This window comes from Pseudomonas sp. UMAB-08 (assembly GCF_900095225.1).
GTDB lineage: Bacteria > Pseudomonadota > Gammaproteobacteria > Pseudomonadales > Pseudomonadaceae > Aquipseudomonas.
In genome coordinates this window covers 57,672-114,757 of sequence record NZ_LT607414.1, presented here as the reverse complement: position 1 = coordinate 114,757, position 57,086 = coordinate 57,672, and the positions used below count along the sequence as shown (strand labels likewise).

The 57,086-nt window shown below is 56.4% G+C and carries 53 protein-coding genes, 1 pseudogene and 2 riboswitches (2 of these 56 cut by a window edge); of the genes and pseudogenes, 19 read left to right on the top strand and 35 right to left on the bottom strand.

What is annotated here, in order from left to right; translation table 11 throughout:
* The 5 genes from K0F75_RS00485 to K0F75_RS00465 all read right to left on the bottom strand — a co-directional run.
* Nucleotides 1-173, bottom strand: partial view of an ABC transporter ATP-binding protein gene (locus tag K0F75_RS00485; RefSeq protein ID WP_219059808.1) — the start only. The gene continues 931 nt to the left of window position 1, outside the view; 173 of the gene's 1,104 nt are visible here — the first part of the coding sequence; its start codon is at nt 171-173; the stop codon falls past the left edge of the window.
* 46 nt (nt 174-219) lie between these two features.
* Nucleotides 220-1,053 (bottom strand): carbohydrate ABC transporter permease, encoded by an 834-nt coding sequence (locus K0F75_RS00480; protein ID WP_219059807.1) that lies wholly within the window; start codon nt 1,051-1,053, stop codon nt 220-222.
* A 10-nt stretch (nt 1,054-1,063) separates the two neighbouring features.
* On the bottom strand, nt 1,064-1,996 hold the full coding sequence (locus K0F75_RS00475; protein ID WP_219059806.1) for a carbohydrate ABC transporter permease: 933 nt from the start codon (nt 1,994-1,996) through the stop codon (nt 1,064-1,066).
* 80 nt (nt 1,997-2,076) lie between these two features.
* The gene (locus K0F75_RS00470; protein WP_219059805.1) at nt 2,077-3,387 is read right to left on the bottom strand and encodes a sugar ABC transporter substrate-binding protein; all 1,311 of its coding nucleotides are present in this window, start codon (nt 3,385-3,387) and stop codon (nt 2,077-2,079) included.
* Nucleotides 3,388-3,628: 241 nt separating this feature from the next.
* Entirely contained in the window at nt 3,629-4,534 is a 906-nt protein-coding gene (locus tag K0F75_RS00465) for an AraC family transcriptional regulator (RefSeq protein ID WP_219059804.1), read from the bottom strand.
* Nucleotides 4,535-4,664: 130 nt separating this feature from the next.
* Between K0F75_RS00465 and cobF the strand changes: the two genes are divergently transcribed.
* Nucleotides 4,665-5,423, top strand: a complete 759-nt coding sequence (gene cobF, locus K0F75_RS00460; protein ID WP_219059803.1) for a precorrin-6A synthase (deacetylating) — start codon at nt 4,665-4,667, stop codon at nt 5,421-5,423.
* A gap of 54 nt (nt 5,424-5,477) precedes the next feature.
* Here the strand turns inward: cobF and K0F75_RS00455 are convergent, their stop codons facing one another.
* The 4 genes from K0F75_RS00455 to K0F75_RS00440 all read right to left on the bottom strand — a co-directional run bounded on the left by K0F75_RS00455 (nt 5,478) and on the right by K0F75_RS00440 (nt 8,561).
* Nucleotides 5,478-5,915: a hypothetical protein gene (locus K0F75_RS00455; protein WP_219059802.1), complete on the bottom strand. Its 438-nt coding sequence runs from the start codon at nt 5,913-5,915 to the stop codon at nt 5,478-5,480.
* A 37-nt stretch (nt 5,916-5,952) separates the two neighbouring features.
* The gene (locus K0F75_RS00450) at nt 5,953-7,251 is read right to left on the bottom strand and encodes a glycosyltransferase (protein ID WP_219059801.1); all 1,299 of its coding nucleotides are present in this window, start codon (nt 7,249-7,251) and stop codon (nt 5,953-5,955) included.
* 134 nt (nt 7,252-7,385) lie between these two features.
* Complete coding sequence (locus tag K0F75_RS00445; RefSeq protein WP_219059800.1) at nt 7,386-7,904, bottom strand: Hcp family type VI secretion system effector; 519 nt, start codon at nt 7,902-7,904, stop codon at nt 7,386-7,388.
* Nucleotides 7,905-8,192: 288 nt separating this feature from the next.
* Nucleotides 8,193-8,561 carry a response regulator gene (locus K0F75_RS00440; RefSeq protein ID WP_219059799.1) on the bottom strand — a complete coding sequence of 123 codons (369 nt, stop codon included), beginning with the start codon at nt 8,559-8,561 and terminating at the stop codon, nt 8,193-8,195.
* Nucleotides 8,562-8,831: 270 nt separating this feature from the next.
* On the opposite strand from K0F75_RS00440, the gene K0F75_RS00435 reads away from it, so the two are divergent.
* From K0F75_RS00435 to nudC, 7 genes are all read left to right on the top strand, one after another.
* Nucleotides 8,832-12,332 carry a response regulator gene (locus K0F75_RS00435; RefSeq protein WP_219059798.1) on the top strand — a complete coding sequence of 1,167 codons (3,501 nt, stop codon included), beginning with the start codon at nt 8,832-8,834 and terminating at the stop codon, nt 12,330-12,332.
* A 68-nt stretch (nt 12,333-12,400) separates the two neighbouring features.
* A complete protein-coding gene (locus K0F75_RS00430) occupies nt 12,401-13,222 on the top strand; it encodes a protein-glutamate O-methyltransferase CheR (RefSeq protein ID WP_219059797.1) in 822 nt (273 codons plus the stop codon).
* Nucleotides 13,219-13,836: a chemotaxis protein CheB gene (locus K0F75_RS00425; protein ID WP_219059796.1), complete on the top strand. Its 618-nt coding sequence runs from the start codon at nt 13,219-13,221 to the stop codon at nt 13,834-13,836. The genes K0F75_RS00430 and K0F75_RS00425 overlap by 4 nt, the downstream gene beginning before the upstream one ends.
* Complete coding sequence (locus K0F75_RS00420) at nt 13,830-15,011, top strand: hybrid sensor histidine kinase/response regulator (protein WP_219059795.1); 1,182 nt, start codon at nt 13,830-13,832, stop codon at nt 15,009-15,011. The genes K0F75_RS00425 and K0F75_RS00420 overlap by 7 nt, the downstream gene beginning before the upstream one ends.
* Nucleotides 15,012-15,100: 89 nt before the next feature.
* A complete protein-coding gene (locus K0F75_RS00415; RefSeq protein ID WP_219059794.1) occupies nt 15,101-15,478 on the top strand; it encodes a response regulator in 378 nt (125 codons plus the stop codon).
* A gap of 294 nt (nt 15,479-15,772) precedes the next feature.
* Nucleotides 15,773-16,585 (top strand): crotonase/enoyl-CoA hydratase family protein, encoded by an 813-nt coding sequence (locus K0F75_RS00410; RefSeq protein WP_219059793.1) that lies wholly within the window; start codon nt 15,773-15,775, stop codon nt 16,583-16,585.
* Nucleotides 16,586-16,664: 79 nt separating this feature from the next.
* A complete protein-coding gene (nudC, locus tag K0F75_RS00405) occupies nt 16,665-17,501 on the top strand; it encodes an NAD(+) diphosphatase (RefSeq protein ID WP_219059792.1) in 837 nt (278 codons plus the stop codon).
* Here nudC and K0F75_RS00400 read toward each other — a convergent pair.
* The 6 genes from K0F75_RS00400 to K0F75_RS00375 form a co-directional block, all read right to left on the bottom strand.
* Nucleotides 17,469-18,248 carry a TSUP family transporter gene (locus tag K0F75_RS00400; RefSeq protein ID WP_219059791.1) on the bottom strand — a complete coding sequence of 260 codons (780 nt, stop codon included), beginning with the start codon at nt 18,246-18,248 and terminating at the stop codon, nt 17,469-17,471. The two genes, nudC and K0F75_RS00400, sit on opposite strands and share 33 nt — an antisense overlap.
* Nucleotides 18,249-18,389: 141 nt before the next feature.
* Complete coding sequence (locus K0F75_RS00395; protein ID WP_219059790.1) at nt 18,390-19,535, bottom strand: Gfo/Idh/MocA family protein; 1,146 nt, start codon at nt 19,533-19,535, stop codon at nt 18,390-18,392.
* Between the two features lie 127 nt (nt 19,536-19,662).
* Complete coding sequence (locus tag K0F75_RS00390) at nt 19,663-20,430, bottom strand: SDR family oxidoreductase (protein ID WP_219059789.1); 768 nt, start codon at nt 20,428-20,430, stop codon at nt 19,663-19,665.
* 24 nt (nt 20,431-20,454) lie between these two features.
* Nucleotides 20,455-21,522 (bottom strand): phosphotransferase family protein, encoded by a 1,068-nt coding sequence (locus K0F75_RS00385; RefSeq protein WP_219059788.1) that lies wholly within the window; start codon nt 21,520-21,522, stop codon nt 20,455-20,457.
* A gap of 202 nt (nt 21,523-21,724) precedes the next feature.
* Nucleotides 21,725-22,039: an SCP2 sterol-binding domain-containing protein gene (locus tag K0F75_RS00380; protein ID WP_219059787.1), complete on the bottom strand. Its 315-nt coding sequence runs from the start codon at nt 22,037-22,039 to the stop codon at nt 21,725-21,727.
* A 69-nt stretch (nt 22,040-22,108) separates the two neighbouring features.
* On the bottom strand, nt 22,109-22,819 hold the full coding sequence (locus tag K0F75_RS00375) for a histidine phosphatase family protein (RefSeq protein WP_219059786.1): 711 nt from the start codon (nt 22,817-22,819) through the stop codon (nt 22,109-22,111).
* 206 nt (nt 22,820-23,025) lie between these two features.
* Between K0F75_RS00375 and sohB the strand changes: the two genes are divergently transcribed.
* Complete coding sequence (gene sohB / locus K0F75_RS00370; RefSeq protein ID WP_219059785.1) at nt 23,026-24,048, top strand: protease SohB; 1,023 nt, start codon at nt 23,026-23,028, stop codon at nt 24,046-24,048.
* A gap of 99 nt (nt 24,049-24,147) precedes the next feature.
* Here the strand turns inward: sohB and K0F75_RS00365 are convergent, their stop codons facing one another.
* Complete coding sequence (locus tag K0F75_RS00365) at nt 24,148-24,642, bottom strand: DUF934 domain-containing protein (protein ID WP_219059784.1); 495 nt, start codon at nt 24,640-24,642, stop codon at nt 24,148-24,150.
* The gene (locus tag K0F75_RS00360) at nt 24,626-26,284 is read right to left on the bottom strand and encodes a nitrite/sulfite reductase (RefSeq protein WP_219059783.1); all 1,659 of its coding nucleotides are present in this window, start codon (nt 26,282-26,284) and stop codon (nt 24,626-24,628) included. The genes K0F75_RS00365 and K0F75_RS00360 overlap by 17 nt, the downstream gene beginning before the upstream one ends.
* 507 nt (nt 26,285-26,791) lie before the next feature.
* Between K0F75_RS00360 and K0F75_RS00355 the strand changes: the two genes are divergently transcribed.
* Entirely contained in the window at nt 26,792-27,877 is a 1,086-nt protein-coding gene (locus K0F75_RS00355; protein WP_219059782.1) for an ABC transporter substrate-binding protein, read from the top strand.
* Nucleotides 27,878-27,881: 4 nt separating this feature from the next.
* Here K0F75_RS00355 and K0F75_RS00350 read toward each other — a convergent pair whose 3' ends face one another.
* Together K0F75_RS00350 and metH are read right to left on the bottom strand one after the other, a co-directional pair.
* Nucleotides 27,882-28,100 (bottom strand): DUF2970 domain-containing protein, encoded by a 219-nt coding sequence (locus K0F75_RS00350; RefSeq protein ID WP_219059781.1) that lies wholly within the window; start codon nt 28,098-28,100, stop codon nt 27,882-27,884.
* A gap of 152 nt (nt 28,101-28,252) precedes the next feature.
* Nucleotides 28,253-31,960 (bottom strand): methionine synthase, encoded by a 3,708-nt coding sequence (metH, locus tag K0F75_RS00345; RefSeq protein ID WP_219059780.1) that lies wholly within the window; start codon nt 31,958-31,960, stop codon nt 28,253-28,255.
* Between the two features lie 152 nt (nt 31,961-32,112).
* On the opposite strand from metH, the gene K0F75_RS00340 reads away from it, so the two are divergent.
* The 3 genes from K0F75_RS00340 (at nt 32,113) to nfuA (ending at nt 36,316) form a co-directional block, all read left to right on the top strand.
* Nucleotides 32,113-34,416, top strand: a complete 2,304-nt coding sequence (locus tag K0F75_RS00340) for a fatty acid cis/trans isomerase (RefSeq protein WP_219059779.1) — start codon at nt 32,113-32,115, stop codon at nt 34,414-34,416.
* Nucleotides 34,417-34,629: 213 nt separating this feature from the next.
* The gene (locus K0F75_RS00335) at nt 34,630-35,664 is read left to right on the top strand and encodes an acyltransferase (protein WP_219059778.1); all 1,035 of its coding nucleotides are present in this window, start codon (nt 34,630-34,632) and stop codon (nt 35,662-35,664) included.
* 58 nt (nt 35,665-35,722) lie between these two features.
* On the top strand, nt 35,723-36,316 hold the full coding sequence (nfuA, locus tag K0F75_RS00330) for a Fe-S biogenesis protein NfuA (RefSeq protein ID WP_219059777.1): 594 nt from the start codon (nt 35,723-35,725) through the stop codon (nt 36,314-36,316).
* A gap of 87 nt (nt 36,317-36,403) precedes the next feature.
* On the opposite strand, the gene K0F75_RS00325 is transcribed toward nfuA, so the two are convergent.
* From K0F75_RS00325 to K0F75_RS00305, 5 genes are all read right to left on the bottom strand, one after another.
* Nucleotides 36,404-36,652, bottom strand: coding sequence for a DUF1272 domain-containing protein (locus tag K0F75_RS00325; protein ID WP_219059776.1), 249 nt, complete (start codon nt 36,650-36,652; stop codon nt 36,404-36,406).
* 77 nt (nt 36,653-36,729) lie between these two features.
* Nucleotides 36,730-37,476, bottom strand: coding sequence for a precorrin-4 C(11)-methyltransferase (gene cobM, locus K0F75_RS00320; protein ID WP_219059775.1), 747 nt, complete (start codon nt 37,474-37,476; stop codon nt 36,730-36,732).
* 53 nt (nt 37,477-37,529) lie between these two features.
* Nucleotides 37,530-37,955 (bottom strand): cobalamin biosynthesis protein, encoded by a 426-nt coding sequence (locus tag K0F75_RS00315; RefSeq protein ID WP_219059774.1) that lies wholly within the window; start codon nt 37,953-37,955, stop codon nt 37,530-37,532.
* Entirely contained in the window at nt 37,952-38,665 is a 714-nt protein-coding gene (locus K0F75_RS00310; protein WP_219059773.1) for a CbtA family protein, read from the bottom strand. Before K0F75_RS00310 ends, K0F75_RS00315 begins: the two co-directional genes overlap by 4 nt.
* 11 nt (nt 38,666-38,676) lie before the next feature.
* Entirely contained in the window at nt 38,677-38,862 is a 186-nt protein-coding gene (locus tag K0F75_RS00305; RefSeq protein ID WP_219059772.1) for a CbtB-domain containing protein, read from the bottom strand.
* Nucleotides 38,863-38,956: 94 nt separating this feature from the next.
* Nucleotides 38,957-39,178, bottom strand: a riboswitch (cobalamin riboswitch).
* A 75-nt stretch (nt 39,179-39,253) separates the two neighbouring features.
* Nucleotides 39,254-39,469: riboswitch (cobalamin riboswitch) on the top strand.
* Nucleotides 39,470-39,566: 97 nt separating this feature from the next.
* On the opposite strand from K0F75_RS00305, the gene cobW reads away from it, so the two are divergent.
* The 4 genes from cobW (at nt 39,567) to K0F75_RS00285 (ending at nt 46,136) form a co-directional block, all read left to right on the top strand.
* Nucleotides 39,567-40,631, top strand: a complete 1,065-nt coding sequence (gene cobW, locus K0F75_RS00300; protein WP_306823013.1) for a cobalamin biosynthesis protein CobW — start codon at nt 39,567-39,569, stop codon at nt 40,629-40,631.
* Nucleotides 40,632-40,634: 3 nt separating this feature from the next.
* Nucleotides 40,635-44,399 (top strand): cobaltochelatase subunit CobN, encoded by a 3,765-nt coding sequence (gene cobN, locus K0F75_RS00295; RefSeq protein ID WP_219059770.1) that lies wholly within the window; start codon nt 40,635-40,637, stop codon nt 44,397-44,399.
* Between the two features lie 19 nt (nt 44,400-44,418).
* Nucleotides 44,419-45,468, top strand: a complete 1,050-nt coding sequence (locus K0F75_RS00290; RefSeq protein WP_219059769.1) for an ATP-binding protein — start codon at nt 44,419-44,421, stop codon at nt 45,466-45,468.
* Nucleotides 45,469-45,569: 101 nt separating this feature from the next.
* The gene (locus K0F75_RS00285) at nt 45,570-46,136 is read left to right on the top strand and encodes a VWA domain-containing protein (protein ID WP_219060323.1); all 567 of its coding nucleotides are present in this window, start codon (nt 45,570-45,572) and stop codon (nt 46,134-46,136) included.
* Nucleotides 46,137-46,187: 51 nt separating this feature from the next.
* Here the strand turns inward: K0F75_RS00285 and K0F75_RS00280 are convergent, their stop codons facing one another.
* Complete coding sequence (locus tag K0F75_RS00280; protein WP_219059768.1) at nt 46,188-46,454, bottom strand: hypothetical protein; 267 nt, start codon at nt 46,452-46,454, stop codon at nt 46,188-46,190.
* Between the two features lie 372 nt (nt 46,455-46,826).
* On the opposite strand from K0F75_RS00280, the gene K0F75_RS00275 reads away from it, so the two are divergent.
* Entirely contained in the window at nt 46,827-48,152 is a 1,326-nt protein-coding gene (locus K0F75_RS00275; RefSeq protein WP_219059767.1) for a sigma-54 dependent transcriptional regulator, read from the top strand.
* A gap of 70 nt (nt 48,153-48,222) precedes the next feature.
* On the opposite strand, the gene K0F75_RS00270 is transcribed toward K0F75_RS00275, so the two are convergent.
* The 10 genes and pseudogenes from K0F75_RS00270 to K0F75_RS26110 form a co-directional block, all read right to left on the bottom strand.
* Nucleotides 48,223-49,515: a hypothetical protein gene (locus K0F75_RS00270; protein ID WP_219059766.1), complete on the bottom strand. Its 1,293-nt coding sequence runs from the start codon at nt 49,513-49,515 to the stop codon at nt 48,223-48,225.
* Nucleotides 49,516-49,560: 45 nt separating this feature from the next.
* Nucleotides 49,561-50,307, bottom strand: coding sequence for a hypothetical protein (locus K0F75_RS00265; RefSeq protein WP_219059765.1), 747 nt, complete (start codon nt 50,305-50,307; stop codon nt 49,561-49,563).
* A 29-nt stretch (nt 50,308-50,336) separates the two neighbouring features.
* Nucleotides 50,337-51,017 (bottom strand): C39 family peptidase, encoded by a 681-nt coding sequence (locus K0F75_RS00260; protein ID WP_219059764.1) that lies wholly within the window; start codon nt 51,015-51,017, stop codon nt 50,337-50,339.
* 103 nt (nt 51,018-51,120) lie between these two features.
* Nucleotides 51,121-52,098: a heme utilization protein gene (locus tag K0F75_RS00255; protein ID WP_219059763.1), complete on the bottom strand. Its 978-nt coding sequence runs from the start codon at nt 52,096-52,098 to the stop codon at nt 51,121-51,123.
* Between the two features lie 64 nt (nt 52,099-52,162).
* Nucleotides 52,163-52,744: an adhesin gene (locus K0F75_RS00250; protein ID WP_219059762.1), complete on the bottom strand. Its 582-nt coding sequence runs from the start codon at nt 52,742-52,744 to the stop codon at nt 52,163-52,165.
* 1 nt (nt 52,745) lies between these two features.
* Nucleotides 52,746-53,189 carry a hypothetical protein gene (locus tag K0F75_RS00245; RefSeq protein WP_257604212.1) on the bottom strand — a complete coding sequence of 148 codons (444 nt, stop codon included), beginning with the start codon at nt 53,187-53,189 and terminating at the stop codon, nt 52,746-52,748.
* Nucleotides 53,190-53,521: 332 nt separating this feature from the next.
* Nucleotides 53,522-54,049, bottom strand: a complete 528-nt coding sequence (locus K0F75_RS00240) for an AAA family ATPase (RefSeq protein ID WP_219060321.1) — start codon at nt 54,047-54,049, stop codon at nt 53,522-53,524.
* The gene (pnuC, locus tag K0F75_RS00235; RefSeq protein WP_219059761.1) at nt 54,046-54,612 is read right to left on the bottom strand and encodes a nicotinamide riboside transporter PnuC; all 567 of its coding nucleotides are present in this window, start codon (nt 54,610-54,612) and stop codon (nt 54,046-54,048) included. Before pnuC ends, K0F75_RS00240 begins: the two co-directional genes overlap by 4 nt.
* Nucleotides 54,613-54,755: 143 nt before the next feature.
* On the bottom strand, nt 54,756-55,490 hold the full coding sequence (locus K0F75_RS26115; RefSeq protein ID WP_374028588.1) for a methyl-accepting chemotaxis protein: 735 nt from the start codon (nt 55,488-55,490) through the stop codon (nt 54,756-54,758).
* A gap of 126 nt (nt 55,491-55,616) precedes the next feature.
* Nucleotides 55,617-56,300 (bottom strand): annotated as a pseudogene (locus tag K0F75_RS26110) (cache domain-containing protein); the annotation flags it as partial.
* A gap of 347 nt (nt 56,301-56,647) precedes the next feature.
* On the opposite strand from K0F75_RS26110, the gene K0F75_RS00225 reads away from it, so the two are divergent.
* Nucleotides 56,648-57,086 carry the 5' portion of an undecaprenyl-diphosphate phosphatase gene (locus K0F75_RS00225; protein WP_219059759.1) on the top strand. The gene runs 392 nt beyond the window's last position, so only the first 439 of its 831 coding nucleotides appear in the window; it begins with the start codon at nt 56,648-56,650; its stop codon lies off the right edge, out of view.

Sequence of the window (57,086 nt, the reverse complement as noted above, 5' to 3'; positions counted from 1 at the left end):
CCGGCGGTGACTTCTTCAAGCCCGGCGATCAGCCGCAATAGCGTGGATTTGCCGCAGCCGGACGGACCGACGAAAACCACGAACTCACGGTCGCGGACGTCCAGATCGATGCCCTTGATGATGGCGTGGCCGTCGAAGCCTTTTTGCAAGTTTCTGATACTCAGGTTAGCCATGGAGGCCTCCGTTCTATTCTGTTTTTATTCTAAAAAGGTAGAAAGGCTATTTGACGGCGCCAAAAGACAGGCCGCGTACCAGTTGTTTTTGGCTGATCCAGCCGAAGATCAGAATCGGTGCGCACGCCAGGGTCGAGACTGCCGAGAGCTTGGCCCAGAACAAGCCTTCGGGGCTTGAGTAGGAGGCGATCAGGGCCGTCAATGGCGCGGCATTGGACGAGGTCAGGTTCAGCGACCAGAACGCCTCGTTCCAGCACAGGATCAATGACAGCAGGGCTGTAGACGCCAGGCCACCTTTGCAGATGGGTACCAGCACCCGGAAGATTTCTTGCAAGGTCGTGGCTCCGTCCAGCCGCGCGGCTTCGAGAATGTCCGGCGGGATATCCTTGAAATAGGTGTAGATCATCCACACGACAATGGGCAGGTTGATTAGGGTGTAAATGATGATCAGGGCGAGTCGCGTGTCCAGCAGGCCGAAGGTTTTAGCCAGCAAGTAGATCGGCATCAGCACGCCCACCGGCGGTAGCATCTTGGTCGAGAGCATCCACAATAAGGTGCCTTTGGTGCGCTTGGTCTCAAAGAAGGCCATGGAATAGGCCGCCGGTATGGCGATCAGCATGCACAGGGCCGTGGCGCTGAAGGAGATGAGCACCGAATTCCAGGCGAAGTGAAAATAGTCACTGCGCTCCTGGATGTGCAGGTAATTCTCCAGCGTCGGGGTGAAAATGAACTGCGGTGGCGTGGCGAAAGCGTCGATTTCGGTCTTGAAACTGGTCAACACCATCCAGAAAATGGGGAAGAACACCAGCGCCGCTATGGCCCATGACAGGGTGCCGAGCACCAGGCTCTGCACGCGGCGGGATTGTTTGAGCGTCATCATGGCAAGGCCCTCATGACTTATCGGTGAGGTTTTTGCCAATCATCCGAATCAGGATGATCGCGGCAATGTTGGCGATGACCACGGCAATCAAACCGCCAGCCGACGCCATACCGACATCGAACTGCAGCAAAGCCTGGTTGTAGATCAGGTACGCCAGGTTGGTCGAGGCATAGCCCGGACCGCCGTTGGTGGTGGTGAAAATCTCGGCGAACACCGACAACAGAAAAATCGTTTCGATCATGATCACCACGGCAATGGGCCGTGCCAGATGGGGCAGTGTCAGGTACCAGAAAATTGCCAAGGGACCGGCGCCGTCCAGACGCGCGGCTTCTTTTTGCTCCTGATCCAGCGACTGCATGGCGGTCATCAGGATCAGGATGGCAAAGGGCAGCCATTGCCAGGACACGATAATGATGATCGACAGCAGCGGAAAGTGGGCAAGCCAGTCCACCGGCTGCGCACCGAAGAACTTCCATATGGCAGCCAGAATCCCCGAGACAGGATGGAAAATCAGATTCTTCCAGATCAGTGCACTGACCGTCGGCATGACGAAAAACGGCGAAATCAACAACACGCGGACGATACCTCGACCGAAAAATTCGCTGGCTTCCAGCAGCGCTGAAATCAGGACACCGAGAATCACGCTGATTGCCAGCACGCTCCCCACCAGCAGCAAGGTGTTGGTGGCGCCGGGGATGAAGCCGCTGTCAGTGATGAAGTAGGTAAAGTTTTCCAGTCCGACGAATTCGTTCTCGCCGGGATTCAACAGGCTGTAGCGAATCAGCGAGAAGTAGATCGTCATGCCCAGTGGCACAATCATCCACACCAGCAACAGCAGTACGGAAGGGCTGACCAGAAACCAGCCGGGTTTGACCCATCGACGTTTGGCCTGGGGTTGCTGACTGGACGTGTCCAGACGGGGGTTAACGGCTGAGGTATTCATGATGACTCCGAACCTGGACGCAAGCGTGAACACGATGTCGAGGGGCGGAGGGCCTCTCGACACACGCGATAGTCAGAGGACTATTTCTTCGGATAACCCGCTCGTTTCATGTCGCGCTCGGTCGAGTTTTGCGCGGCGGCCAGGGCGGCATCGACTGTCATCGTGCCCACCAGGGCTGCGGAGAATTGCTGGCCGACCGACGTGCCGATGGCCTGGAACTCAGGGATGGTCACCAACTGGATGCCGACATAAGGCACTGGTTTTAGCGTAGGGGTTTTGGGTGTGACTGCCTTCAACGATTCGAGGGTGATTTTGGCGAACGGTGCAGCCGTCATATACGCCTCGTTGTAGGTCGAGGCGCGAGTACCCGGCGGCACGTTGGCTACGCCGTCTTTCTCGGCAACCAGTGCGGCGTACTCTTTGGACGTCGCCCAGGTGCTGAAGGTTTTGGCGTCAGCCTGGTTCTTTGCGCTTGTTGGAATGGCCAGTGCCCAGGAATACAACCAGGCCGAGCCTTTGTCTGTGACCTCATGCGGCGCATAAGTGAAGCCGACATGGTCGGCGACCTTGCTTTGAGTTTTATCGGTCACAAAAGAGCCGGCAACGCTGGCATCGACCCAGATCGCGCATTTGCCGCTGTTGAACAAGGCCAGGTTTTCGTTGAAACCATTGCTCGATGCGCCGGGCGGCCCGGATTTTTTCATGGTTTCGACGTAGAAATTCAGTGCGTTTTTCCACTCGGGTTGATCGAACTGAGGCTTCCATTGCTCATCGAACCAGCGGGCGCCATAGGCATTGGCGACGGTACTGATCAGCGCCATGTTCTCGCCCCAACCGGCCTTGCCGCGCAAGCAGATACCGTATTGCTCCTTGTCGCGATGGGTGAGTTTTTCAGCAAAGCCCGCGATCTCGGTCCAGGTCGGGCGTTCAGGCATCGTCAGGCCTGCTTCCTTGAGCAGATCGGTGCGGTAGTAGGTCATCGAACTTTCGGCATAGAACGGCAGGGCATACAGCTTGCCGTCAACAGACAGGCCATCGCGTACCGAGGGGAACACGTCATCGAGTGCGTAGCTGGCAGGCAGGTCTTTCATCTCTTCCAGCCAGCCTTTCTGACCCCACAACGACGCTTCGTACATGCCGATGGTCAGCACATCGAACTGGCCCCCTTTTGTAGCGATGTCGGTGGTCAGGCGTTGGCGCAGAACGTTTTCTTCCAGCACCACCCAGTTGAGTTTGATGTCAGGGTGCTGTTGTTCGAAGGCTTTGGACAGGCGTTGCATGCGGATCATGTCGCTGTTGTTGACCGTGGCAATGGTCACTGTACCGGCGACGGCCGTGCCGCCAAGTACCAGGCAGGTGCTGGCGAGTAGCGCTTTTACTGAAGCCTTCATCGATCTCTCCTCTCCTGCGCTCTGAGAGCTGCAGAAGGTCAGTTATTGTTTTTGTATCTTCCGGAGGCAAGGAAGACTGTGAACTGATTACAACGGTCTGAGGGAGAGATGACAAATCCTGCACTGCACTCAAACCGATACTTTTTTGCACTCATGGCGCAAGCGGAAATGCACTGAAATATCGCTCCGGCATAGCGTCGGGCGGTTTCAGCGTAGTTGAAGGGGACGAAGGCGGGGTGAATCAGTACAGGTTTTGTTCGGTCAGGCGCTGGACGGCCAAACGACGATAGTGCGATGGCGTCATGCCTTTAAGCTGCTGAAAACGCCGATTAAAATTGGAAATATTATTGAAACCGGACTCGAAACACACATCGGTCACCGGTTTATTGCCATCTGCCAGCAGCTCGCAGGATTTACTGACGCGCAGGCGATTGACGAACTCGACGAAGCAACGGCCAGTCGCCTGCTTGAAGACCCTGGAAAAATACGTCGGTTTCATGCCCAGATACTCCGCGACCTCTTCAAGAGGCAGCTCGCGCGCGTAATGGACGAAGATGTAATCCACGGCGCGGTTGGTGCGGTCGATACTGTGTTCATCGGCCAATTGCGGCGAGGTCGTGCCAGAGAGCAGTTGGACGTCATCACTCGCGGCCAGAAGCTCCAGCAATATGAAAAAATGCCCCAGCCGGCTGATACCCCTGCTGTCGGCGATTTTTTGCATCAGCTTCATCGCCTGACGGATCGTACGTTTGCAGCGAAACTCGATCCCGTATTGCGCGCGCTCCAGCAGCGGGGTCAGGGTTTTGAGTTCGGAAAACACCTGGTTGCCGCTCTCGAACAACTCGTCGGTGAAATTCACCAGCATGTCGCGTTTGGGCACCACTTCGTCTTCGCCTACCTGGCTGATCCAGTTGTGCGGCAGGTTCGGCCCGGTCAAAAACAGGCTTTCAGGGTAGAAGTTACCGATGTAATCGCCGATGAACACCTTGCCCGAACTGGCGACGATCAGGTGCAATTCGTATTCTTTATGAAAATGCCAGCGCACCAAAGGACAGGGAAAACCATGCTCGCGATAAATGATCGACAGCCCGTTATGGTCGTCCATCAGTTCGTAGGAGGGGTCGGTGATTCTTGTTGTTTTGGTCATGGACTGGTCGTCGATGGTGATTCGATCAGGTCCTAATGTGCACTATTTGGCTGAGCGGTAACATGGACTTAACGAAGGGTCGTATTAAAGGGCACAAAATGAGCAAGACCGTGGTTTTGGATGTGAGCTCATGAAGAACATTCTGCTGATCGGCATCGGTGCGGGTAATCCGGAACACATCACGGTTCAGGCCATCAACGCGCTGAACCGGACGAACGTGTTTTTCATCCTGGACAAAGGCTATGCCAACGACGATTTATTGCGTTTGAGGAAGGAGATTTGCCAGCGCTACATGACGCGAGACGATTATCGCGTGGTACAGGTGCAGGATCCGCAGCGCGAAGACGATCCTCACTCCTATCAGGTGGGCATCGAGCACTGGCATGAGCAGCGCGCCGTATTGTTCGAGCAACTGATTGGCGATGAAGTGGCCGACGGGGAGGTTGGCGCGTTTCTGGTCTGGGGCGATCCGTCGCTGTATGACAGCACCTTGCGGATTCTTGAGCGGGTACTTGAGCGCGGTGCGCAGTCGTTTGAGTATCAGGTCATTCCGGGTATTACCAGCGTTCAGGCGTTGGTCGCCCAGCACCGGATACCATTGAACCGCATTGGCGAGCCAATCCAGATCACCACCGGCCGGCGCCTGGCACAGAGCCCGGAGGGGGATATCGATAACGTCGTGGTGATGCTCGACGCCCATTGCACGTTTGAGACCCTGACCGATACCGATCTTTACATCTATTGGGGCGCGTACCTGGGCACCCCCGATGAAATCCTGATTGCGGGTAAGCTCAAGGACGTCAGCGCTGAAATTCGCCGCGTCCGCGAAGCTGCCAGGCGCGAGAAAGGCTGGATCATGGATACTTATTTGTTGCGTAGACCTCGTTGAGACCTTCGCAGGGTTGCCTGCGAAGGTCTCAATGCCGACGGCAATTGAATTTTACTAATGATAGGTTTTGCCGCTGGTCGACGTCAGATTGATATTGACCACTGCGTAGCTATCGCTGCCAACTTGCCGGATTAGGGCCTGGCTATGAAACTGATTAATGCGGCCAGTCACCCGAATATCCAACTCCGCGCCGCGGCTTTCGACCTTTACCTCCGGATCTTTTGTTATGAGAAAGGGTTGTTCATCGGCGAGCATAGAGAGAATTTCCTCATCTGTGGTCAGGCCTTTACTTAGGTAGTATCTGTAGCTAAACCCCACTGTAGCGCCACCCCCATTTGTACTGACGCCGTAGACAAAACCATCATCGGGCAATGGGTATTTAAGAAAAACCTTATCCAGCTCGGGAGGGTTTTTGGTGGTAAGCCATGTCCAGCCGTTATAGCCCAATGAAGATAAAAGCAGGCAATAGAGACATAGACGTTTAGCCAGCATAATGACCTTTCGCCTGCGCATATTTGATGCCTTTTCGTTAAGTCCGATTCTTGGCCTCGATCCATTGCGCCATGTACTGGGTACTTTTGTGATGATGGTGACGCAGCATGGCCCCGGTGAAATTATCGGTTCGATGCTGTTGCAGGTTCTGCCGGCAGGCCTCGATTCGGGCGATCAGGCTCGCGCAGTGCTGCTGATATTGATAGCGCGCATCCACTATCGCCCAGCCGTTGGTTTGCGCCTGTGTCCACAGGGTTTTGTCCCGATAGAGTTCGACGGCTGCAGCTGCGATGGCGCTGGCGCTACTGCCTATCGCGCCCGGCCATGGCAGTTCGCCAGCTATGGCTTCAGCGCCAATAGGCGTGGTGACATTGGGGGTGCCGCAGAGCATGGCGTCGACGATCTTGCCTTTGATGCCAGCACCAAACCGCAAGGGGGCCAGACAGACTCGCGCTCCGGACATCACCTCCAGTGCATCTTCCGCCCAGTTCATTACATGAAACCCCTGTGCTGCGTTGTGCAAGGCCGTGGCTTTGGGAGGGGTATAAGCGCCGTAGATGTGCAGTTGCGCAGAGGGTAGCTGTTGGCGAATCAGTGGCCAGATCGTATTTTTCATCCATAACACCGCATCCCAGTTCGGCGCGTGGCGAAAATTACCAATGCTAAGGAAGTGCGCTCGCTCCTCGAAGGGGCGCGCGCTGCTCGGCGTGCCATCGAGCATCAGCGGGCACCAGTGCAATAAGGCTGTGGGGAGCTTGAACTGATTGACCAGCAGGTCGATTTCAACGTCGGAGATCATCAGGCTGATGTCGGAGCGGTAGATCGCGGCAATTTCGCGCTGGGCCAGGTCGCTTGCGGCCATAGGCGAAAAAATAGCGTGAGATGAACGACTGAAAAGATCAGTTAAATCATCACTATCAGGATCATTTTTTAAGTGATTCTTGAGGAGTTGATGCCGTGCATTGCGCAGACTTTGCAGGTCTGAGGTTTCGAGAATGCGCAGTGCATCAGGACAATGCTTCTCCACGCGCCAGCCAAATTGCTCTTCCATCAAGAATTGGTCGAACAACACGATATCCGGCTGCAGTTCGCTGATGAACACATCGAAGCTGCTGTTATTCAGTTCGATGCTCACTTCGGCAATGCCGAGAGCGGCCAGATCAGCTTTGTGTTCGCCTTCACTCGCAGGGCTGCTGAAGGTAATTTGCCAGCCTTGACTCAGAAAGCACTCGATCAACTGCATCATGTGACCGCCCGCCGCAGACGAGCGCGGTTCTGGCCAGACATAACCAATGATGAGCACGTGGGTGGGGGTGCTTGAGTGGGGCAGGCTCATGGGGAGAGAGTTCAGGGTGATCGGGGGGCGTGATTAAACCACAAGGCGGATTAAAGCTGCGGTGCCATCAGAGTGGCGCCCACAAAAACATCGGCCAGCAAAACTGGCCGATGTGGCGTAGCGCTCAGCCTGCTTTAGGCTGCGTTGGCGGTTCGCCAGTCGTCGGAACCGGAGGTGCCAGAGACTTCATGGGTCCAGATGATTTTGCGGTAAGTGAAGTAAACATCTTCAAGCTGAGTGAAATGCGCAGTGGCCGGATCCTGGCAATTCGGCATGCGTGACTGCACGTCGACGATCAAAGCGTCTTCCAGCTCAATGCTGAAGTAATGCTCCTGCCCACCAACCCCGGATGTCCGATAAAACGCCAAATGGCATTTGTTTAAAGTTTCGCCAGAAATCAATGCCTGAAAAATCAGCGGTGAAGACTTGTCGAACACTTTGGTGATCATCAGCGGTTTGTGCACACGTTGTCCGGTAGGTTGACCGGATTGCGGGTCACGGGGAACGATGACTTGGTGGTTGAAGGCTTGGACCAGGATTTTATTTTCGTGGCCTTCCTGATAGATGTTGCCAACCGAATCAGCCGTGAAAGTGCCAGCAGTGATCTGGCCTTGTTTGCTGCCTTCAAGAATCATATACGCGGGTGTTGGCATGAAACGCTCCTTTCAAGATAAACAGACGGTGTCCGTAAAAACTAATGCGTTGCGGACGCTGCTTCATCAATCAAAAGCCATGCCGTAAAAAATAATCTGATATAAATCATACGGATAGATTTATTTATTAAAGCTATTTAGAGCTTTTTGATAAGCATTTAACTCTGATTGAGCAAGTTCCTGCTCATGTCAGCGGAGCATTTTGCGCATTGGATAAGGGCCCTTTGAAATCAGCTCCGATGAGCTTTTGGGTCATTGGCGGGTTCAGGTTCTGCAGAAAATTGCATATCAGGCTTTCTGGCTCAAAATCCCCTTCACCTTGCTTCGCAGCTGCTCAATCGAGAACGGCTTGCCGATGACGTCCATGCCTTCCGGCACCTCGATACTTTCTGCATACCCACTGGCGAACAGCACGGGCAGGCTGGAGCGTAATTTTCGGGCCTCGGTCGCCAGGTCGCGGCCGTTCATATCGGGTAGTCCCTGGTCGGTCATCAGCAGGTCTATGACTTTCTGACCGTCGCCCAAGTGGGCGAGCGCGCCTTTACCGTCAGCGGCTTCGAGCACGCTGTATTCCAGCTCTTTAAGCACGTCGACGATCAACATGCGCACGATGTTGTCGTCTTCGACCACGAGGATGGTGCTGATGGGGGCGGACATAAAATGTTCCCTGATAAAAGGCAATGATTCACAGCTGATTGTTTCTGACAGCATGTTAATGAGTATGTAAATGATAGCGACAAGTTCCCTCTAGCAGTAAAAACTATCCGTTTGGGTTATTTTCTGCTCGTTTTTCAGCCTGATGAGATGTTTTGTAGGACGTTTCGTGGCGTTATGCCTGAATTTTCCGCTTCGCGTGCTAGAAAAGCAGTCTTTTGCAGACGTTTGCGGCAGACTCTGTCGTTTCGATGAATTCGCCCGGACCTTTTGATGAACTCTCCGTCTTCGATTGACGAGCAACGCTTCCGTAAAATGTTGGGCCGAAACATCAGCCTGCCGTTGGGTGTCGGTGTGCTGAGCGCTGTTTTTTTTATCGCTCTGATTACCTATTTATTGACGGTGATCCAGTGGGTCGAACACACCGACCGCGTGATCAACAACGCCAATCATTCGCTCCGGCTGTCCATCGACATGGAAACGGGCATGCGCGGCTTTCTGCTCACCGGTGATGAGCACTTTCTCGACCCCTATGAAGTCGCCAAGCCTGGGGTGGCGACTGAACTCAAAAGCCTGAACGAGTTGGTTGCCGATAACCCTCAGCAAGTGGATCGCTTGAGGCGTCTTTCCGCCTTGCAGGATGAGTGGAACGATTTTGCCCAGGAAATGATCACGTTGCGCCGAAAAAATGGCGATTATCAATCAGCTATTGCCGCTGGTCGAGGCAAGCGTCTGACCGACGAAATTCGCAGCGAATATGATCAGATCGTGGCGATGGAGCAACAACTGCGCGTCACTCGCAACGAAGAAGTCACGCACACTACGATTCTCACAGTCACCTTGTATTTGATTTTTGTGGTGCTGATCAGCGGCTTCCTGGCCTATATAGGCCGGCGTGATATGTTCGCATTATCAAAAAGTTACATTGAAAACATGAAGCTGCAAGAGAATAACGCTCAGCGCTTGCAACACGTGGCGTGGCTGCGCAACGGGCAAAGCGAGCTGGCAGAACAAGTGCTGGGGCAACTCACATTGAACGTGCTGGGCCGCAATGTGCTGCAGTTTTTTGCTCAATACCTGGGCTCTGTCGTGGCCGCGATGTATGTCCGTCAGGAACATGGTGGCTTCACGCGTGTGGCGTCTTACGGGTTTTCTCGCGAGCAGGAACAGCGCGAGCAGTCGATCTACAGCGGCGAGGGCGTTATTGGTCAGGCTGCGCTGCAAGACAAGATCATCACCCTGGACGATGTGCCGGGCGATTACTTCAAAGTCAGCTCGGGCCTGGGCGATGGTTCGCCGCGTAGCGTCCTGATCGTGCCGACCAGCAATGACGACCAGGTCAATGGCGTGATTGAGCTGGGCTTTTTGCGGGCGTTGACCGAACGCGATGTCGAGTTCCTTGAGGTGATTTCCGACAACATCGGCACCGCGATTGACGCGGCACGTTACCGCCAGCGCTTGCAGGACGTACTCGCCGAAGCCCAGCAGCTCAATGAAGAACTGCAGGTGCAGCAGGAAGAGCTTAAAGCCGCTAACGAAGAACTTGAACAACAGTCACACATCCTGAAGGAGTCTCAGGCCCATCTGGAAGCCCAGCAGGCGGAGCTTGAGCAAACCAATGAGCAGTTGGCCGAGCAGGGCCAAGCCCTGGCCGATCAGCGCGATGCGTTGGACCGTAACAACGAAGAGTTGAATATTGCGCAGGTTGAACTTGAAGCAAGAGCTGAAGAGCTGCAGCGCTCCAGCAAATACAAGTCTGAATTCCTTGCCAATATGTCTCATGAGCTGCGTACGCCGCTCAACAGCTCACTGATTCTGGCGAAACTGCTGGCGGAAAACCCGACAGAGAACCTGACGGCCGAGCAGGTCAAATTCGCCGAGTCGATCTATTCGGCCGGCAACGATCTGCTGAACTTGATCAACGACATTCTCGACATCTCCAAGGTCGAAGCCGGCAAGCTCGACATGCGCCCGGAAACCACCAGTGTGGCGCGGTTGGTCGAAGGCCTGCGGGGTATGTTTCAACCCATGGCCGCAGACAAGAAACTCGACTTTCAAGTCGAATTGCAGGCGGGTGCGCCCACGCTGCTGTTTACTGATCGCCAGCGCCTGGAGCAAGTACTGAAAAACCTGTTGTCCAATGCGATCAAGTTCACCGAGCGTGGCAGTGTCAGTTTGACCGTCTCGCGCCAGCCGGGCGAGGGCATCACCTTCACCGTGCGCGACACCGGGATCGGCATCGCCGAAGAACATCAGGAAAGCATTTTCGAAGCATTCCGCCAAGCCGACGGCACCACCAATCGGCGTTACGGCGGCACCGGTCTTGGGCTGTCGATTTCCCGCGATCTGGCCAAATTGCTGGGTGGCTCGATCACCGTCACCAGCGCGCCAGAGCAGGGCAGTATTTTTACCTTGGTGGTGCCTGAGCAATACGTTGAACAGGTCCAACTCGAATATGGCGAACAGCCGGTCGCGGTTGCAGCACCTGTAATGGCAATGCCACCGGTCATCCCCGTTGCTGCGGTGACAGTTCCGACAGCGCCTGCTATTCCAGACTTTGCCGATGATCGCGACAAGGCACCGTTCAGCACCCGCTGCATGCTGGTGATCGAGGATGAGGTCAGCTTCGCGCAGATTCTTTACGATCTGGCTCACGAATTGGGTTATCAATGCCTGGTGGCCCATGCCGCTGACGAAGGGTTCAACCTGGCGGCACAGTTCATACCTGACGCGATTTTGCTGGACATGCGTCTACCGGATCACTCAGGTCTGACCGTGCTACAACGCTTGAAAGAACTGGCGCCGACCCGACATATCCCGGTCCACGTGATCTCTGTAGAGGATCGCCAGGAAGCCGCTATGCACATGGGGGCCATCGGTTATGCGGTCAAGCCGACCACCCGTGAAGAACTGAAGGATGTTTTCGCCAAGCTCGAGGCCAAGTTGACCCAGAAGGTCAAGCGCATCCTGCTGGTGGAAGACGACGCCCTGCAACGCGACAGTATCGCGCGATTGATTGGTGACGATGACATCGAGATAACCGCTGTCGGGTTCGCCCAGGATGCGTTGGATCTGCTGCGGGATAACGTCTACGACTGCATGATCATCGACCTGAAACTGCCTGACATGCTCGGCAACGACCTGCTCAAGCGCATGTCCACCGAAGACATCTGCTCGTTTCCGCCCGTGATCGTCTACACCGGGCGCAACCTGACGCGCGATGAAGAAACCGAGCTGCTTAGATATTCCCGCTCGATCATCATCAAGGGTGCCCGCTCGCCTGAGCGTTTGCTGGATGAAGTGACGCTGTTCCTGCACAAAGTCGAATCTAAACTGTCCAGCGAACGCCAGAAAATGCTCAGGACCGCCCGCAGTCGAGACAAGGTGTTTGAGGGCCGTAAAATCCTGGTGGTCGATGATGACGTGCGTAACATCTTCGCGTTGACCAGTGCCCTGGAGCACAAAGGCGCGGTCATTGAAATCGCTCGCAATGGTCGAGAGGCCATCAACAAGCTTAATGATGTCGACGACATCGATCTGGTGTTGATGGATGTGATGATGCCCGAGATGGACGGCTACGAAGCGACCGTGGAGATTCGCAAGGATCCACGCTGGCGCAAGCTGCCGATCATCGCGGTGACGGCCAAAGCCATGAGAGACGATCAGGAGCGCTGCCTGCAGGCGGGCTCCAATGATTACCTGGCCAAGCCCATTGACCTTGACCGTTTGTTTTCGTTGATTCGCGTATGGCTGCCCAAAATGGAACGGATCTGACTCATTGAACGTATCAGGCATTGAAGCCACTAAGTTGACTCTTGGAACCGAGTATCTGGATTTGTGCCATGTCGCTTGAGCGGAACACCGAAATTGAATTGCGTCTGTTGATGGAGGCGATTTACCTCAAATACAGTTACGACTTTCGTGATTATTCTGGCGCCTCGGTCAAGCGTCGGGTCAATCATGCGTTGCGCCAGTTCGACTGCAAAACCATCTCGGCGCTCCAGGAACGCGTGCTGCATGACCCTTTAGCGTTCATGCAGCTCTTGCAGTTCCTGACTATCCCGGTCAGTGAAATGTTTCGCGATCCTGGGCATTTTCTGGCGATTCGTCAGGAGGTGGTGCCACTGCTCAAAACATACCCTTCGATCAAGATCTGGATCGCCGGTTGCAGTACAGGGGAGGAGGTCTACTCCATGGCGATCCTGCTGCGCGAGGAGGGGCTGCTTGATCGAACCATCATCTACGCCACTGACATCAACCCCAGCTCGCTGGAGAAGGCCAAGATGGGCATATTCTCACTGGAGAATATTCGTGCGTACACCGAGAACTATCAACGGGCAGGCGGGCAGCGGGCGTTTTCCGACTATTACACCGCGGCGTATGACCACGCTATTTTCGATAAGACGCTGCGCGAGAACGTTACGTTCGCCGATCACAGCCTGGCAACTGACAGTGTGTTTTCAGAAACCCAGTTAATTTCATGCCGTAACGTACTGATTTATTTTAATAAAAAGCTTCAGGATCGGGCGTTCGGGCTGTTTCACGATTCGCTCTGCCATCGGGGTTTTCTGGTACTGGGCAGCAAGGAAACACTCGATTTTTCCGCTTATAGCAAAAAATTCGAGACGTTTGTCAAACAGGAGCGGATCTACCGTAAGTCATGAATACAACTGAACAACACCATCACTTGCCCATTCGCGCGTTGCCTGTTGTCGATGCCATTGTCATCGGGGCGTCGGCTGGCGGTGTGGATGCCTTGATGAAGATTTTCTCCGCGTTGACGCCAGGCTTCGCTCTGCCAATTATCACGGTCTTGCATTTACCTGATGAGCGCCGCAGTCATTTGGCTGAAATTTTTCAGCGGCGCCTGCCTGTTCCGGTTAAAGAAGTTGATGACAAAGAGATAATTGTTCCTGGCACGTTGTATTTCGCCGCTCCCGGCTATCACGTGTCTGTGGAAGAAGACTTCAGCCTGTCGCTGAGCCAGGAAGAGCGCGTTTACCATTCACGACCCAGCATCGACATCCTTTTTGAGTCGGCCGCTGATGCCTATGGATCTCGCCTGGCCGGAGTATTGCTGACCGGGGCCAATCAGGACGGTGCTCGAGGATTGGCTCTGATCAAGCATCATGGCGGATTCACGGTGGTTCAAGATCCCCGGCTGGCTCATGCACCCACCATGCCCGAAGCAGCGTTGGCGTTACACATGCCGAATCACATCCTACCGTTGCACGACATCGGCCAATTGCTAATCGAGCTGGAAAGAACCGCATGCTAAGTGAAATCCAAGCCAACCTGCTGATCGTCGATGATCTACCAGAAAACCTGCTGGCGCTTGAGGCATTGATCAAGCGTGAGGACCGCACGGTCTTTAAAGCCCTGTCTGCTGATGAGGCGCTTTCGCTGTTGCTGCAGCATGAGTTCGCTCTGGCCATTCTCGATGTGCAAATGCCAGGAATGAACGGCTTCGAACTGGCTGAGTTGATGCGCAGTACCGAGAGAACCAAAAATATTCCTATCGTGTTTGTCAGTGCCGCCGGTCGTGAGTTGAATTACGCATTCAAGGGCTACGAAAGTGGCGCAGTGGACTTTCTGCACAAGCCGCTGGATATCCATGCGGTGAAGAGCAAGGTCAATGTGTTCGTCGACCTTTATCGTCAACGCAAGGCGATGAAGCAGCAGGTCGAAGCCCTTGAGCAGAGCCGCCGCGAGCAGGAAGCCTTGCTCAAACAACTTCAGTCCACGCAGAACGAACTTGAGCACGCGGTGCGCATGCGTGATGACTTTATGTCGATTGTTTCCCACGAGGTGCGCACCCCGCTTAACGGGCTTATTCTGGAAACCCAACTGCGCAAACTGCACCTCGCCAAGGGCAACGTTGCTGCGTTTACCCTGGACAAGCTGAGCGCCATGGTCGATCGCGATGAGCGGCAAATCAAGAGTTTGATTCGTTTGATCGAAGACATGCTGGATGTCTCGCGCATTCGTACCGGCAAACTGTCGATTCGTCCCAGTCGTTTCGATCTGGCGCAACTGGTCAGCAACCTTCTGGAGAGCTTCTCCGCGCAAATGTCTAATGCTGAGTCGACGTTGTCTTTTACGGCCGAAGGGCCAGTCATGGGGACCTGGGATGAGTTTCGCATCGAACAGGTGGTTGTGAACTTGCTGACCAACGCGCTGCGCTATGGCTCTCATAACCCGATCGACGTGCGGGTGTACTGCGACGGGGGGCAGGCGCGGGTGGATGTGCTTGATCACGGCATTGGTGTCAGCGAAGAAAACCAGAAACGAATTTTCCAGCAATTCGAGCGGGTATCGGCCAATCATGTCATTGCCGGATTGGGCCTGGGCTTGTTTATTTCCGAGCAGATCGTCGCCGCCCATGGTGGTTCGATCAGCATAGATAGCGAAGAGGGTAAGGGGTCGTTGTTCAGGGTGAGTCTGCCGCTTTAAAAGCTGTTGGCAATTATCCGACGTACAGCGCAACCTACGCCGCGCGCCATGGTCGTAGTGGCAGCTATTTAGAGATATAAGGCACACCCATGAGCTCAGATGCAGAAGATGTCGTACTCATCGTCGAAGACGAACCGCTGATCCTGATGTTGCTCGCCGATTATCTATCGGGCGAGGGCTACCGGGTATTGAAGGCAGAAAATGGCGAACAGGCGTTCGAGATACTGGCGACCAAACCTCACCTGGATTTGATGATCACTGATTACCGCCTGCCGGGCGGAGTATCGGGGGTGATGATTGCTGAGCCGGCGGTGAAGTTACGACCTGAATTAAAGGTGATTTTCATCAGCGGCTACCCCGCCGAAATCCTGGAGTCCGGCAGCCCTATCGCTCTCAAGGCGCCAATCCTGGCCAAGCCGTTCACGATGGAAAACCTGCATACCCAGATTAAAAAACTGCTGGCGTGATTGAGTGGTTGTGGTGCTTGCATCCCCGATTTCATTACGCCTCAACTGCCTCTTTACTCGCTCGGACATCCATCCCGAAATACTCATGTGCCTTCCTCCTTCGGCGTCGGATTGCTTTCTCCCGAGCGATGTCGAACGCCTTGGTCCCGGATCGAGCGGTCTGACTTCGCGCCGCCCAATGGGGGTTTTGTCCTGCAAATGGCATAACCGCAGCCTTACGGCTGGTAAGGCGTGCTTGTTATAGTCTGAGCACCATTACAACCAAGAATTGTGAGTATTTCGAAGATGACAACCGTGTCCGATTACCAGGCTTTCCACGTCGAACTGACCGATAACATCGCTCATGTGCAGATCAATCGGCCGGAAAAGGTCAATTCGATGAACGCCGCGTTCTGGAGCGAGATCATCGATATTTTCCAGTGGATCGATGACACAGATGACGTGCGCGTCGTGGTTCTGAGCGGCGCGGGCAAACACTTCTCGTCGGGTATCGACTTGATGATGCTGGCATCGGTTGCCACTGAGTTGGGCAAGGATGTGGGGCGAAATGCACGCGTGCTGCGGCGCAAAATTCTGCAGCTCCAGGCTTCGTTCAATGCCGTGGACAGCTGTCGCAAACCGGTATTGGCGGCAATTCAGGGGTACTGCCTGGGCGGCGCCATCGATTTGATTGCAGCGTGTGATATGCGTTACGCCGCTGAAGATGCACAATTCTCGATCAAGGAAATCGACATGGGCATGGCGGCGGATGTGGGTACTTTGCAGCGCCTGCCGCGTATCATCGGCGACGGTATGCTGCGCGAACTGGCCTACACCGGGCGTACTATCGGTGCAGAAGAGGCGCGCAGCATCGGCCTGGTCAATCGCACGTTCGTCGACACCCAGAGCCTGCTTGAAGGTGTGATGGCCATTGCGGGTGAAATTGCCAGTAAATCGCCGATCGCCATTGCCGGGACCAAGGAGATGATCAGCTACATGCGTGACCATCGGATCGATGACGGTCTTGAATACGTTGCCACGTGGAACGCGGCAATGCTGCAATCAGCGGACCTTCGGTTGGCGATGACCGCGCACATGAGCAAACAAAAAGCAGTCTTCGATAACTGAAGAATTCAACCATTAAGGCCGACTGGAACACTGAGCTGCAAGCGATCACCCAGACGTGCGCAAGCAGAGGAGATTATTCATGACACGCCCGAGGCGCTGGACAACGGCCGTACTGGATATCCAGGTCAGCGGCGGTTGGGCTGTGGTTCACAGTACCCAAGGATTTCTGCTCGACGGCAACGGCGTGATGTTCCCACGGGAATGGCTCAAGCGTCAGGACTTGCCGTTGCTCAGCGAACACGGCATCGGCCATTTCGATGGTGAGCCGGTCTACTTGCTGGTGCTCAAACATCCGGTGGACGTCGAGGGTTGCACCTGGCAAGGGCTGCGTCAGTTCATGCTGGAAGGCGACTTCGACGTTTACAGGAAACTCGGCTATGCCGCACAGATAGGCACATGGGCGCGGGAGCATCGGTTCTGTGGCAGCTGTGGTCAAGCAATGCAGCAAGTGCCGGGTGAGCGTGCCATGTACTGCGAACACTGTGATTTGCGTCATTACCCGCGTATTTCGCCGAGCATGATCGTGCTGATCACCCGTGGCGATGAAATCCTGTTGGCACGCTCGCCGCGTTTCGTGCCGGGCGTCTACAGCACCCTGGCGGGGTTCGCGGAGCCTGGGGAGTCTGCGGAGGATTGCGTACGCCGCGAAGTGATGGAAGAGGTACAGCTTGAGGTCAAGAACATCCAGTACATGGGCAGCCAATGTTGGCCGTTCCCGCATTCGATGATGCTGGGTTTCCATGCCGAATACGCGGGAGGCGAGATCGTTCCGCAACTGGATGAGATCGAAGATGCGCGTTGGTTCGACATCAATGATCTGCCGCCGCTACCGGCCCACCGCTCCATCGCGCGTTACTTGATTGATCTGTATCTGGCCAGGCGTTCAGGCACCGCTGAACCAGTGTTGCCAGGCTAGGCGCACAGTCAGTCCCAGCACCACGATAATGAACACAGGGCGGATAAATTTTGCGCCGCCCTGAATCGCGGTACGAGCGCCGAAGAAGGCCCCGATCATCAGCGACGACCCCATGCTCAGGCCGATCAGCCAGTCTACCTGGCCAGAGAAGATGAACACTGACAGCGCTGCAGCATTGCTGACGAAGTTCATGCTGCGCGCCACACCGCTGGCCTTCACCAGATCCAGTGGGTAGAGCAGCAGACTGCTGACAGTCCAGAAGGCCCCTGTGCCCGGCCCGGCGACACCGTCATAAAACCCTAACCCCAGGCCTTGCGGCAGTTGCCACTTCTTCTTGATGGGCGCTTCGCTGTCCAGTGGCGCCTTGGGTGTGCCACCGAACAACAGGTAGAGGCCGCATCCGAACACAATCACCGGGAGCATCTGGTTGATCCACTCAGCAGGCAGGTAATGCGCAACCACCGCGCCAATCGCTGCGCCGACTGCCGTGCCAGCCAACGCGTGAATCCATTGCTTGGGGTCGAACAGTTTGCGTCGGAAAAAGGTGTAGCTGGCCATCGCCGAACCGAAGGTCGAACTGAGTTTGTTGGTGCCAAGGACCAGGTGCGGTGGGAGGCCGGCAGTCATCAGGGCAGGGGTGGTCAACAAACCACCACCACCGGCGATCGCATCAATGAACCCTGCGACAAAAGCAACGACTGCAAGAATGGCGAGGGTGGTCAGGTCAACACTGAGTTCAAAAGGCATGCGAGGGATCGACTTATACGGCTTGGGCAGAATGGCTGCTCCAGAAGGCGACCATTTTACGCATAACGGGTGATAAATCGATGCATCGGTTAGACCGCGGCAAGCCGTTCGCGAAACCTGCACAATATGCAGGAAAAGCGGTCACACCTCATCCATTCTGACCCAACGCTGCTCTACCGCCGCCAGGCGAATCGCTGCCGCTAACCGTTCTACTTGCCACGCCTCTTCGAAATCAGGCCCTTCGTTGCCGTGACCGCAGACCGCCTGAATCAATGCATGCACTTCCAGCGTCTTGAGTTCGTTGTACCCCAACTGATGCCCAGGTGCAGGACAGAAGGCTGCATAACCGGGCAGTGTTGGTCCAGCGAGTATCCGCTGAAACCCGTCTTGCCCTGAGCGGTAAACCTGCAGCTCATTGAGTCGCTCCTGATCAAACGCAAGGGTGCCCCGTGTGCCGCTGATCTCGAAACTCAGGTGATTTTTGTAGCCGTGCTTGAGCCAACTGCTGCTGAACGTACCGCGCGCGCCGTTGGCGAAGCGTAGCAGAGCATGGGTCTGATCATCGACGGCGATGGTGCGCTGCTCGCTGCTGCCCACGGCAACCGGGCGTTGGGCGTGCACGGTATGGGAGTCGGCACACACCGTGTCGATGTCGCCGAGCAGGTGACGGGCCAGCGCGAGCAAATGGCTGCCCAAGTCTGCCAGCGCGCCTCCTGCGTGGGCAGCTTCACAGCGCCATGACCAAGGCGTTGCGGGATCCCCCATGAAATCTTCGCTGAACTCTCCCTGAAAACCGATGATCTCGCCCAGATCGCCGTCTGCGATCATCTGTCGTGCCAGCCCTATGATGGGGTTGTGCTGGTAGTTGTAACCCACCCGAGTGACCACGCCCGCTGCTTTGGCGGCCTGACGCATTTCACTCGCCTGACCGAGGCTGATCGCCAGGGGTTTCTCGCAATACACCACTTTGCCGGCTGCCAGTGCCGCCATGGCCGCGGGGTAATGCAAGTGATTCGGTGTGGTGATCGCCACTAGGTGCACGCCGGGATCGTTGATCAATGATTGCCAGTCGCGATGAGCATGAGCGAAGCCCCAGTCGTTTGCGCATCGCTGGGCACGTGCGGCATCAGCATCGGCCAGTGCAGCGAGATGCACCTCCACGGGCAGTTGAAATGCGGCACTCACGTTGCGAAAGGCCAAGGCATGGGCCCGTCCCATGAAGCCAGTGCCTATCAGACCAATGCCCAGTATGGGAGGAGCAGATTGAGGTACAGAAGATTCGCGCATGACAAAGTCCGGTTAGAGTTGTTATGCAGAAAATATATTCTTAATTTGTTTTATATGGAATATATATTCTTTATATGGGTCGTAAAAAAACAGCCCGGAGGCTGTTTTTTTCACCCGTACAGGAGAATCAGGACAGGTAACCACCGTCCACATTCAACGAAACACCGGTGGTGTAGCTGGATGCATCACTGGCCAGATACAGAACGGCGCCCGCCATCTCGCTGGGTGCGGCCACACGTTTGAGCGGGATCTGTTCCAGCGCCATGTTCAGGATCGCATCGTTTTTGACCAGGGCCGAGGCGAATTTAGTATCCGTCAGACCTGGCAGCAGGGCGTTGCAACGAATGCCGAACGGCGCGCATTCCTTTGCGAACACTTTGGTCATGTTGATCACGGCTGCCTTGGTCACCGAATAGATGCCCTGGAACACGCCTGGCGAAATGCCATTGATCGAAGCGACGTTGATGATGCTGCCACCACCGTTTTCGCGCATCAGCTTGCCGGCTTCAATGGACATGAAGAAGTAACCGCGAATATTCACGTCGACGGTTTTCTGGAACGCGCTCAGGTCCGTGTCCAGCACGTTGCAGAATTGCGGATTGGTTGCAGCGTTATTGACCAGAATGTCCAGTCGACCGAACTGTTCGCGAATCTGCGCGAACGCGTTATGGATCTGTTCCATCTCGCCGATGTGGCAGGCAATCGCAGTAGCCTTGCCGCCGTCAGCGATGATCGCGTCCGCGACGTGTTGGCAGCCATCGATCTTGCGGCTGGAGACAATGACGTGCGCGCCTTGTTGAGCCAGTAGCTTGGCGATGGCTTCACCAATGCCGCGGCTGGCACCGGAAACGAAAGCGATTTTGCCGTCGAGGTCGAACAGTTGGGTCTTGGACATGTTTTCTTCCTTATTGTGTCGCAATCAAAGGCTGGATTTATCGATCACTTGCAGGCTCATCTGCTCCAGCAGTTTGTTCATCTGAATGAACTGCGCAAAGCGTTTGTCCTGGGTCTGACCATGAAAAAAGCGGTAGTAGATTTGCTGCACGATGCCGGCCAGGCGGAACAAGCCATAGGTGTAGTAGAAGTCAAAATTGTCGATCTCGATGCCTGAGCGTTCAGCGTAGTAATCGACGAACTGACGACGGGTCAGCATGCCGGGCGCATGGCTAGGCTGGCGGCGCATCAGCTGTACCGGTGCCGGGTCGCTGGCTTCGATCCAATAGGCCAAGGTGTTGCCCAGGTCCATCAACGGGTCGCCAATCGTGGTGAGTTCCCAATCCAGAACGCCGATGATTTTCATCGGGTTAATGGGGTCGAGAATCACATTGTCGAAGCGATAGTCGTTGTGCACGATGCTGGATACGGGGTGATCGGCTGGCATTTTTTCCTTGAGCCAGGCCCTGACCGTCTCCCAACTCGGCGCATCCGGGGTCAGCGCTTTTTCGTAACGCTCGCCCCAACCACCAATCTGGCGTTTCACATAGCCTTCTGGCCTGCCAAGGTCCGCCAAACCGCACGCGGTATAGTCGACTTGATGCAGCTCGACGAGCGTGTCGATAAAGTTTTTACACAGCGCTTCGGTCTGTTGGGCGTCGAAGTTCAGTTCAGGCGGTAGATCAGAACGCAGAATGATGCCGTTGACCCGCTCCATGACATAGAACTCAGAGCCGATCAGTGACTCGTCAGTGCAATGCACGTAAGCCTTTGGGCAATACGGAAAGCCGACATTCAACTGATTGAGAATGCGGTATTCGCGTCCCATGTCGTGCGCAGACTTGGCTTTTTGGCCAAAAGGCGGACGCCTCAGGACGAACTCCTGGTCCGGGTATTGGATCAGGTACGTCAGGTTCGAAGCGCCGCCCGGAAACTGGCTGATCTCAGGCGAGCCTACCAGGCCGGGAATATGCGCCTTGAGGTAGGGGTCGATGAGGCTGGCGTCGAGTTCTTCGCCAGAGCGGATCTTGGTGGACTGGTCAGTAAGCGCCATGCTTATCCCTTCTGCTTATTATGGAGTGCAGACATTATTGACTAATCTAATGCGGCCACTCTCCGCTCACAAGCTGGAAACGGCCTTATAGGTGAGCGTGTTGCTGGCCAATCATTGGCTTTGATCGCTGCGTGTCCGTGAGCTGCAGGCGAAAAAAAACCGAGGCCCTGAGACCTCGGTTCTGCGTGCATTGCAGCCAGTTTTAAGCCGGGAACAGCTCGCTCAACTTCATGGCCAGCATCATGTCGCCTTCAGCGCGCAACTTGCCGCCCATGAACGCCTGCATGCCGTCGGTTTCGCCGCTGACGATGCCTTTAAGGGTCTCGCTGTCCATGACCAATGTCACTTGAGCGTCAGGGTTCTCGCCTTCTTTAACGTCGCAAGTACCGTCTTTTACGATCAGGGAGTAGTTTGTTTCTTCATCGATACGAAAGCCAAAAACCAGGTCCAGGCCTGCAGCTGCACTTGGGTTGAACTTGGCTTTCATGGATTGAATGGCGTCAGCTACAGAAGTCATGGTGCGATCCTTTTTCTGGGGTTCTGGTGGATAGGTTCCAGCGACCATTCAGGTCGCCGTGGGCCGGTCTCAGCGATAAGTGATGAGCTCCGGCGCCTGCAACAGTTGCAGGTGTGCATGACTGTTGAAGGAAGCCAAGGCTACCTCGCGACCACGGAATTTAAGCTGGTTGAGCGAGGTATTGACGATTTGCCAGTTGAGTTCGAACGCCTGCTTCGCGGGCATCTGAGTGATCAAGTGGAGCAGCGCGGTGATTGTACCGCCTGAGGTGAAAATCGCGATCCGGTCTTTGCTGCCTGCCTGATCGAGAACCCTGTGCAAGCCTGATTGAACCTGCTCGACAAAACCGAGCCAGCTCTGCAGCCCCGCAGTGTCATAGTCACCCTTGAGCCAACGGTCCATGATCAACGCAAATAGCCGCTGAAACTCAGCGCGGTTTTGCGCGGCATTACGCAGAACATGCAGGGCTTCCGGTTCATCAGGGAGCATGGCGGGGAGCAGGGCGCGGATCACTGCATCGGCGTCGAATTCATTAAATGCGGGATCGACTTCAAGCGGGGCTATGGATTGCCCGGCAGCCTTGAACTGGTCCATTACCGCCTCAGCCGTATGCTGCTGACGACGCAGGTTGCCAGAGAGACAGCGATCAAAGCTCACGCCCAACTGTGTCAGGTGCTTGCCGAGGATCTCGGCCTGGCGAATACCCATCGGCGACAGAACGTCGTAGTCGTCTGCACCAAAGGAGGCCTGGCCATGTCGAATCAAATAGATGCTGCCCACGTCGGTGTTATCCCGGGACGTTGAAGGTTTTGCGAGGTTATGAGGATGCTTCAAGCGTGTCAATGAAAAAACATACGCTTGTTTGAATGGTTGTTTCCGGGACATCCGTGGCGCGCGATCGACTGGCCGTCTGCAAAGCACGCCGGTATGCTTGAGTCATCCGCGGCCCCTTGATTGGAGGGGCGCAAAGTGTGTGAGGAGTATTTGTGGAGTTTATGGCTGAATACGCAATCTTTCTGGCCAAGACGGTCACCCTGGTGGTTGCCATTCTGATCGTGCTGGCGGCTTTCGCCTCGCTGCGCAGCAAGGGCCGACGCAAATCTGCCGGGCAGTTGCAGGTCAGCAAGCTGAATGACTTCTACAAAGGTCTGCGCGAACGTCTTGAACAATCGCTGCTGGACAAGGACCGGCTCAAGGCGTTGCGCAAGGAGCAAGCCAAAAGCCTGAAGAAGGAAAAGAAACTGGCCGACGCCAAGCCTCGGGTGTACGTGCTGGATTTTGACGGTGATATCAAAGCGTCCGCAACCGAGAGCATGCGCCATGAGATCACGGCGCTGTTGACCTTGGCCACGGCCAAGGATGAAGTGGTGCTGCGCCTGGAGAGTGGCGGCGGCATGGTCCACAGTTATGGCTTGGCCTCATCGCAGTTGGCGCGGATTCGTCAGGCGGGTATTCCACTGACTATCTGCATCGACAAAGTGGCGGCCAGCGGTGGCTACATGATGGCTTGCATTGGTAACAAGATTATCAGCGCACCGTTCGCTATTTTGGGTTCCATCGGCGTGGTAGCGCAGTTGCCCAACGTCAATCGTCTGCTGAAGAAGCATGATATTGATTTTGAAGTGCTGACCGCTGGCGAGTACAAACGTACCTTGACCGTGTTCGGCGAAAATACCGAGAAGGGCCGGGAGAAGTTCCAGGAAGAGCTGGACATCACTCACGAGTTGTTCAAAAACTTTGTCGCGCGCTACCGGCCACAATTGGCTATCAACGAAGTCGCCACCGGGGAAGTCTGGCTTGGCATGGCAGCGCTGGACAAACAGCTGGTGGACGAACTCAAGACCAGTGATGAATACCTTTCTGAGCGCGCCAAGGTCGCTGAAGTTTTCCATTTGCACTATTCCGAGCGTAAAAGCTTGCAGGAACGGATCGGCTTGGCGGCCAGTGGGTCGGTAGATCGTGTCTTGTTGAGTTGGTGGAGCCGGCTGACACAGCAACGCTTCTGGTAATCATGAGCGTCCTTGTCAGGTTTTCAGTGACAAGGACGGTTCATCAGATAGCAAAAAGCCCGGGGTTCTAAAGAACCCCGGGCTTTTTTTCAGGCCAAATCAGCGACGCCGGAACAGCGGCAACGGTTCATCTGTAGCGGCCTGGTAGGTCACCGAGAAGTCTTTAAGACCTTCAAGGGCTTCATACGGGTCTTTATCGGGGCGAATCGCAAAGGCGTCGAAACCACAGCGGTGCATGTAGAACAATTGGTCACGCAACACATCGCCAATGGCTCGTAGCTCGCCTTTGAAACCGTATCGATCACGAAGCAGGCGCGCATTGGAGAAACTGCGACCATCGGTGAACGCCGGAAAATTCAGGGCAATAACCTGAAAGTTGTCCACGTCATCGCCAATTTGCTCGGCTTCTTCGTCTGCGTCCAGCCATACACCCAGGCCGCCGTCACGCGCTTTGAGGGCGTGACTGTGGTCGAGCCATAAGGCCAGCGGCACAATCAGGTCATCACAGTTGGACAGGCCGTCAAGCGTCGTATCCTTTGGCAGCAAGTGCCAGGTTTCGTCGATGACTTCGTTGTTCTTAATGATTCGCTGCATAGACGCGCTCCTTGAAAGGGTCAATGCCGATACGCTGGAAGGTGTCGATAAAACGCTCATCTTCGTGCCGCTTCTCTATGTAGACGTTGATCAGCTTTTCGATCACGTCAGGCATCACATCCTGGGCGAAAGACGGGCCCAGAATTTTACCCAGGCTTGCGTCACGGTTGCTGCTGCCGCCAAGGGAGACTTGATAGAACTCTTCGCCTTTCTTGTCCACGCCAAGAATGCCGATATGCCCCACGTGGTGGTGACCGCAGGCATTCATGCAGCCTGAAATATTCAGGTCCAGCTCGCCAATGTCGAACAGGTAATCCAGATCGTCAAAGCGACGCTGGATGGATTCGGCAATCGGGATCGATTTGGCGTTGGCCAAGGAGCAGAAATCGCCCCCCGGGCAGCAAATGATGTCGGTCAGCAGGCCGATGTTCGGGGTAGCAAAACCTTGTTCGCGGAGCTCGCCCCACATTGTGAACAATTGGCTCTGCTCAACGTCGGCAAGAATGATGTTTTGCTCGTGGGACGTGCGCATCTGGCTGAAGCTGTAACGATCAGCCAGATCGGCAATGCCATCGAGTTGTTTGTCGGTGACATCGCCCGGGGCAACACCGGTCGGTTTGAGCGACAGGGTCACTGCGGCGTAGCCCGGCTTTTTGTGCGCAAGAACGTTGCGCGAGCGCCAGCGGGCGAAACCCGGGTGTTCTTTGTCGAGGTGAGCCAGTTCAGCGCTTTGATCGCTAAGGGCTTTGTACTCGGGGTCGACGAAGTGCTTGGCGACGCGATGCACTTCGGCTTCGGTCAACGTGGTCTGGCCGCCCCGCAGGTGGGCCATTTCCGCGTCGACTCGCTCGGCGAACACTTCAGGCGTCAGTGCCTTGACCAGAATCTTGATCCGGGCCTTGTACTTGTTGTCGCGACGGCCATAGCGGTTGTAGACCCGCAGGATGGCGTCCAGGTAGCTCAACAGGTCCTGCCAAGGCAGAAACTCATTGATGAAGGCACCGACCACTGGCGTACGACCCAGGCCGCCACCGACCAGAACGCGGAAACCCAGTTCGCCTGCAGCGTTACGCACGGGCTCCAGGCCAATGTCGTGCACTTCAATGGCGACACGGTCGCTGGCGGAACCATTGATGGCGATCTTGAACTTGCGCGGCAGGTAAGCGAATTCGGGGTGGAAGGTAGTCCACTGCCGAACGATCTCGCACCACGGGCGCGGATCAACCACTTCATCCGCCGCAACACCGGCAAATTGATCGGTGGTGACGTTACGCAAGCAGTTACCGCTGGTCTGAATCGCGTGCATCTGCACGGTTGCGAGTTCAGCCAGAATATCCGGCACGTCTTCCAGCGCGGGCCAGTTGAACTGAATATTTTGGCGGGTGCTGACGTGGGCATAGCCCTTGTCATAATCGCGAGCGATTTTGGCAATCATGCGCAACTGTCGCGAGGTCAGCTGGCCGTAAGGCACAGCCACCCGCAACATCGGCGCAAAGCGTTGAATATAAAGGCCATTCTGCAGGCGCAGCGGGCGAAACTCTTCTTCGCTCAGCTCTCCGGCCAGGTAGCGTCGGGTCTGATCCCGGAACTGCTTGACGCGGTCCTCGATGATCCGCTGATCGTACTCGTCGTATACGTACATATAGGTCCTGTTCTCAGGCTGCTTACAGCAAATCTGCGCGCACGGCCGCGCACTCCCAACGGAGCCGAGGGAAGATACCAGTTTGCAGTTATGCGCAAAAGTGAAGTTTGAGTATATGCAAAGAACTAAAAGAACTATCCAGATCGGGTTGATCGGATAACCCTGCTTGAGGAATGGGCAATGCTCGACTTTACTGAGGGCGTGATCGCGGCAATCTGCTGTCGCAGAGGCGGTCACGCTTCATGTGCAATCACCGATAAAACCGAAAAGAGGCGATGCAATGAGCAACCCTGTCAAAGCAGTGAAAGCCGATAGCAGCGTAGATGCCTGGGCCATTTTCTTCATTGTCATCCTGGTCGTAACGACGGCCGTATTCTGGGTGAGCCACCAATAACGCAAGCAACCTGCGCCTGTCCGACGTGACGGTCGGACAATGCGTTAAACGGTATTCAGAGGTCTGCATTCAAGCAGTTATACTGCGCGCCTATTTTTCAGGCCCGCATGAGAATGTTTAAATTTTTTTGTAGCGCGTTGCTGGTATTGAGCAGCGTATGGCTGACTGCGGCCGAAGCGGCGACGGTGGTTTTTCTCAATCCGGGCCTGTCGACAGAAACGTTTTGGGTCAGCTATTCAAAGTTCATGGCGGCGGCGGCCGATGACTTGGGCATGACGTTGCAGGTGCACTACTCGGAGCGGGACCCCGATAAAACGCTGATCCAGGCGCGCGAAGTGTTGCAGGGCCCCGACCGGCCCGATTACCTGGTGTTCGTCAATGAACTGTATGCCGCCCCGGAAATTCTTCGTCTGTCCCAAGGCAGCGGCGTCAAGCTGTTCGCCGTCAACAATACCCTCACCCCTGATCAGATCAACCTACTTGGCGACGTCCGCACCCGCTTTCCGAATTTGATCGGTAGCCTGGTGGGGAATGACGAGGAGGGCGGCTATCTGATGGCCAAGGAGCTGATTCGCCTGCACCCCAAGGTTGCCGTCGGTCAGAGCATTGACATGCTGGCGTTCTCCGGGGCAGCAACAACACCCGTCGCCCAGCTTCGCGAGCAGGGCCTGCACCGCGCCTTGGCTGAGCACCCGGAAGTGCATTTGCGTCAACTCGTGTACAGCGGTTGGGAGCGAGGGCGGGCGCAGGAGCAGGCCCGACAGCTGTTCAAGCGCTACCCGAAAACAAGCCTGGTATGGTCTGCCAATGATGAAATGGCGTTTGGCGCCATGGCGGCATTGCGTGAACGGGGCGCAAAGCCGGGCAAGGATGTGCTGTTTAGTGCCTTGAACTCTTCGACAGCGGCCTTGCAGGCGCGACTGGACGGAAGTTTGAGTGTTCTGGCGGGTGGACACTTTACGTTGGGAGGGTGGGCCATGGTATTGCTGCACGACTATGACGCAACCAGGGAACAGGATCGCCAGTACCTGGGGGCGCGTCAGTTAAGCGTGTTGCAGCTTATCGGCCAGCAGGATGCCTGGCGCCTGCTGCAGGCTAGCCACAAAGACGACTATGGCGTCGATTTCCGCACATTCAGCGTGACGGGTAACCCTACGCCAGACGCGTACCACTTTTCCCTGAAAAGCATACTGCACTGAAGGGTCAGCCCACTGCGAAGTGCAATACCAACTGCACAATGCCAAACAAGGTCAGGGCGAAGATCGCCGTGAACAGCACGCCCAGTATGACGAAATGACTGGGTTTGCCGTGGGTAAAATCCCGAGCCCGGTTTTTCCCGCTCTGCACACCAAATGCCGCCGCTACAACGCTCTGCACCATCTGCCAGAAAGTAGGCGGCTTATTGTTTGAAGAGTCGTCCATACACCCTCGTGAGTTCACATCAACGTAAAGAAAACTCACTGAAGCATAGTCAACTCAGGGGGATATGCCCTGCGCCGGTCACTTTGATGAATGGCAGCGCCTGCTGAAAAAGGAAGCAACCCATGGCCGGGCTGCCTCCTGAACGCGCTGTCTTAGTCGTCGTATCCCAGGTTTGGCGCCAGCCAGCGCTCAGAAACACTCAGTTCCTGACCTTTGCGCGCCGTGTAGCTTTCTACCTGATCCTTGTCGACTTTACCCACGGCAAAATATTGTGCCTGTGGGTGAGCGAAGTACCAGCCACTTACCGACGCCGCAGGGAACATGGCATAGCTTTCGGTCAAGGTGACACCGCTCAGGCCCGACTGACCCTCCTCAGCGCGGTCCAGCAGGTCGAACAAGGTGCCCTTTTCGGTGTGATCCGGGCAGGCCGGATAACCCGGTGCAGGACGGATACCGATGTACTGCTCCTTGATCAGGTCTTCGTTGGCCAGTTGTTCGTCCTTGGCATAACCCCAGTAGTTTTTCCGCACCTGTTGGTGCAGCCACTCGGCGCAAGCTTCGGCGAGACGGTCGGCCAGGGCTTTGACCATGATTGCGTTGTAGTCGTCGCCTTTGTCTTGATAAGCCTTGGACACTTCTTCGGCACCGATGCCCGCGGTGGTGATGAAACCACCGACGTAATCGGTGACGCCGCTGTCCTTGGGCGCGACAAAGTCGGCCAGGGAGAAGTTTGGTTTTCCGTCGGTCTTGATGATCTGCTGACGCAGGTGATGCAGCTTGGCCAGTGGTTTGCCGTCGTTGCCGTAAAGCTCCAGGTCATCGTTATCGACCTGATTGGCAGGCCAGAAGCCAAACACTGCGCGAGCGCTGATCAGTTTTTCGTCGATCAGTTTGCGCAGGATGTCCTGAGCATCGGCAAACAGCGAGGTCGCTGCTTCGCCAACCACTTCATCGGTGAGAATGCGCGGGTATTTGCCAGCCAGGTCCCAAGAGATGAAGAACGGGGTCCAGTCGATGTACTCGGCCAGCACATTCAGGTCGATATTTTCCAGGACCTTCACACCGGTGAACGTGGGTTTGACCGGTTGGTAATCGGCCCAGTCGAACTTCGGCTTCTTGGCCACGGCAGCGGCGTAACTCAGGCGTTCGGTGCGCGAGCTACGGGCGGCGGTGCGCTCACGTACCTCGATGTACTCGAGCCGGGTTTTCTCGATAAATGCCGGCTTCAGTTCCTTGGACAGCAATTGCGTGGCCACGCCAACGGCGCGGGATGCATCGGTGACGTAGATCACCGCGTCGTTGCTGTACTTGGGCTCGATCTTCACCGCGGTATGGGCTTTGGACGTGGTCGCGCCACCGATCATCAGCGGCAGGGTAAAGCCCTGACGCTGCATTTCCCGGGCGACGTGCACCATCTCATCGAGTGACGGGGTAATCAGTCCAGACAGGCCGATGATGTCGCACTTCTGTTCCTTGGCTACCTGCAGGATCTTCTCTGCCGGCACCATCACGCCCAGATCGACGATGTCATAGCCGTTACAACCCAGAACCACGCCGACAATGTTCTTGCCGATGTCATGCACGTCGCCCTTGACCGTGGCCATGAGGATTTTGCCTTTGGCTTCGGGTTTATCGCCTTTTTCCAGCTCGATGAACGGGATCAAGTGGGCCACGGCCTGTTTCATCACGCGTGCCGATTTAACCACCTGCGGCAGGAACATTTTTCCCGAGCCAAACAGATCGCCGACAATGTTCATGCCGGACATCAGCGGACCTTCGATCACTTCGATCGGGCGCTTGAACGACTGCCGTGACTCTTCGGTGTCTTCGACGATGTGGGTGGTGATGCCTTTGACCAGCGCGTGTTCCAGGCGCTTGTTGACTTCCCAGCCACGCCACTCTTCGGTTTCGGCTTCTTTGACGCTGCCGTCACCCTTGTACTTGTCGGCAATGGCCAGCAGGGCGTCGGTACCGTTTGGCGTGCGGTTGAGGACGACGTCTTCCACACAATCGCGCAATTCTGCCGGTATCTGGTCGTAGATCTCCAGTTGCCCGGCGTTGACGATACCCATGCTCAAGCCGTTGCGGATCGCATACAGCAAAAACACCGAGTGAATCGCCTCGCGTACCGGATTGTTGCCACGGAACGAGAACGATACGTTGGACACGCCACCGGAGGTCAGGGCGTGGGGCAGGTTGTCGCGAATATAGGCGCAGGCGTTGATGAAATCGACGGCGTAGTTGTTGTGCTCTTCGATACCGGTGGCAATGGCGAAGATGTTCGGGTCAAAAATGATGTCTTCAGGCGGGAAGCCGACATCGTTGACCAGGATGTCGTAGGAGCGCTTGCAGATTTCTCTCTTGCGCTTCTCGGTGTCGGCCTGGCCGTCTTCATCGAACGCCATCACCACCACGGCGGCGCCATAGCGTTTGCACAGTTTGGCGTGATGGATGAACTGCTCCACGCCTTCCTTCATGCTGATGGAGTTGACGATGCCCTTGCCCTGAATGCACTTGAGGCCGGCTTCGATCACTTCCCATTTGGAGGAGTCGATCATGATCGGAACGCGGGAAATGTCCGGTTCGCCAGCAATCAGATTGAGGAAGGTGACCATCGCCTTCTTCGAATCGAGCATGCCCTCGTCCATGTTGATGTCGATCACCTGAGCGCCGGCTTCGACCTGCTGCAAGGCGACTTCAAGGGCTTCGGTGTAGTTGTCTTCACGGATCAGCCGGGCAAAACGCGCAGAACCAGTGATGTTGGTGCGCTCGCCAACGTTGATGAACAACGAACTGCGATCAATGGTGAACGGTTCCAGGCCGGACAGGCGACAGGCTTTAGGGATGTCCGGAATAGCTCGCGGCGGGTACTTGCTCACCGCATTGGCGATGGCCTTGATGTGCGCAGGCGTGGTCCCACAGCAGCCACCGACGATATTGAGAAAGCCACTCTGGGCGAACTCTTCGATGATTGCCGCTGTCTGTGCTGGCTCTTCGTCGTATTCACCAAAGGCGTTCGGCAAACCGGCGTTAGGGTGCGCCGAAACGTAAGTGCCGGCCTTGTTCGACAGCTCTTCCAGGTACGGACGCAAATCGCTGGCGCCCAACGCGCAGTTCAAGCCCACCGAAATGGGTTTGGCGTGGCTGACCGAGTTCCAGAACGCTTCAGTGGTTTGTCCGGACAGTGTGCGGCCCGAGGCATCGGTGATGGTCCCGGAGATCATGATCGGCAATTCAAAGCCGACTTCTTCGAACACGCCCTGCACGGCGAAAATTGCGGCCTTGGCATTGAGGGTGTCGAAAATCGTCTCGATCAGGATCAGATCGGCGCCGCCCTCGATCAAGCCGTGAGTGGCTTCGGTGTAGTTTTCCACCAACTGATCGAAGGTCACGTTGCGGTAACCGGGGTTGTTCACGTCTGGCGACAGCGAGCAGGTGCGGCTGGTCGGGCCGAGAACGCCGGCAACGAAGCGCGGCTTGTTGGGCGTTTCCAGGGTTTTAGCGTCAGCGACCTTGCGGGCGAGGCGGGCACCTTCTACGTTCAACTCATAGGCCAACGCTTCCATGCCGTAATCGGCTTGGGAAACCTGGGTGGCGTTGAAGGTGTTGGTTTCGAGAATGTCCGCACCAGCGTCCAGATAGGCCTTTTCGATGGCCCCAATCACGTCCGGACGACTGAGAATCAGCAGGTCGTTGTTGCCTTTGACATCACTTGGCCAGTCGGCGAAGCGTTTGCCACGGTAGTCCTCTTCCTCCAGCCGGTAGCTCTGGATCATTGTGCCCATGCCACCATCGAGAATCAGAATGCGCTCTTTGAGGGCTTGCTGGAGAACGTGGAGGCGAGCGCTGCGGTCGGACATAGGACTACCTGGAAAGGCCAATACAGAAGGTCCGAGATAATAGCAAACCTGCGCGCTTTTAGTGAGAGGAGGGCATTCTCATGAATATCGCTCATGTTGGAGGGCGTAAGCCACTGTAGAATCTCCGCGCTTTAATGGTCGGGACACTGGACATGCCATATCGCGTACTCGCAAGCCTCTTTTTGCTGCTTCTATGCAGTGGGGTACGTGCGCAAGATTCTGGGTTGAACCTTCCTTCGTCTATTTCCTACACCCGAGACGTGCAGCCGATCTTTACTGAGAAGTGTGTCGCCTGCCATGCCTGTTATGACGCCGCGTGCCAGCTCAACCTGGGCAGCGCCGAAGGGGCGCTACGTGGGGCGTCGAAAGTTCAGGTGTATAACGGCAGGCGCAGCGAAGCCGAGGCAACTACCCGTCTTTATTACGATGCCCACAGCGTCACGGCCTGGCAGCATAAAGGCTTCTATTCGGTGCTTGATGCGCAAGGCAGTCAGGCGGCACTGATGGCGCGGATGCTTGAGCTCGGCCATAAAACGCCGCTGACGCCCTATGCCAAAGTCCCTGCCGAGATCGTTCTGGGGATGGGCCGAGATAATCAATGCCCGATGCCGGCTGAGTTCGAAGCCTATGCCGGTAATCATCCCAAGGAAGGCATGCCGCTGGCAGTGACCGGTTTGACCGAGCCTCAGTATCAAACCTTGCGGCGCTGGTTGGCGGCGGGTGCACCGATCGATGAACAGGCGCTGGCCCCAAGCGCCAGCGAGACGCTGCAGATCACTCAGTGGGAAGACATGCTCAACACCCGCGGCGCCAAGGAAGGGTTGGTGGCACGGTGGTTATACGAGCATCTGTTCCTGGCGCACATTTATTTTGAAGGCGGCGAGCCGGGGCATTTCTTTCAGTGGGTTCGTTCGCGTACGCCCAGTGGTCAGCCCATCGACCTGATCAATACTCGACGGCCTAACGATGACCCTGGCACCGACGTGTATTACCGCTTGTGGCCGGTACAAGGGGTGATCGTGCACAAGACCCACATCACGTACCCCATGAGCCCAGGCAAAATGGCGCGGGTCAAAGAGCTGTTCTACAGCGGTGACTGGACTGTCAGCGCTTCGCCTGGCTACGGCCCACGGCATCGCGCCAATCCGTTCGACACGTTTCAGGCGATTCCAGCCCAGGCGCGTTATCAGTTCATGCTCGACAACGCCGAGTACTTCATTCGCACCTTTATCCGTGGTCCGGTATGCCGTGGGAATATCGCCAGTGATGTCATTCGCGATAATTTCTGGGCTCTTTTTCAGGACCCGGCACATGATCTGTACCTCACGGATGCGGCTTATCGCGACAAGGCCACGCCACTGTTGTCGATGCCCGGCCAGATCGACGACGTTGGCAGCGTGTTGACCCTGTGGCACTCCTATCGCGACAAGCGCAATGAGTACGAAGCGCTACGCAGCAAGACCTATGCTCAGGCGCCAGCACCCGGTTGGTCGACCTTATGGGCCGGTAACGACAACGCCCTGCTGTCGATTTTTCGTCACTACGACAGCGCGTCCGTCAATAAAGGGTTGATCGGCGAAATCCCGCAGACGATGTGGCTGTTCGACTTTCCCATCCTTGAGCGCACCTACTACCAGCTCGCGGTCAACTTCGACGTATTCGGCAACGTTGCGCACCAGGCACAGACCCGGTTGTATTTCGACCTGATCCGCAACGGTGCCGAGCAGAACTTTCTGCGGCTGATGCCGGCTGACTCGCGCGATGAGATATTGAGCGATTGGTACCAGGAAGGCGGCAAAGTGAAGATGTGGCTGGACTATCAAGGCATCGACGATGACACGCCGAGCGGTCTTAAACTCAATGAAAAAGACCCCAAGCGTGATTTCGCCCTTCAGTTGCTGGTGCGCTATGGCAACTTGAATGGCCGGCCGGACCCGATCAACCGCTGCAGTGGCGCGTACTGTGCCCGGCAAACCCTGGCGCCCGAATTGCGCTACGCCGAACAGGCCCTGAGTCGCCTGACGTCTCGCCCGGCGGCGGGTTTACAGGTGATCGCCCAGTTACCGGAAGCAAGCATGCTCCGAATCCAGGCCAGCGATGGTAAGCGCGAGCTCTACAGCCTGCTGCGCAACCGTGCACACAGTAACGTCGCCTTTATGCTGGGTGAGGAATCCCGCTATCAGCCGGGGCTGGACACCCTGACCCTCTACCCCGGCGTGCTGAGCAGTTACCCTAACTTCATGTTCAATATTCCTGCTGTGCAGGTGCCCGCGTTTGTCCGCGCCATGGAGCAGGCGCGGGACGCGAATGCGTTCGAAAAAATCGTTCAGCGCTGGGGCATTCGCCGGAGCAATCCTCAGTTCTGGTTCTATTTTCATGACCTGACACGCTATATCCAGGAGACCGAGCCGGTTGAGGCGGGTGTGCTGGACATGAACCGCTACGAGAATCTGTAGCCGTTCTTTAAACGGCTACGCAGGTAAGCCCGCGAAGCCGACGACACGCTCTGTTTGAGCTGAATACCTTGATAAACATGGCCCGCAGCCATCTACCAGTCATCAATCCCGCGCAACCTTTTCGCCCTTATCGCGGTCCGACGTATCGAGACGACCTGAAGTAGCCGTTTATTCGGGGTCCTTGATGTTGATTTGAAAACAGGTGAGTTGCGGATGTTGATTTCGGTTCAAGCCCTGCGGGCACTCGCCGCGTGGGTCGTTGTGTGTCACCACTTTATGCAGATTTTCTTTGATTTTCATGCCAAAGGCCCCGTAGGGCAGTTCTTCGTCGACAGGGGGGCGGTAGGGGTCGATATTTTCTTCGTGATCAGTGGGTTGGTGATCTACCTGTCCACGCAAAACAAAGACATGCCAGCGGGACGCTTCATGGTCAATCGGATCATCCGTATCGTCCCGGCATATTGGGTCTACACGGCCGCCATGGGGCTGCTGTTGGTAGTCGCCAGCCCGCTATTGCCGCATCAAGTGATCAGTTGGCAGAACTTCATTCTTTCCCTGTTATTCATCCCTTCTGAAAACCCCGGCGGTTACGGCATGTACCCGACGTTGAACGTGGGCTGGACGCTGAATTATGAAATGTTCTTCTATCTGCTGTTCTCACTGGTGTTTTTGGTCCATCAACGTCATCGGCCATTGGTTGTCGCAGCCGCATTGTTCGCGGTGAGTGAGGTGTTGACCCGTTACGGTTGGATCAGCCATTTCTACCGCAACGACATTATGTACGAGTTTCTGCTGGGCATCGGCATCGGCATTATCTACAGCCGCGGCTGGATTACTCCCCGGCTATGGCTACCGCTGCTGGCGATTGCCGGGGCCTTTGTCACCATTTATCACTTGCCACCGGCACAACGGTTTATGAACTGGGGGCTGCCCAGCGCGTTGATTGTCGTCGCCTGTATCTCACTGGAACCATACTTTCAGGGCAATCGATTATTCAAGGTGCTGGGCGACTGTTCCTACTCGGTGTATTTACTCCACGTATTGGTTCTTTACGGCGGATGGCTGGCGTCTGAACGCTATGGGCTCAATCCATATGCGGTGTTTGCCGTGTGTGTACCATTGATTGCGGTCGGAGCCTGGGGCAGCTACGAATTTATCGAAAAAGGACTTTATCTACGCCTCAAAGGCTGGCTGGACAAGCGAAGGGCGCTGGGCGAAGCGGTCGCTCTTTCCCGACATAATTACTAGGACTTTGTGCGGCGCGAATGATTGGCGTAAACTGCGCCCACGTCTGCGAGGAATTTTCATGACCGCTATTACTATTACCGATGCCGCCCACGACTATCTGGCCGATTTGCTTGAAAAGCAGAACACTCAGGGCATCGGCATCCGCGTGTTTATTACCCAGCCTGGCACCCAATACGCTGAGACCTGCATTGCTTATTGCAAGCCGGGCGAAGAGAAACCAGAAGACAAGGCCATTGGCCTGAAAAGCTTCACTGCCTGGATCGACTCCTTCAGCGAAGCGTTTCTGGATGATGCGGTTGTCGATTATGCCACCGACCGAATGGGCGGCCAGCTGACCATCAAGGCGCCAAACGCCAAAGTGCCGATGGTCAATGCCGACAGCCCGATCAACGAACGCATCAATTATTACCTGCAAACCGAGATCAATCCGGGTCTGGCCAGCCATGGCGGCCAGGTTTCGCTGATTGATGTGATTGAAGAGAACGACGAAAATATCGCCGTGCTGAAGTTCGGTGGCGGTTGCCAAGGCTGCGGCCAGGCTGACGTGACCTTGAGAGAAGGAATCGAGCGCACTCTGCTTGAGCGTATTCCTGAGCTTAACGGTGTGCGGGACGTTACTGACCACACGCAAAAAGAAAACGCCTACTACTAAGTCGGGCGTCTCTACGCGATAAAACAGCTGCAAAAAAATGCCTCGACGGGTTCGAGGCATTTTTTTTGCGTGCTGCCGGTGCCTGGGTTAGCCGGCCTTGGCGCAACCGGCAGGATTGAACACGCGCTGGCTTGAAGCCGGACTCTTGAGCAGTGCAGCCCCGGTGCGTGCCGGACGTGGCAGAAGTTGCCCGGAGCAATTGGGGCAGCGACCGCCCAGACGGTCGTGCGCGCAATCGCTGCAGAAGGTGCATTCAAACGAGCAAATCAACGCGTCCAGACTGTCGCCAGGCAGGTCGCGGTCGCAGCATTCACAGCTCGGGCGAAGTTCAAGCATAGGAGTGACCTCGTTCGCAGGTGTTTGGGGAAAGGAAAGCTTCGGCAACAATGCCAAACACTACGGGCTCTTGGCAATCAGGGCCGGTATAGATGCGCATGTCCGGCCCGATAGAGCGACGATTCGGCGAACTGGTCATTGGCCAATACCCTGCCTACCAGAATCAATGCCGTGCGGCGAAACCCTTTGGCGTGAACTTTCTCCTGGATGTCGGCCAGGGTGCCCAGTACCCAATCCTGATCCGGCCAACTGGCGCGATGGACCACCGCAATCGGGCAGTCAGCACCGTAGTGAGGGGTCAGTTCGGCGACAATTTTTGCCAGGTTCTTGACCCCCAGATGAATCGCCATGGTCGCCCGATGCTGCGCCAGGCTGGCCAGTTCCTCGCCCGCAGGCATGGAGGTTTTATCGGCGTAGCGGGTCAGGATCACGCTCTGGGAAATATCCGGCAGCGTCAGTTCGGTGCCCAGCAATGCGGCGCAGGCAGCAGTGGCGGTAACGCCGGGGATGATTTCGAAGGGGATATCCAGTTCGCGCAGGTAACGAATCTGCTCGCCAATCGCGCCGTACAGACTGGGATCACCAGAGTGCACCCGAGCGACATCTAAGCCTTGTTCATGAGCGGATTTCATCGCGGCAATGATCTGTTCCAGGTGCAACTCGGCACTATTGATCACCTGTACCGCCTGATGCCCTTCAAGGACAGCGGTCGGCACCAGTGAGCCGGCGTAGATGATCACCGGGCAACTGCGGATCAGACGCTGGCCTTTGACCGTGATCAGTTCCGGGTCGCCGGGGCCTGCGCCGATAAAAAAAACGGTCATGGGTGCTCCAGAATCCAGCCTTAGGCTTTTGAGTGGGTGTGAAAACAGGCAGATTATCGACGATCGGGTACGTCGCCGGCCAAGGCAAATGTCGCGTGCTGGTTTTTCTGCCGGGTGATCAGTAATTCGCCATGACGCCCACCAAGGCGCTGTAACAGCGCCAACGCACTGCTTTCGGCTACGCCGTAGCAACCTGTATGGGCGAACGCGATGGCAGAACGATGACTGAGCTGCGCGTCGAAACCGCTCAACTCTGCTGCACTGAAAAACACCAGTGGCAGACCCAGATGCTCTGCCAGCGCCAACAAACCCGGCTCAGAACGTTTCAGGTCAATGGAGGCGAGGGCAGTGATGGCTTCAACTTTCAGCCTATGATTCTGCAAAGCCTGTTCAATCAATTCGAGTAGCAGGCTTGCAGGGCAACCGCGCTGGCAGCCGAGGCCGACCACCAGGGTCGGCACCGAGTGCTGTCGGGTCATGCGCGGTGATTGACGTGCTGGGCGTTCAATTCATGATTATTGCGGCGGAACAGCCATGCGCTGATCAGGCCCAAGGCGATCCAGAACAGCGCATTGGTCAACAGCGAGGCGATCTTGAACTGAGCTTCCAGCGCTTCAGGGGCGAGGCTCTCATGCACGTCCGGTTGTGGTGCGCCAATCACGTGTGGCACCAGCAGGATCGCTATCCCCAGCACCTTCAGCAACCAATGCTTGCTGAACACGATCAGCGCCAAGGCGACGGCGGTAGAAGCTGCCGTGCTCGCCCACCAGATTTGTCGCTGAACCAGATCAGCCGCCGCAGTCCCCGGCAGCTCAGGTGGCAGGCCCAGGGTCGGAGCGAGAACGAACACGGCAAAACCGGCCAGCCCCCACAGTATCCCCTGAGACGTACGGCCCGGCGCACGCAGGGTGTAAAGCCCCGCGAGCATCAATGCAAAACCGACTGCGACCACCAGATTGCCCCCGGTGGTGGACACGACACGCTGCCAGCCGTCTTGAGGTTCCCATGCCTCGGCGTCGTGAACGTGCCCAGCGCCTTCAGCATGCTCATGGACGTGTTCTGTCGGCGCCTTTTCATAGGTCTCCGCTTGCAGAATCAGCGGCGCAACCCAGAAGCTTTGCAGCAGCGTCAACAACAGTGCGGCGAACAGACCCGTGAACCCGGCCGTTTGAGCGATACGCTTGAACATGGCGGCAGGTCTCAATGGCAAGGGAAGGCAGAGCTGTGGCGGGTGTCGTGCGCCGCGTTGTGGACGGCATTGATATGCGAGAAACCGGCGAAGTAGACCAGAAATGCACCCAGCAGGAGGGCGCTGACGGCAGCCGTCAGGCGTCGGGTCTGAGTGGAGGTGGTTGTAGCTGAGTGGCTGATAGTGCTGATCGACATGGCGCTTCCCTCAAGTGTCGGCAAGTAGGCAAGCGCATGGAAACCCCACTGACAGGCGTCAGTAGAGGTTCAACAGCGCCCGCCCACCGCGGGTTTGTTAGGTCATTTGTCGGGCCGGTCTCCGGGCTTGCGAGGGGTCTGTGCAGACTGACCATCAAGAATCACCTTCCCATGCCGGACTGCTGGCACAGTGGATCTGACTCTTCACTCGCTTACCGTTGCGGGGGCAGCGCCGGACTTGCTTATGCCTATTGGCATGAAGCGCACCGGTTTCCCGTTTCACCCTGTGAAGGGCACCCGAAACAAGGCCGTAGGAAAACATGAGCACGCACAGGAGTCAATCCAGAGCATCTGCGGCTTAGCCGGTGATTGACCTGCCCGCAGCCACTGCGTAGCCTTGCTCGTTCGAGGTGCTCCGGTATTGCACGGAGCTAAAAGGGAACGCGGTTCAAGCCGCGGCTGCCCCCGCAACTGTAAACGGTCATGTTCATTGCACTGCCACTGCACGCGTGCGGGAAGGCGCAATGAACGCGTACTGGACGCTTTTTTATAGGCCGCCAACACGCCACCGTCAGCCAGGAGACCTGCCTCGAAACAAGATTCTCACTACAACCGGGCGGGGTGATCCGGTGGCGAATTGATCTGCGTGCATGTGCTACGTGGTTATCGTCCTGTTTGCCCGCCGCTTTGCCAAAGGGCATCCGATGAAATCACTGGCCAAACTTCCCGTCACTATCGTTACCGGTTTCCTCGGGTCGGGTAAAACCACGTTGCTGCGGCACATTCTCGACAACGCCGAAGGTCGGCGCATCGCGGTGATCGTCAACGAATTCGGCGAACTGGGCATCGATGGCGACATCCTCAAGCAATGCACCATTGGCTGCACCGAAGAAGAAGCCAACGGTCGTGTGTATGAGTTGGCCAACGGTTGCCTGTGCTGCACGGTTCAGGAAGAGTTCTTCCCGGTCATGCGCGAATTGGTTGCCCGTCGCGGCGACCTGGATCACATCCTGATTGAAACCTCTGGCCTGGCGCTGCCAAAACCCTTGGTCCAAGCGTTTCAGTGGCCAGAAATTCGTAACGCCTGCACGGTCGATGCGGTGATTACCGTGGTCGACAGCCCTGCAGTGTTGGCAGGCACGTTCGCTGCATTCCCGGATCAAGTCGACGCACAGCGCAAACTCGACCCGAACCTTGACCATGAGTCGCCACTGCACGAATTGTTCGCCGATCAACTCGCGAGCGCGGATCTGGTTATCCTCAATAAAGCCGACATGCTCGATGCGGCAGGCCTGGCGACCGTCCGCACTGAAGTCTCCGAAGAACTGCCACCTGCGGTCAAAGTGATCGAAGCCAGCAGCGGTCGTCTGCCCATCAGCGTGTTGCTGGGGCTGGGCGCTGAGTCGGAGGTGCATATCGATAGTCGCCGCACCCACCATGACCATCACGAAGGCGATGACCATGACGACCATGATCATGATGCTTTCGATTCTATCTCGATCAAATTGCCACAGGCCGACGAAAGCCTGTTGCTGGACGCCTTGACGCAACTGGTGGTGCAGCACGGCATTTTGCGGGTCAAGGGTTTCGCAGCGATTCCGGGCAAGCCGATGCGCTTGCTGATTCAAGGCGTCGGGACGCGGTTTGACAAGCATTTCGACCGTGCCTGGCGTGCCGAGGAAGAACGCGCGACCCATCTGGTATTGATTGGTCAGGAACTCGATGCCAGCGTTCTCGAAGCCCAACTGCACGCAGCGGTTGCCGGCTGACCCATGCATTTACTGAGAACCCAGCCTGGCGGCTTTGTACCTGACGACAGCATCGCTGATCTGGGGCAAACCCCGGCCGAGCTGGTGATTCTCTGCAGCGGCGATTCACATTTGGCGTTGCTCGCCGAGGCGGCGCAACAGTTGCCTGAGGATTACCCCAGTCTGCGTCTGGCCAACCCGATGCAAGTGCAAAATCACGCGTCAGTGGACATGTACGTCGATCAAGTGCTGCGTCATGCCAAGGTCATCCTGATTTCCCTGCACGGCGGCATCGGGTATTGGCGCTACGGCGTCGAGCGTCTGGTGGAGCTTGCCGGACGGGGGGTGCAGCTTATTCTGGTGCCGGGCGATGATCGTCCGGACCCGGAGTTGAGCGGCTTGAGCACTGTTGCCGGCGAAGAAGGCGAGCGGCTCTGGCATTTCCTTCGCCAGGGCGGCATGCACAACGCGCTTGAGCTGTATCGTTGTTTGGCAAACTGTTGGCTGGGCCGCGATTATCCTTGGGCAGAGCCTCAGGCTTTGCCACGTACCGCGATCTACCATCCGCACAAGGCCAATGCGGAGCTGAGTGACTGGCAGGCCGATTGGCACGCTGCTCAGCCCGTCGTGGCGTTGTTGTTCTATCGATCCCACCTGCAAGCGGCCAACACCGGCTTTGTCGACGTGTTCTGCGCCCGTTTGCAGGCACAGGGTTTGAATCCTTTACCCATCGCGGTCGCCAGCCTGAAAGAACCGGGCTGCCTGACGGTGGTGGAAGACCTGCTTGACGAGGTCGGTGCCGCGCTCATCCTGAATACCACCGGCTTCGCTCAATCCAGCCCGGAAGCCCCCCATGTGCGACCGTTTCGGCGCGATGTTCCGGTGATCCAGGCCATCTGCGCCCAGGACAATGAACCCGCGTGGTCCGCCAGCGAGCAAGGGCTGGGTCCACGGGACTTGGCGATGCACATCGCGTTGCCAGAGCTGGATGGGCGGATCATCAGCCGGCCGATCAGTTTCAAGGATCTGGCCTGGCACAGCGAGCGCAGCCAATCCGACGTGGTGTGTTATCGCGCCCAGCCCGAGCGCATGGATTTTGTTGCCGAGCTGGCGCGACGCTGGATTGACCTGGCGCGCCTGCCCAATCAACACAAGCGCGTCGCGTTGATCCTCGCCAATTACCCCACCCGCGACGGTCGGATCGGTAATGGCGTTGGTTTGGACACCCCAGCCGCCGCCTTGAATATTTTGCGTGCGTTGCAGGCCGAGGGTTATCCGCTGGCGCCGTTGCCTGAAAGCGGCACCGCCTTGATCCACGCGTTGCTTGGCGGTGTCACCAATGACCTGGACAGCATCGATCTGCGCCCGTGTCAGCAGAGCATGGGGCTGGACGAATATCAGGCTGCGTTCGATGACTTGCCTGTAGCCAATCGCGAGGCAGTAACCGCCCGCTGGGGCGCGCCGCAGGGCGACCCAATGTTTCGCTCCGGAAGGATGATGGTTGCGGGGCTGCGTTTTGGCCTGACGTTCATTGGCATTCAACCCGCTCGGGGTTATCAAGTGGACGCCAGTGCGGTCTATCACGACCCGGACCTGGTGCCGCCCCATGGTTATCTGGCGTTTTACTTCTGGTTGCGCAAAGTCTACGGCGCCCATGCTGTGGTGCATGTGGGTAAGCACGGCAATCTTGAATGGTTGCCGGGCAAAGGTGTCGGCCTGTCGCAAAATTGCTGGCCGGACGCAGTATTGGGTGCGATGCCGAACATCTACCCATTCATCGTCAACGACCCGGGTGAGGGCGCCCAGGCCAAGCGCCGCACCCAGGCAGTGATCATCGATCACTTGATGCCGCCACTGACCCGGGCCGAAACCTACGGTCCGCTGCGTGATCTGGAAGTGCTCGCCGATGAGTATTACGAAGCGCAGTTGCTCGATCCGCGTCGCGCTGGAGAACTGCAACGAGACATCCTCAAGTTGGTGCGTGAAACCCGGATCGATCGTGAACTGCAACTGGACGAAGCGCTCAACGCCGATGCGGATGCTGCCCTCTGGTTGCCGCGTCTGGACACCTACCTGTGTGATCTGAAGGAATCGCAGATCCGCGATGGCCTGCATATTTTCGGCGAATCGCCCAGTGGACGTCTGCGCATCGACACCTTGCTCGCGTTGCTACGGATTCCTCGTGGCGATGGCCGTGGCGCACAATCGAGTCTGTTGCGCGCCCTGAGCAAAGCTTTCGAACTGAACTTCGACCCTCTGGACTGCGTGCTGTCAGAGCCTTGGAGTGGGCCTCGCCCCGCGTCACTGTTGGATATCAGCGCCGAACCTTGGCGCACGGCGGGTGATACGCGTGAGCGGCTGGAGTTGTATGCAGCGTGGCTGATCGAGCAGGTGTTAATGCTAACGCCAGTCAGTGAATTGACTGGAAACAATGACTTGGCACTCATTCTTGATAATTTAAGCGAAGTTGTTGCGCCACGGCTGGATGCCTGCGGTCCTGCGGAGATGCAGGGTTTACTGGACGCTTTGAGCGGTCGATTCGTTCCGGCAGGGCCCAGCGGTGCCCCCAGCCGTGGGCGCCTGGATGTACTGCCTACCGGGCGTAATTTCTTTTCCGTGGACGTGCGTAATCTGCCAACCACGACCGCGTGGCGCATCGGTTTTCAATCGGCGAACCTGCTGCTGGAGCGGCACTTGCAGGATCACGGCGATCACCTGCGTCAGCTGGGTCTGTCCGTCTGGGGTACCGCGACCATGCGCACCGGCGGTGACGATATTGCCCAGGCCATGGCCCTGATGGGTGTCCGTCCGGTCTGGGCCACGGGCAGCCAGCGGGTCGACGACTTTGAAATTTTGCCCCTGAGCCTGCTCGACCGGCCTCGGGTAGACGTGACATTGCGCGTCTCCGGATTTTTCCGCGATGCGTTCGCCAACCTGATTCGCCTGTTCGATGCTGCGGTTCAAGCGGTCGCCGCCCTTGATGAGCCGGACGATCTCAATCCACTGGCGGCCAAAGTGCGCGAAGAGCGCCAGGCGTTCGAGAGCAACGGCTTGAGTGCCGACGATGCCGCACGACAAGCCGGTTGGCGGATTTTCGGCGCCAAGCCGGGCGCTTATGGTGCCGGCGTGCAAGGCGCTATCGACGGGCGCTTGTGGCAAAGTCGCGAAGATCTGGCCGAGGTCTACCTGAACTGGGGCGGCTACGCGTATGGGGGCGCTGATGAAGGCACGCCAGCGCGCGAGCGTTTTGCTCAGCGATTGTCCCAAGTACAAGCCGTGCTACAGAACCAGGACAATCGCGAGCATGACCTGCTCGACTCCAATGACTATTACCAGTTTCAGGGTGGCATGCTCGCGGCGGTGGAAAGCCTCAGCGGGCAGCAAGCCGCGAGCTACCACGGCGATCACAGTCAGCCGGACTTGCCGAAAATTCGTACCCTCAAAGAAGAGTTGAACCGGGTCGTACGCGCGCGCGCGGCCAACCCGAAGTGGATTGAAGGGGTCAAGCGCCATGGTTACAAAGGCGCGTTCGAGATGGCCGCGACGGTGGACTTCCTGTTTGCTTTCGACGCCACCACGCATTTGATTGATGATCACCAATACGCATTGCTGGCCGATGCCTATTTGTTGGACCCTTCGACCCGTGCATTCATTGAGCAGCACAACCCTGATGCGCTACGCGATATCACTGAACGCATGCTGGAAGCTCAGCAGCGTGGGTTATGGGAGGCGCCGGGTGAGTACCGCCAGGCGCTGGAAAACCTGCTGCTGGATATAGAAGAACACTGATGATTTTCGAGAGACGAGCATGAGCGATATCCCGCATTTCCCATTGGCGGCGGTGGTCGGTGCCGAAGAGCTGAAACTGGCGCTGTGCCTGACAGCGATCGACCCCAGGATTGGCGGCATCCTGATCGAAGGCCCGCGCGGTATGGCCAAGTCAACGCTTGCGCGTGGTCTGGCTGATTTGCTGGCCAGCGGGCAATTTGTCACATTGCCGCTGGGGGCGACAGAGGAGCGCCTGGTGGGCACGTTGGACCTGGACGCGGTCCTCGGAGAAGGCCGGGCGCAGTTCTCGCCAGGTGTGTTGGCCAAAGCGGATGGCGGGGTGCTGTATGTCGACGAGGTCAATCTGCTGGCCGACCATCTGGTCGATTTGCTGCTGGATGTCGCGGCCAGCGGGACCAACATTGTCGAGCGCGATGGCATCTCCCATCGTCATCCTGCGCGGTTTGTCCTGATTGGGACGATGAACCCGGAAGAGGGCGAGCTGCGCCCGCAATTGCTGGATCGCTTCGGTTTGAACGTAGTGTTAAGTGGCCCTACGGTCCCGGCCGAGCGTGGAAAAATCATTCGCCGGCGACTGGATTTCGATGCTGATCCCGTTGCGTTCTGTGAGCTGTGGGCGGATCAGCAGAGCGCCTTAAAACAGCGTTGCGAACAGGCGCGCGCGCTGCTGCCGACAGTCCCCCTGGACGATCAGGCACTTGGGCAGATTACCGAGCGCTGTTTTGCTGCGGGTGTGGACGGGTTGCGTGCGGATTTGGTCTGGCTGCGCGCGGCTCGAGCTCATGCCGCCTGGCGCGGTGCCTGGCAGATCACGGCTGAGGATATCGATGCGGTCGCTGAATTTGCCCTGCGTCATCGCCGTAGCATCAGCTCGCCATCCGCAAAAGCTCCGCCGCCTGCCGAGGCTCCGCTACCACCGACCCCGCCGCAAACAACACCTGGCAATACCCCGCCTGACGAGCCGAGTGAGAGCCCGGAAGGTGGGCAGGGCAGTTGGGGAGAGATGCCTGCGCAGGCGATGCCTGTCGGTATGCGCCGCGAAGTGCCGAGCTGGCCAAAAAAGCCGTAGGCATCCGCCCTCATTCGACACCGGGGGCGGATGCCACGCCTCAGCCAGGAAGACTCAGTGGCGGCAGAACCGGTGCGGCCCGTGCCGGGTCCGATGGCGCCATCGATTGGTTGCCGACCCTGTTGCGCGGACGCCCGAAACGGCGCAAAGACCTGATTCGAAAGCCGCGCAGCAGTCGCCCTCGGGCGCTATGGCTGGTCATTGTCGATGCATCGGCCTCGACCCGGCGACATCAGGCCTTGAGTCAGGCCAAAGGCCTATTGAGTCAGCTGTTCGATGATGCTTACCGTCGCCGCGTCCGCCTGGCATTGCTCACCGCCAGCGGCAATACCCCGCACTGGCAACATCAAGGCCTCAAAGCATCCGCCGCATTACAGCCCTGGCTTAACGCACTGGGCGCGGGGGGTGGCACGCCGCTGCTCGACGCACTGGAACAAGCTGCACACTGGCTCACCTTGCGTCAAAAACAACACCCGACCGAACAGCAACGCCTGCTGCTATTGACCGATGGCCGGATCAAGGCTCTGCCGGTTGTGCCTGAGCTGAGTTGCCCGAGTCTGCTGATAGACATAGAGCAGGGTCCGATTCGCCTGGGGCGAGCGGTGCAACTGGCCTCAGCGTTAGGGGCTGAGTATTGTCATATTGAATCGTTAACTCGGGTTCGCTGAACACTAAATAAGCACGGTTCTGCAGTGTTTTCAGAGACGAGTTACTTCAATTCACTCTGGCATGGTCCAGGGCATCAGGCGGTAGCCTTCCTGACTGATTTCTGCCCGGGCTTGCTCCAACAGACTTTCCAGCTGAGCAGGGTCGCTATAGGTGCTGCTTGGGATCTGTTTGCGTCCGATTCGGGTGTTGGTGCGGTCGATAACGGTCAGGCTGAGTTCGCCGTTACCGTCTTGCGGTGCCCAGGCGACGCATTGAAAGGGTTCGAAGGCATGACCAGCGATCAAAAGTGCTTCGTTAAAGCGCAGTGGGGTGTTCATGGTCGTTTCTCTCCGTGCCCAGATAAATTCAATCGCCGCCGAGGGGTGGGCTTACCGTTCGGCTGGTTACTTGTACTGATGACGCAAGAGGTCATGTAAGTCACAACGGTCTGTCGATAATTTAATAATTCCCTACCAACGGTACCCTTGCCGCCTGCCGCGCATCGGCGACATCTTTGCAGAACATCGTCAGTGCGCATAATTAGTAGACTGAATAGTTGAATGAATCGTCTGATTTTTTTAGTTCTTTTTGGAATGACACTTATAGTTAAACGGTACAAGCGAGTGTCAAATTTTTGCTAATGTAACAGCCAGCTTTGCCAACTTACTGTTTATAAAACGATTTCTAAATATTGGCGCCAAGGAACCTCTATGCATGAATCGGCTCCACTACGTCGCCTATTGGTCGTCGACCCTTGCGATGATTGCCATCGTTTGATTCCCGCTCTCCGTGAGGCTGGCTGGGACGTGCACAGCAGCACCCTTGAATTAGCCGCAGAACAAACCTGCGACGTCGGTTTGATCCGTCTGATGCCTTACCATGTCGAACACCCTGAAGCCGTCAAGGAGTTGATCAGTCGCAGTAATACCGAATGGATTGCGGTGCTCAGCCCCGATGAGTTGCGCCTGCAGAAGGTGGGTGATTTTGTTTGTGAATGGTTTTTCGACTTCCATACCTTGCCGTTCGATGTTTCAAGGGTGCAAGTAACCCTGGGCCGCGCGTACGGCATGGCGAGGCTTCGCGGGCAGGGAGTGGCCCATGTGCACGAACCTGAACATGAACTGTTGGGCGAAAGCCGACCGATTCGTGAATTACGCAAGTTGTTGAGCAAACTGGCGCCGACCGAGTCTCCTGTTCTGATTCGGGGGGAAAGTGGTACTGGCAAAGAACTGGTAGCCCGGACCTTGCACCTCCAGTCCCAACGCAAAGGCAAGCCGTTCGTTGCGATCAACTGCGGTGCCATTCCTGAGCATTTGATTCAGTCCGAGCTGTTCGGTCATGAGAAAGGCGCCTTCACGGGCGCCCATCAGCGCAAAATCGGACGAATCGAAGCCGCCAACGGCGGGACACTGTTCCTTGATGAAATCGGCGATCTGCCCCTGGAATTGCAGGCCAATCTGCTGCGGTTTCTTCAGGAAAAACATATCGAGAGAGTCGGCGGACGTGAGCCGATCGCTGTCGACGTTCGTGTGTTGGCCGCCACCCACGTCGACCTTGAAGCGGCTATTCGCCAAGGGCGGTTTCGCGAAGACCTGTATTACCGCCTGAATGTCTTGCAAGTGGTCACTGCACCTTTGCGTGAGCGGCACGGAGATCTGGCGATGTTGGCCAATCATTTCGCCCACGTCTACAGCCAGGAAACGGGCCGTCGCCCACGTAGTTTCAGCCAGGATGCGCTGGTCGCCATGGGCAAGCATGACTGGCCGGGTAACGTTCGCGAGCTGGCTAATCGGGTACGGCGTGGTCTGGTGTTGGCCGAGGGGCGACAAATCGAGGCCGCTGACCTGGGGCTGGTCGGCAATCAGGAGGTCACTGCCATCATGGGCACCCTCGATGATTACAAGTCCCGTGCGGAGCGTCAGGCGTTGTGTGATGTGCTGACGCGTCACAGCGATAACCTGAGTGTTGCCGCCAAAGTATTGGGTGTGTCACGGCCTACTTTTTACAGATTGCTGCACAAACATCAGATTCGCTAATGCATTAGCCCCACTACTAAAAAACCCGCGATCATCGCGGGTTTTTAGTTGAAGCGGCTGATAGAAGGGGTCAGAAGTAGTACGGGAATTTCAGGCTGAAGGTAAAGTCTGGCGCATCGTTAGTCAGGCCAATGGAAAGGTTGGGCACGATGGTCAGTTTGTCTGATACAGCCATGGTCATGCCAATGTTGAAGTACCCCGCATTGGCATCGCTGTTGCTGACTGTTTCCCATCCCTGACCTTGCTGTTTGATCTTGCTTTTCATCGCGATCAGGTCAGACACCGAAAACGACATGCTCATCTTCTCGTTCAGGGCGAAGGCGATACCGGCCCCGATCTGGAATGTGTCGCCCAATTTAACTTTGCCTGGGACTTTCGTGTCTTGAGTGGGGCTGATATCGCCGAATGATTCTTCCATGTTGTAGGTATAAGCGATGCTGCCGAACAGGACCGCCGGGTCGATGGTTTTGATCAGAGAGAGGCCAGGTGTCAATGACCATACGCCGTTGCCGGTCGGTAGGCTTTCAGGTGTCGAGAGGCTGTCGTTCTGACTGGACGTGTGCAGCTTGATGCCGTAGGGCTCTTTGCCGGTAGGCGCTTTTAGACGCAGGGTAAAGATCGCATCCGGGGTGTCAGCCGTTTCATCAAGAAACTTATAGGCGATCCCGGCGTTGATATCGCCCAGTGTCGGATCACGTTTTTCGCTGACTTCGGAGATCTGACTTGTCGAGTTGCCGGCACCGGCTGAAGAGTAGGTGGTTTCCCGGTAAATAACGGGCACGTTGAGATCGACCTGCCAACGCTGGTCGAAGTTGTAGCGTCCGGTCAAGTCCAGGGTCCAGTTATCGGCCTTGATCTTGTCGATGCCGATATTGCCCAGGAAAATCGAATCCAGTGCCAGAAAACCATTAAGGATCAGTTGATTAGTGTCGTAGTGAGCATAGGTGATGCCGGTTTCCAGGCTAAACTTGCCTCCACCGAAAAACCCGCTGGCCTCGTCGTACAGGTTGCTCACGCTTTGTGCCGGTTGCGAGTCATCTTTAAGTGACTGACCATAAGAGCTGCCTGTCCCCGTCGTACGGCCATCGCTGCTGGCTACAGCAACGCCGCTGCCCTTGTTTGCAGGCGTCGCCGGTGAGCGCACCAGTCGTTTGGGCTGAGGCGTCGCCGGCTGATCTTCAACCTGACGGACCCGTTGTTCAAGCACCATCAGTGCCTTTTGCTGCACATCGTAACGTTGTTTCAACTCCAGAAGTTCTTGCTTCAATGTCTCGACATCAGTGTCTGTTGCTGCCTGAGTAAATGTAGCGGGCAACAGCGCACTCAAACAAACAACCGCGCGAAACGAGAACGAACGATACATAGGAATAGCCATCCCTGTTAGCTGTTTTATGAATCAGAGCGTAGATCAATAACCGGCGGACCGGAGGCTCTTTAATTGATCCAGATTACAATTCAGCGTACCCGGGGAGGGTAAGTCGTTTCGTAGCACAATATTCAATTGCGTCAAGTTTTGAACTTGATTTTTCGTCCCCATTAGATTGGTCGCCTGCAGAACACCGCCTGCGGCAATACGCTGCATTGAGTCGCCCTGGTTATTGCCGGCCTGAATGGCCAACTGCACTCCACCATTGCTGGACGAAACCGTCAGGCTCCCGGCGCGGTTAGCCTCCGTGATCGTTGCGCCGCTGGTCAACACCTGACCCTGGTTGGCGGTTAGAACGGGCGCCTGGCCGTTCTGCTGAACGTTGATATCAACGTTGTTGCTGGAAAGATTACCGTCGCCGGCAGTGCGTGTACTTTGCGTCACGCCTTGAAGAGCGGTGAGTCCGCCACCCCCGGTGATTGAGCCGGTACCGTCAGTAGGTGTTGAACCATCCCCCTTTTGATTGATGAGTGACACATAGAATTGCGGTTTTATTGTGTTTTGCTGCATGTGCAGTGTGGTTTGCGCGCCGAGCACATCGCCCGAGGCATTTTGCCAAGTGCTGGTCATGGTCATGCCGAAATAAACAATACGGTCCGGCATCACATAACGACCGCGTAACTGGGCCAATTCCTGATCCTTGAGTTCTATGGGGTTGAAGACCGACGTGGCATGCGTCGGCAGACTAGCAACCATGCAGGCAGCGGCCAGCCAGTGGTGGATTTTCATGTGCTGCTCCCATTGCCACTTTATTATTATTAGAAGAAATCACTTTGCAAAAAGCCAAACTCCATCAACTCTGCATCCTTGACCGGGTTAAAGGTATCCACGCGACCTCTGGCGGTTAATGGCAACGGCGGATCCAGCAGGGCGTTATGTTTGTCATACCCGGGACCGATGACCGCGAAAATAATGCCGTTCCAGCCTTTGGTGAAGTCTTCACGGGAATAGCGCTTGTGACCGAGCACGGGATCACCGATGTACACCCAATTCTTCTCAGTCTTTTGCAGCACGACGAAATGCTTGTAGCCGCGAATATCCATCAGCACCACGACCGGAATGGTCAGGCGGTCCAGGCTTTCCGAAGGAATTCGGTAGCCTCGGGCACGCATGCCGATGCTTTCGACGTAGCGTTTCATATCGAGCATGGAGAAACCCTGTGTACGCACAAGGTCCTGGTCCGCAGTGAGGAGCATGCCTTCGATAAGCTGGTTCTCAGTCACGTCGAGCCAGTAGGCCTGACGCAACACAGTGGCCAGCGCGGCAGCGCCACAGCTGAAATCAGTTTTTTGTTCCACCAGATCGCTGAAACGCCGTTCGCGCAAGCTCTGAACGTGCTTGTAGATCAGATTGGCACCCGGCAAACCGGGGACCGCCATTTGACCTGCTTGTGACAGGCCAGCAATCAACAACAGGCAGAAGAGGGCGATACTGCGCATGATCATTACGCCTTGGACGTTTGAGTCACTTCAGCAAAGTAAGACTTCCAATAACGCTTGGAAAAAGGGGTTCTCTTGCGAGAACCCCTGATTACCGTCGCACTTACATGCAGGCTTTGCAGCCTGCGGCGATGGACAGCGAGTTGCTTTGTTGGTTGCCAATGCCCGCAGAAACGTTAGCGCCGACGTTACCCGACACATTGTTCAGCGAGTTGCTCAGGGTCGCGCTGTTGGTCACAGGATTTGCCCAACCAGTAGGGGTCAACACCTGATAGGTCGCTACGCCGCTCAACTCCACAGTGCCACTTTCAGTGAAGGCCAATTTGTTTTTGTCATTGTTGTTGCGGCTGTCATTGTTGCCCCAACCGCCACCATGACTGTCGTTGTCGTAAACGTAGCCTTCCCCTTTACCTTTATAGCTGCCTGTCACATCGACGGTGGCTTTCAGGGTGGTTTTTTCGTAACTACGATCAGCATAGTTACTAACCGAGGTGCCGTTGGACGTTTGGTTAGCCGACGCCGAAGCTGTTGCCACCCGACCACCGGACACTGCAATCGCCAGATTGTTTTTCTGTTGGTTGTAGTCGCCAGACGTCACGTTGATACCAATGTTGCCGGAGCTGCCATTGGCCGAGTTCGAGAGGGTGGTGGTGCTGCGGGTGGAGTAGTTGGCAGCCGTGTTACCGCTGTTGGTCTGAGTGGCACTGGATGCAGAGATCGCGCTACCGAAAATGAAGTTTTCATCGGCCGTAGCGATGGCAGCAGCGTTGTCCTGTTGGTTAGCGTCGCCGCCCGCGACGTTAATCCCCAGGTTGCCATTGGCATTGGAACCCGAGCTATCGACCGTGGCGCTGTTTCGAGTGCCTTGGTTGAGGACCGTGTTGCCATAGCTGTTTTGTGAATCCATCACTGTTGCGGCAGAACCAGCATTGATCAGAAGCCCGAGCAGGGGGCTAGGATCATTGTTTTCATGGCCGTTGTGGTTGTTATTGTTACCACCGCGTCCATCGGCTTGTGCTGCCACAGCCATGATCGCTGCCAGTGCGAAGACCAGAGGCTTGATTGCCATTGTAGGTTTCATGGTGTTTCTCCATTCTTATTAGATTGCTAAGTGTTGGAACGTTGTGTTGCTGTACCGCTTTGGGTCAGTTGGAGACCCTTACGCTCAGGGTGTTGACCGATTGGTTTCCCACCCCAGCGCTCTGGTTCAACTGAACAACCCCTCGACTACCGGTGAAGGCCTGATCGCTGGTAGCGACCTGGCGGTTGCCGGGGGAGTGCTCGGTTGTGCCGGAGCCTTGCAACAGCGCCACGTTTTGCTGTGACAGGACGCTGTCGTCGATGCTTTGCGCCTGGGCACTGATGCCCAGGCGCACTGCGTTAATTTGTTGATTGTTGGCGCCGGAAGACTGGTTGACCCCCAGGATCCCGCTGCCATTGCTGAAGGCGCTGCCTTCGATGGCTGATCGCGCGTTTCGTAGCGGGTCGATCCGGGTATTGAGTTGTTGACGATATTGGCCAGTGGCCTGTGCTTCAGTAGTACCAATGGCGATGGCCCGGCCATTGATTTGTTGCTGTTGATCGCCAGCAGCCTGGTTGACGGAAAAGTTGCCTTGATAGTTCTGGCCAGCGCTGCCAATGACTGCCTGATCAACCACAGGGGTGTTTGAGTCGGCCAGGGCCGCGCAGGAGCAGAACATGGCTACCATGAGGAGTGAGCGGGTCATCTCAGCGGTCTCCCGTCATCATGCGCAACGGAGCAAGACCTTGCTGGACGGAACTGGTGACCTGACCGCCTATACCGCCAGTGGCACCGCCCGAATGACTGGCGCCCAGCCCTGTGGACACCCCTCGATCAACTGTATTCAAGCCGTGCAGGGTGCCGTTAGGCATAAGCAAGTGGTTGATCGTGGCGCCGCTGGTGACATTGGCGAAATCACCGTCTGACAACTCGCCGTTATCCAGTGCCCCGGTGACCCGGCTGGAAACATTAGTGTTAACCGTGGTGGGATTTGGGTCCGGGCGCATCAGTGAACGAGTGGCAACATGGGGCTGAACGGTGCGCTGCAAGACAATAACGCCGTCGCCTGCGTGTGCGGGGAGACTAAAGGACGCGCCGCTGACGCATCCGACGAATAGGAGGCCAAACATACCCTTTTCAAAACGCCCCATGACTGCTCTTCCTTAGTTGATGCGCTGGCCCTAATCAGCGATGCAAGAAGGAGAGCAGGAGCTGTGCCGCTTTTAATAGTGTTAAGCAAATCAATGGGTTGAGCGTGATAGCTCAAAGGCTTTCAGCATCGATGTAACGATGGTGAAACAGCTTCAATTGGATAGAAGAGCCTGCACATCAGGCTGTGGAGACAATCGATCTCGCTGCCGGCTGTATCACTGGCTTAACAGATTGATCGATAAAAAGCTGAACCTGTCTGGCTCGGGCTTTTAGCGTGAGTGATGTGTTTCATAAATGGACATCCGCTACCGCGAATCGACCTTGAAGCGGCTTATGGCACACTCAATAAAAGACCGATAGACGCAAATGCCTGTTCGCGCCGGCTGTCCTGCTTGCCACTGATTACGCAGTACGGTTGTTGATGGCGCTCCAACCATTGCTGGCTGGCTGCAAAAAACGCCTGGCGCTCACTCAGGGCCGGCTGGCAGCGTTGACCATCGCTGATCCAGTCGACCCCTTCAGGTGCCAACAACAGGTGCAAATCGTAATGGCGAGCTAAAAGCTGCTGTTCGAGCCAGCCAGGGCAATCGCCGAATAGAGTGTGGCTCCAGAGCATATTGCTCAGCAGGTGGGTGTCGAGAATAAGCAGTCCAGGCTGCCTCGCTCGAGCAGCGTCTTCCCAGGCCAGTTGACCCTCTGCAATGCTCTGGATATCGGCGTAGCAAGTATCGCGTGCCTGTTGTTCGATGAAGTAGCGAACATATTCACTCACCAGTTCACCGCCGAAGCGGGCTTGTATCCGGGCCGCGAGCCAGCTTTTGCCACTGGATTCAGGTCCCGCCAGCACCAGCACTTTCATCGGGCTGCCAGAGCCTGATGATTGCGCCATTCGCGCCAGCCCAGTAAGGCGATCAGCATAAATAACGCATACAGTGCCGCGGTGAGGTACAGGCCCTTATAAAGGAACAGGCCGACGAAAATCACATCCAGCACCATCCACAGAGGCCAACACTGGATGCGTTTTTGCGCCATCCATACTTGGGCCACCAAGCTGAAACCGGTCAGCGCGGCGTCCAGCCAGGGTTGTGCCGCGTCGGTAAAGTGAGCCATTGCAGCGCCTAACGCCACGCTGAGCAACGCGCCCAGCGCCAGACTGAACAACAGCGGGCCGGTGCCCAGATACGTGATGACGCGACCTTGCTGCACCTCGCTTCGCCGGGTCCATTGCCTCCAGCCGTAAAGCTGCAACACGGCATAGATCATTTGCAAAAGCATGTCCGAGTACAGCTTCACCTCAAAGAAAACCCAAGAATAAAGCAGCACCATGACCAGGCCGATGGGCCAGCACCAGGCATTCTGTTTCACCGTCAGCCATACGGCGATCACGCCTAGCACGGCCGCGAACAGTTCAAGCCCGGACATGACAACTCCTTAGGGGACACGAGGGGAAATCGGGGGGACGATTGTAAGCGGATAAGCGCGAGGCGAGGGGGATGGCTTTACAACAACGGGCGTGAGGCAGGGCACTTGTAGCAAGTGCCCTTATACATCCTGTGGGATCAGGTCTATACCCGAAACTGACCCAGCAATCGATTCAACTGATTGCTCAGGTCTCGCAGGTGCACACTGGCTTCACTGGAGCGTTCGGCCGCGTAGGTGGTGTTTTGTGACAGACCAGCCGCCTGGGTGACGTTCTGATTGATGTCCTCGACCACATGCGCCTGTTGCAGGGTCGCGCTGGCGATTGAGGCGTTCAGGCCATTGAGGTTGCGCAATGCCTGAGCAATCGAGTTCAGGCTTTCACCGGCCTGGCTGGCTTGCTCGATGGTTAGCTGCGAAGCGTGACTGCTGTCGCCGATGACTTTGACTGCCGCATCGGAATGGTGTTGCAGGCGTTCAATCATCGACTGAATTTCAGCCGTCGATTTTTGCGTGCGTTGTGCCAACAGGCGCACCTCATCGGCTACCACAGCAAAGCCACGGCCTTGTTCACCAGCGCGAGCCGCTTCGATGGCAGCGTTCAACGCCAGCAGGTTGGTCTGGTCGGCAATAGAACGAATCACCTCCAGGACACTGCCGATCTGCGTGCTTTCCGCCGCGAGGGTTTGAATAACGGTCACCGCCTGGGTGATGGTGCTAGACAATTGATCGATCTGGCGCAGGCTGCTTTCGATATTGACCTGCCCTTGTTTGGCCTGGGCTTCGGCGTCGCGCATTTCGCTGGCGGCCTGTTCGGCGTTTTTCGCGACATCCTGTACGCCGTAGGTCACTTCATTAATGGCCGTGGCCACCAACTCCATTTGTTGCGACTGTTGCTCACTGTGCGTTTGAGCCTGGCTTGCGTTGCTGCCCAGTTCAGTGGCTGCTTGGCCCAATGCCGCAGCAGCTTCCAGCAATTGGCGCACGACCGTATGCATTTTTGTCGTGAAGGCGTTGAAGTGGGTCGCGAGTTGCGAGACTTCGTCCTGACCGTGAGTATCCAGACTCCGTGTCAGGTCACTTTCACCGCTGGCGATGTTGGCCATGGCGTCGACGGCATCCTGTAATGGCCGGACAATGCTTCGGGAAATCATCACCACCAGCAGCGCCATGACCAGCGCGATGCTCAGGCCTGCAAAGGAAGCTTTCCACACCTGGCCGTAGAACTCGGCCTGCATATCATCGATGTACACGCCTGAACCGAGTATCCAGCCCCAAGGCTCGAACAATTTCACATAAGAGGTTTTCTCCACGGGTTCGCTGGAGCCAGGTTTCGGCCAGCGATAGCCGATGGGACCTGCGCCTTTGGTTTTGGCGACAGTAACCATCTCGTTAAACAGAGCAACGCCATCCGGGTCTTTGATCGCAGACAGGTCCTGGCCTTCAAGCTTCTGATTGACCGGGTGCATGATCATCACCGGTCGCAGGTCGTTGATCCAAAAATACTCGTTCTGGTTGTAGCGCAACCCGCGTACTGCAGCCTGGGCTTGTTGTTGGGCTTGTTCACGAGTGAGCTTGCCGGAGGTTTCCTGGCCGTGGAAGTACGAGAGGATGCCACCGGCGGCCTCCACAATCTGCTGGGTTTTTTCCGCCTTGGCGGCATACAGGTCAGTGTGGATCTGCTTGAGCATCAAACCCCCAAGCGTCAACAGCATCAGCACAGAGACCACTAGGATCAGCCACAACCGACGGCTGATCGACAAACTGCGCAAGCTATTCATGAAACTCCGCTCCTTTAAATATTGTTCTTTTTTCGTCTTACAATCGGATCAAAGTATGCGCCATGCGGGGCATGCTAGAGCGTTAATTCATCATGTCTGATAGGCTTTCGGCGTTTTTCGACTAAACATGAGTAGCACACGTGATTTTCACGTTATGGCAATCATCATGTCGGTCCCACGCACGTCGCATGTCTTGCCTGCAATCGTATTGAAAACACTAAAGGGGCATGCCAAGAGCATTGCTTCATGGGGGAATGATGGATCTTTGGACTGCCGCACAGGCATTGATTCTTGGGGTTGTAGAAGGGTTGACCGAGTTTTTGCCGGTTTCCAGCACCGGTCACCAGATTATTGTCGCGGACTTGATCAATTTTGGCGGTGAGAGGGCGATGGCCTTCAACATCATTATCCAGCTAGGGGCGATTCTGGCGGTGGTCTGGGAGTTTCGACGCAAGATTATCGATGTGGTCATCGGGCTGCCTAAACAGGCTGAAGCGCAACGCTTCACGGTTAACCTGATTATTGGTGTCCTCCCGGCCATTGTGCTTGGGGTGTTGTTTGCCGATTTGATTCACAAATACCTGTTCAACCCGATCACTGTCGCGACAGCCTTGGTGGTGGGCGGGGTGATCATGTTGTGGGCCGAGCGCCGCCAACATGTAGTGCGCGCGGAAACCGTCGATGAAATGACCTGGG

Bases quoted from the DNA above. Each gene is read 5' to 3' on its own strand.
- K0F75_RS00480 (WP_219059807.1), bottom strand. From the start codon at position 1,053: ATGATGACGCTCAAACAATCCCGCCGCGTGCAGAGCCTGGTGCTCGGC.
- K0F75_RS00475 (WP_219059806.1), bottom strand. From the start codon at position 1,996: ATGAATACCTCAGCCGTTAACCCCCGTCTGGACACGTCCAGTCAGCAA.
- K0F75_RS00470 (WP_219059805.1), bottom strand. From the start codon at position 3,387: ATGAAGGCTTCAGTAAAAGCGCTACTCGCCAGCACCTGCCTGGTACTT.
- K0F75_RS00465 (WP_219059804.1), bottom strand. From the start codon at position 4,534: ATGACCAAAACAACAAGAATCACCGACCCCTCCTACGAACTGATGGAC.
- cobF (WP_219059803.1), top strand. From the start codon at position 4,665: ATGAAGAACATTCTGCTGATCGGCATCGGTGCGGGTAATCCGGAACAC.
- K0F75_RS00455 (WP_219059802.1), bottom strand. From the start codon at position 5,915: ATGCTGGCTAAACGTCTATGTCTCTATTGCCTGCTTTTATCTTCATTG.
- K0F75_RS00450 (WP_219059801.1), bottom strand. From the start codon at position 7,251: ATGAGCCTGCCCCACTCAAGCACCCCCACCCACGTGCTCATCATTGGT.
- K0F75_RS00445 (WP_219059800.1), bottom strand. From the start codon at position 7,904: ATGCCAACACCCGCGTATATGATTCTTGAAGGCAGCAAACAAGGCCAG.
- K0F75_RS00440 (WP_219059799.1), bottom strand. From the start codon at position 8,561: ATGTCCGCCCCCATCAGCACCATCCTCGTGGTCGAAGACGACAACATC.
- K0F75_RS00435 (WP_219059798.1), top strand. From the start codon at position 8,832: ATGAACTCTCCGTCTTCGATTGACGAGCAACGCTTCCGTAAAATGTTG.
- K0F75_RS00430 (WP_219059797.1), top strand. From the start codon at position 12,401: ATGTCGCTTGAGCGGAACACCGAAATTGAATTGCGTCTGTTGATGGAG.
- K0F75_RS00425 (WP_219059796.1), top strand. From the start codon at position 13,219: ATGAATACAACTGAACAACACCATCACTTGCCCATTCGCGCGTTGCCT.
- K0F75_RS00420 (WP_219059795.1), top strand. From the start codon at position 13,830: ATGCTAAGTGAAATCCAAGCCAACCTGCTGATCGTCGATGATCTACCA.
- K0F75_RS00415 (WP_219059794.1), top strand. From the start codon at position 15,101: ATGAGCTCAGATGCAGAAGATGTCGTACTCATCGTCGAAGACGAACCG.
- nudC (WP_219059792.1), top strand. From the start codon at position 16,665: ATGACACGCCCGAGGCGCTGGACAACGGCCGTACTGGATATCCAGGTC.
- K0F75_RS00400 (WP_219059791.1), bottom strand. From the start codon at position 18,248: ATGCCTTTTGAACTCAGTGTTGACCTGACCACCCTCGCCATTCTTGCA.
- K0F75_RS00395 (WP_219059790.1), bottom strand. From the start codon at position 19,535: ATGCGCGAATCTTCTGTACCTCAATCTGCTCCTCCCATACTGGGCATT.
- K0F75_RS00390 (WP_219059789.1), bottom strand. From the start codon at position 20,430: ATGTCCAAGACCCAACTGTTCGACCTCGACGGCAAAATCGCTTTCGTT.
- K0F75_RS00385 (WP_219059788.1), bottom strand. From the start codon at position 21,522: ATGGCGCTTACTGACCAGTCCACCAAGATCCGCTCTGGCGAAGAACTC.
- K0F75_RS00380 (WP_219059787.1), bottom strand. From the start codon at position 22,039: ATGACTTCTGTAGCTGACGCCATTCAATCCATGAAAGCCAAGTTCAAC.
- K0F75_RS00365 (WP_219059784.1), bottom strand. From the start codon at position 24,642: ATGCAGCGAATCATTAAGAACAACGAAGTCATCGACGAAACCTGGCAC.
- K0F75_RS00360 (WP_219059783.1), bottom strand. From the start codon at position 26,284: ATGTACGTATACGACGAGTACGATCAGCGGATCATCGAGGACCGCGTC.
- K0F75_RS00355 (WP_219059782.1), top strand. From the start codon at position 26,792: ATGTTTAAATTTTTTTGTAGCGCGTTGCTGGTATTGAGCAGCGTATGG.
- K0F75_RS00350 (WP_219059781.1), bottom strand. From the start codon at position 28,100: ATGGACGACTCTTCAAACAATAAGCCGCCTACTTTCTGGCAGATGGTG.
- metH (WP_219059780.1), bottom strand. From the start codon at position 31,960: ATGTCCGACCGCAGCGCTCGCCTCCACGTTCTCCAGCAAGCCCTCAAA.
- K0F75_RS00340 (WP_219059779.1), top strand. From the start codon at position 32,113: ATGCCATATCGCGTACTCGCAAGCCTCTTTTTGCTGCTTCTATGCAGT.
- K0F75_RS00335 (WP_219059778.1), top strand. From the start codon at position 34,630: ATGTTGATTTCGGTTCAAGCCCTGCGGGCACTCGCCGCGTGGGTCGTT.
- nfuA (WP_219059777.1), top strand. From the start codon at position 35,723: ATGACCGCTATTACTATTACCGATGCCGCCCACGACTATCTGGCCGAT.
- K0F75_RS00325 (WP_219059776.1), bottom strand. From the start codon at position 36,652: ATGCTTGAACTTCGCCCGAGCTGTGAATGCTGCGACCGCGACCTGCCT.
- cobM (WP_219059775.1), bottom strand. From the start codon at position 37,476: ATGACCGTTTTTTTTATCGGCGCAGGCCCCGGCGACCCGGAACTGATC.
- K0F75_RS00315 (WP_219059774.1), bottom strand. From the start codon at position 37,955: ATGACCCGACAGCACTCGGTGCCGACCCTGGTGGTCGGCCTCGGCTGC.
- K0F75_RS00310 (WP_219059773.1), bottom strand. From the start codon at position 38,665: ATGTTCAAGCGTATCGCTCAAACGGCCGGGTTCACGGGTCTGTTCGCC.
- K0F75_RS00305 (WP_219059772.1), bottom strand. From the start codon at position 38,862: ATGTCGATCAGCACTATCAGCCACTCAGCTACAACCACCTCCACTCAG.
- cobW (WP_306823013.1), top strand. From the start codon at position 39,567: ATGAAATCACTGGCCAAACTTCCCGTCACTATCGTTACCGGTTTCCTC.
- cobN (WP_219059770.1), top strand. From the start codon at position 40,635: ATGCATTTACTGAGAACCCAGCCTGGCGGCTTTGTACCTGACGACAGC.
- K0F75_RS00290 (WP_219059769.1), top strand. From the start codon at position 44,419: ATGAGCGATATCCCGCATTTCCCATTGGCGGCGGTGGTCGGTGCCGAA.
- K0F75_RS00280 (WP_219059768.1), bottom strand. From the start codon at position 46,454: ATGAACACCCCACTGCGCTTTAACGAAGCACTTTTGATCGCTGGTCAT.
- K0F75_RS00275 (WP_219059767.1), top strand. From the start codon at position 46,827: ATGCATGAATCGGCTCCACTACGTCGCCTATTGGTCGTCGACCCTTGC.
- K0F75_RS00270 (WP_219059766.1), bottom strand. From the start codon at position 49,515: ATGTATCGTTCGTTCTCGTTTCGCGCGGTTGTTTGTTTGAGTGCGCTG.
- K0F75_RS00265 (WP_219059765.1), bottom strand. From the start codon at position 50,307: ATGAAAATCCACCACTGGCTGGCCGCTGCCTGCATGGTTGCTAGTCTG.
- K0F75_RS00260 (WP_219059764.1), bottom strand. From the start codon at position 51,017: ATGCGCAGTATCGCCCTCTTCTGCCTGTTGTTGATTGCTGGCCTGTCA.
- K0F75_RS00255 (WP_219059763.1), bottom strand. From the start codon at position 52,098: ATGAAACCTACAATGGCAATCAAGCCTCTGGTCTTCGCACTGGCAGCG.
- K0F75_RS00250 (WP_219059762.1), bottom strand. From the start codon at position 52,744: ATGACCCGCTCACTCCTCATGGTAGCCATGTTCTGCTCCTGCGCGGCC.
- K0F75_RS00245 (WP_257604212.1), bottom strand. From the start codon at position 53,189: ATGGGGCGTTTTGAAAAGGGTATGTTTGGCCTCCTATTCGTCGGATGC.
- K0F75_RS00240 (WP_219060321.1), bottom strand. From the start codon at position 54,049: ATGAAAGTGCTGGTGCTGGCGGGACCTGAATCCAGTGGCAAAAGCTGG.
- pnuC (WP_219059761.1), bottom strand. From the start codon at position 54,612: ATGTCCGGGCTTGAACTGTTCGCGGCCGTGCTAGGCGTGATCGCCGTA.
- K0F75_RS26115 (WP_374028588.1), bottom strand. From the start codon at position 55,490: ATGGAGTTGGTGGCCACGGCCATTAATGAAGTGACCTACGGCGTACAG.